The organism is Paenibacillus oleatilyticus, from assembly GCF_018998565.1.
Lineage (GTDB): Bacteria > Bacillota > Bacilli > Paenibacillales > NBRC-103111 > Paenibacillus_G > Paenibacillus_G oleatilyticus.
The window spans coordinates 173,015-228,425 of record NZ_JAHNZO010000010.1; the positions used below are offsets into that span (position 1 = coordinate 173,015).

63 protein-coding genes (1 of these 63 only partly in view) are annotated in these 55,411 nt (G+C 49.4%); 49 read left to right on the top strand and 14 right to left on the bottom strand.

The features are described from left to right. Both KQX66_RS15195 and KQX66_RS15200 read left to right on the top strand, forming a co-directional pair. Positions 1–1,521, top strand: the 3' portion of a protein-coding gene (locus KQX66_RS15195) for a glycosyl hydrolase family 95 catalytic domain-containing protein (RefSeq protein ID WP_216793685.1). The gene continues 717 nt to the left of window position 1, outside the view; 1,521 of the gene's 2,238 nt are visible here — the last part of the coding sequence; its start codon lies beyond the left edge, outside the window; the stop codon is at positions 1,519–1,521. A 124-nt stretch (positions 1,522–1,645) separates the two neighbouring features. Continuing rightward, the gene (locus KQX66_RS15200) at positions 1,646–3,526 is read left to right on the top strand and encodes a chondroitinase-B domain-containing protein (RefSeq protein WP_216793686.1); all 1,881 of its coding nucleotides are present in this window, start codon (positions 1,646–1,648) and stop codon (positions 3,524–3,526) included. Between the two features lie 92 nt (positions 3,527–3,618). Here KQX66_RS15200 and KQX66_RS15205 read toward each other — a convergent pair whose 3' ends face one another. Further along, entirely contained in the window at positions 3,619–4,308 is a 690-nt protein-coding gene (locus KQX66_RS15205) for a YHYH domain-containing protein (RefSeq protein WP_216793687.1), read from the bottom strand. A 221-nt stretch (positions 4,309–4,529) separates the two neighbouring features. Here KQX66_RS15205 and KQX66_RS15210 point away from each other — a divergent pair, with 221 nt between their 5' ends. The 4 genes from KQX66_RS15210 to KQX66_RS15225 all read left to right on the top strand — a co-directional run bounded on the left by KQX66_RS15210 (position 4,530) and on the right by KQX66_RS15225 (position 8,994). Beyond that, on the top strand, positions 4,530–4,880 hold the full coding sequence (locus tag KQX66_RS15210) for a VOC family protein (RefSeq protein ID WP_216793688.1): 351 nt from the start codon (positions 4,530–4,532) through the stop codon (positions 4,878–4,880). Between the two features lie 289 nt (positions 4,881–5,169). Then, on the top strand, positions 5,170–6,138 hold the full coding sequence (locus KQX66_RS15215) for a DUF4261 domain-containing protein (RefSeq protein ID WP_216793689.1): 969 nt from the start codon (positions 5,170–5,172) through the stop codon (positions 6,136–6,138). Positions 6,139–6,159: 21 nt separating this feature from the next. Further along, on the top strand, positions 6,160–7,845 hold the full coding sequence (locus KQX66_RS15220; protein ID WP_216793690.1) for a DUF6138 family protein: 1,686 nt from the start codon (positions 6,160–6,162) through the stop codon (positions 7,843–7,845). Positions 7,846–7,893: 48 nt separating this feature from the next. Further along, positions 7,894–8,994 (top strand): WD40 repeat domain-containing protein, encoded by a 1,101-nt coding sequence (locus tag KQX66_RS15225; protein ID WP_216793691.1) that lies wholly within the window; start codon positions 7,894–7,896, stop codon positions 8,992–8,994. Between the two features lie 59 nt (positions 8,995–9,053). Here the strand turns inward: KQX66_RS15225 and KQX66_RS15230 are convergent, their stop codons facing one another. The 3 genes from KQX66_RS15230 to KQX66_RS15240 form a co-directional block, all read right to left on the bottom strand. Beyond that, entirely contained in the window at positions 9,054–9,215 is a 162-nt protein-coding gene (locus tag KQX66_RS15230; RefSeq protein ID WP_216793692.1) for a hypothetical protein, read from the bottom strand. Positions 9,216–9,230: 15 nt separating this feature from the next. Beyond that, the gene (locus KQX66_RS15235) at positions 9,231–9,380 is read right to left on the bottom strand and encodes a hypothetical protein (protein ID WP_216793693.1); all 150 of its coding nucleotides are present in this window, start codon (positions 9,378–9,380) and stop codon (positions 9,231–9,233) included. 601 nt (positions 9,381–9,981) lie between these two features. After that, on the bottom strand, positions 9,982–10,173 hold the full coding sequence (locus KQX66_RS15240) for a sporulation protein Cse60 (protein ID WP_036694019.1): 192 nt from the start codon (positions 10,171–10,173) through the stop codon (positions 9,982–9,984). Between the two features lie 261 nt (positions 10,174–10,434). Between KQX66_RS15240 and KQX66_RS15245 the strand changes: the two genes are divergently transcribed. The 7 genes from KQX66_RS15245 (at position 10,435) to KQX66_RS15275 (ending at position 13,865) form a co-directional block, all read left to right on the top strand. Beyond that, on the top strand, positions 10,435–10,854 hold the full coding sequence (locus KQX66_RS15245; protein WP_216793694.1) for an SMI1/KNR4 family protein: 420 nt from the start codon (positions 10,435–10,437) through the stop codon (positions 10,852–10,854). Further along, positions 10,854–11,204, top strand: coding sequence for a hypothetical protein (locus KQX66_RS15250; RefSeq protein ID WP_216793695.1), 351 nt, complete (start codon positions 10,854–10,856; stop codon positions 11,202–11,204). Before KQX66_RS15245 ends, KQX66_RS15250 begins: the two co-directional genes overlap by 1 nt. Positions 11,205–11,297: 93 nt before the next feature. Further along, the gene (locus tag KQX66_RS15255) at positions 11,298–11,933 is read left to right on the top strand and encodes a DUF2185 domain-containing protein (protein WP_216793696.1); all 636 of its coding nucleotides are present in this window, start codon (positions 11,298–11,300) and stop codon (positions 11,931–11,933) included. Between the two features lie 49 nt (positions 11,934–11,982). Next, positions 11,983–12,219, top strand: coding sequence for a zinc ribbon domain-containing protein (locus tag KQX66_RS15260; protein WP_216793697.1), 237 nt, complete (start codon positions 11,983–11,985; stop codon positions 12,217–12,219). Between the two features lie 21 nt (positions 12,220–12,240). Then, positions 12,241–12,978, top strand: coding sequence for a tRNA(His) guanylyltransferase Thg1 family protein (locus tag KQX66_RS15265; protein WP_216793698.1), 738 nt, complete (start codon positions 12,241–12,243; stop codon positions 12,976–12,978). A gap of 2 nt (positions 12,979–12,980) precedes the next feature. Further along, the gene (locus KQX66_RS15270; protein ID WP_216793699.1) at positions 12,981–13,415 is read left to right on the top strand and encodes an AAA family ATPase; all 435 of its coding nucleotides are present in this window, start codon (positions 12,981–12,983) and stop codon (positions 13,413–13,415) included. Between the two features lie 21 nt (positions 13,416–13,436). Continuing rightward, a complete protein-coding gene (locus tag KQX66_RS15275; RefSeq protein ID WP_216793700.1) occupies positions 13,437–13,865 on the top strand; it encodes a GTP pyrophosphokinase in 429 nt (142 codons plus the stop codon). A gap of 4 nt (positions 13,866–13,869) precedes the next feature. Here KQX66_RS15275 and KQX66_RS15280 read toward each other — a convergent pair whose 3' ends face one another. Next, the gene (locus KQX66_RS15280) at positions 13,870–14,250 is read right to left on the bottom strand and encodes a PilZ domain-containing protein (RefSeq protein ID WP_216793701.1); all 381 of its coding nucleotides are present in this window, start codon (positions 14,248–14,250) and stop codon (positions 13,870–13,872) included. 188 nt (positions 14,251–14,438) lie between these two features. On the opposite strand from KQX66_RS15280, the gene KQX66_RS15285 reads away from it, so the two are divergent. From KQX66_RS15285 to KQX66_RS15315, 7 genes are all read left to right on the top strand, one after another. Beyond that, positions 14,439–14,750: an ArsR/SmtB family transcription factor gene (locus KQX66_RS15285; RefSeq protein WP_216793702.1), complete on the top strand. Its 312-nt coding sequence runs from the start codon at positions 14,439–14,441 to the stop codon at positions 14,748–14,750. Positions 14,751–14,846: 96 nt separating this feature from the next. Further along, positions 14,847–15,995, top strand: coding sequence for an MFS transporter (locus KQX66_RS15290; RefSeq protein WP_216793703.1), 1,149 nt, complete (start codon positions 14,847–14,849; stop codon positions 15,993–15,995). Positions 15,996–16,084: 89 nt separating this feature from the next. After that, the gene (locus tag KQX66_RS15295; protein ID WP_216793704.1) at positions 16,085–16,489 is read left to right on the top strand and encodes a CBS domain-containing protein; all 405 of its coding nucleotides are present in this window, start codon (positions 16,085–16,087) and stop codon (positions 16,487–16,489) included. A 65-nt stretch (positions 16,490–16,554) separates the two neighbouring features. Next, on the top strand, positions 16,555–16,887 hold the full coding sequence (locus tag KQX66_RS15300; protein WP_216793705.1) for a hypothetical protein: 333 nt from the start codon (positions 16,555–16,557) through the stop codon (positions 16,885–16,887). Positions 16,888–17,179: 292 nt separating this feature from the next. Continuing rightward, positions 17,180–17,851, top strand: a complete 672-nt coding sequence (locus KQX66_RS15305) for a hypothetical protein (RefSeq protein ID WP_216793706.1) — start codon at positions 17,180–17,182, stop codon at positions 17,849–17,851. Between the two features lie 85 nt (positions 17,852–17,936). Then, positions 17,937–18,239, top strand: a complete 303-nt coding sequence (locus KQX66_RS15310; RefSeq protein WP_216793707.1) for an ArsR/SmtB family transcription factor — start codon at positions 17,937–17,939, stop codon at positions 18,237–18,239. Positions 18,240–18,381: 142 nt separating this feature from the next. Further along, positions 18,382–19,587, top strand: a complete 1,206-nt coding sequence (locus KQX66_RS15315; protein ID WP_216793708.1) for an MFS transporter — start codon at positions 18,382–18,384, stop codon at positions 19,585–19,587. A gap of 569 nt (positions 19,588–20,156) precedes the next feature. On the opposite strand, the gene KQX66_RS15320 is transcribed toward KQX66_RS15315, so the two are convergent. After that, on the bottom strand, positions 20,157–20,945 hold the full coding sequence (locus tag KQX66_RS15320; RefSeq protein WP_216793709.1) for a class I SAM-dependent methyltransferase: 789 nt from the start codon (positions 20,943–20,945) through the stop codon (positions 20,157–20,159). 631 nt (positions 20,946–21,576) lie between these two features. On the opposite strand from KQX66_RS15320, the gene KQX66_RS15325 reads away from it, so the two are divergent. Both KQX66_RS15325 and KQX66_RS15330 read left to right on the top strand, forming a co-directional pair. Then, entirely contained in the window at positions 21,577–22,077 is a 501-nt protein-coding gene (locus KQX66_RS15325) for a hypothetical protein (protein WP_216793710.1), read from the top strand. Positions 22,078–22,172: 95 nt separating this feature from the next. Further along, the gene (locus KQX66_RS15330; RefSeq protein ID WP_216793711.1) at positions 22,173–22,610 is read left to right on the top strand and encodes a NucA/NucB deoxyribonuclease domain-containing protein; all 438 of its coding nucleotides are present in this window, start codon (positions 22,173–22,175) and stop codon (positions 22,608–22,610) included. A 72-nt stretch (positions 22,611–22,682) separates the two neighbouring features. Here KQX66_RS15330 and KQX66_RS15335 read toward each other — a convergent pair whose 3' ends face one another. Then, positions 22,683–22,943, bottom strand: a complete 261-nt coding sequence (locus KQX66_RS15335) for a hypothetical protein (protein WP_054975508.1) — start codon at positions 22,941–22,943, stop codon at positions 22,683–22,685. A gap of 324 nt (positions 22,944–23,267) precedes the next feature. Here KQX66_RS15335 and KQX66_RS15340 point away from each other — a divergent pair, with 324 nt between their 5' ends. From KQX66_RS15340 to KQX66_RS15360, 5 genes are all read left to right on the top strand, one after another. Then, positions 23,268–23,954: an MIP/aquaporin family protein gene (locus tag KQX66_RS15340; protein WP_216793712.1), complete on the top strand. Its 687-nt coding sequence runs from the start codon at positions 23,268–23,270 to the stop codon at positions 23,952–23,954. A gap of 170 nt (positions 23,955–24,124) precedes the next feature. Continuing rightward, positions 24,125–24,505, top strand: coding sequence for a GntR family transcriptional regulator (locus KQX66_RS15345; protein WP_216793713.1), 381 nt, complete (start codon positions 24,125–24,127; stop codon positions 24,503–24,505). Further along, a complete protein-coding gene (locus tag KQX66_RS15350) occupies positions 24,502–25,350 on the top strand; it encodes an ABC transporter ATP-binding protein (RefSeq protein ID WP_216793714.1) in 849 nt (282 codons plus the stop codon). The genes KQX66_RS15345 and KQX66_RS15350 overlap by 4 nt, the downstream gene beginning before the upstream one ends. A gap of 5 nt (positions 25,351–25,355) precedes the next feature. Next, positions 25,356–26,003: an ABC-2 transporter permease gene (locus tag KQX66_RS15355; protein WP_216793715.1), complete on the top strand. Its 648-nt coding sequence runs from the start codon at positions 25,356–25,358 to the stop codon at positions 26,001–26,003. Between the two features lie 226 nt (positions 26,004–26,229). Beyond that, on the top strand, positions 26,230–26,580 hold the full coding sequence (locus KQX66_RS15360) for a winged helix-turn-helix transcriptional regulator (protein ID WP_216793716.1): 351 nt from the start codon (positions 26,230–26,232) through the stop codon (positions 26,578–26,580). 63 nt (positions 26,581–26,643) lie between these two features. On the opposite strand, the gene KQX66_RS15365 is transcribed toward KQX66_RS15360, so the two are convergent. After that, positions 26,644–27,204, bottom strand: coding sequence for an NAD(P)H-dependent oxidoreductase (locus KQX66_RS15365; protein WP_216793717.1), 561 nt, complete (start codon positions 27,202–27,204; stop codon positions 26,644–26,646). Positions 27,205–27,351: 147 nt separating this feature from the next. On the opposite strand from KQX66_RS15365, the gene KQX66_RS15370 reads away from it, so the two are divergent. The 5 genes from KQX66_RS15370 (at position 27,352) to KQX66_RS15390 (ending at position 31,202) form a co-directional block, all read left to right on the top strand. Beyond that, positions 27,352–27,885 carry a 3'-5' exonuclease gene (locus KQX66_RS15370; RefSeq protein ID WP_216793718.1) on the top strand — a complete coding sequence of 178 codons (534 nt, stop codon included), beginning with the start codon at positions 27,352–27,354 and terminating at the stop codon, positions 27,883–27,885. A gap of 28 nt (positions 27,886–27,913) precedes the next feature. After that, complete coding sequence (locus KQX66_RS15375) at positions 27,914–28,543, top strand: immunity protein Imm33 domain-containing protein (RefSeq protein ID WP_216793764.1); 630 nt, start codon at positions 27,914–27,916, stop codon at positions 28,541–28,543. 89 nt (positions 28,544–28,632) lie between these two features. Then, positions 28,633–28,827: a hypothetical protein gene (locus KQX66_RS15380; protein WP_216793719.1), complete on the top strand. Its 195-nt coding sequence runs from the start codon at positions 28,633–28,635 to the stop codon at positions 28,825–28,827. A 190-nt stretch (positions 28,828–29,017) separates the two neighbouring features. After that, a complete protein-coding gene (locus KQX66_RS15385) occupies positions 29,018–29,317 on the top strand; it encodes a hypothetical protein (protein ID WP_216793720.1) in 300 nt (99 codons plus the stop codon). 544 nt (positions 29,318–29,861) lie between these two features. Further along, positions 29,862–31,202, top strand: coding sequence for a hypothetical protein (locus KQX66_RS15390; protein WP_216793721.1), 1,341 nt, complete (start codon positions 29,862–29,864; stop codon positions 31,200–31,202). 351 nt (positions 31,203–31,553) lie between these two features. On the opposite strand, the gene KQX66_RS15395 is transcribed toward KQX66_RS15390, so the two are convergent. Further along, positions 31,554–31,763, bottom strand: a complete 210-nt coding sequence (locus KQX66_RS15395; RefSeq protein ID WP_216793766.1) for a hypothetical protein — start codon at positions 31,761–31,763, stop codon at positions 31,554–31,556. Positions 31,764–32,304: 541 nt separating this feature from the next. Between KQX66_RS15395 and KQX66_RS15400 the strand changes: the two genes are divergently transcribed. From KQX66_RS15400 to KQX66_RS15410, 3 genes are all read left to right on the top strand, one after another. After that, complete coding sequence (locus KQX66_RS15400) at positions 32,305–32,589, top strand: CD3324 family protein (protein ID WP_216793722.1); 285 nt, start codon at positions 32,305–32,307, stop codon at positions 32,587–32,589. Between the two features lie 133 nt (positions 32,590–32,722). Beyond that, on the top strand, positions 32,723–33,694 hold the full coding sequence (locus tag KQX66_RS15405; RefSeq protein WP_216793723.1) for an alpha/beta hydrolase fold domain-containing protein: 972 nt from the start codon (positions 32,723–32,725) through the stop codon (positions 33,692–33,694). A 257-nt stretch (positions 33,695–33,951) separates the two neighbouring features. Further along, positions 33,952–35,175 carry a phosphoenolpyruvate hydrolase family protein gene (locus KQX66_RS15410; protein WP_216793724.1) on the top strand — a complete coding sequence of 408 codons (1,224 nt, stop codon included), beginning with the start codon at positions 33,952–33,954 and terminating at the stop codon, positions 35,173–35,175. Between the two features lie 267 nt (positions 35,176–35,442). On the opposite strand, the gene KQX66_RS15415 is transcribed toward KQX66_RS15410, so the two are convergent. Next, on the bottom strand, positions 35,443–36,273 hold the full coding sequence (locus tag KQX66_RS15415; RefSeq protein WP_216793725.1) for a phosphoenolpyruvate hydrolase family protein: 831 nt from the start codon (positions 36,271–36,273) through the stop codon (positions 35,443–35,445). A 245-nt stretch (positions 36,274–36,518) separates the two neighbouring features. On the opposite strand from KQX66_RS15415, the gene KQX66_RS15420 reads away from it, so the two are divergent. From KQX66_RS15420 to KQX66_RS15435, 4 genes are all read left to right on the top strand, one after another. After that, a complete protein-coding gene (locus KQX66_RS15420; RefSeq protein ID WP_216793726.1) occupies positions 36,519–37,730 on the top strand; it encodes a Tm-1-like ATP-binding domain-containing protein in 1,212 nt (403 codons plus the stop codon). Between the two features lie 268 nt (positions 37,731–37,998). Continuing rightward, a complete protein-coding gene (locus KQX66_RS15425; RefSeq protein WP_216793727.1) occupies positions 37,999–39,042 on the top strand; it encodes a FecCD family ABC transporter permease in 1,044 nt (347 codons plus the stop codon). Further along, positions 39,043–40,074, top strand: coding sequence for a FecCD family ABC transporter permease (locus KQX66_RS15430; protein ID WP_216793728.1), 1,032 nt, complete (start codon positions 39,043–39,045; stop codon positions 40,072–40,074). It abuts the gene before it with no gap. Positions 40,075–40,117: 43 nt separating this feature from the next. Continuing rightward, complete coding sequence (locus KQX66_RS15435; protein ID WP_216793729.1) at positions 40,118–41,077, top strand: ABC transporter substrate-binding protein; 960 nt, start codon at positions 40,118–40,120, stop codon at positions 41,075–41,077. 59 nt (positions 41,078–41,136) lie between these two features. Here KQX66_RS15435 and KQX66_RS15440 read toward each other — a convergent pair whose 3' ends face one another. The 3 genes from KQX66_RS15440 to KQX66_RS15450 all read right to left on the bottom strand — a co-directional run bounded on the left by KQX66_RS15440 (position 41,137) and on the right by KQX66_RS15450 (position 43,957). After that, positions 41,137–43,071 (bottom strand): glycosyl hydrolase family 18 protein, encoded by a 1,935-nt coding sequence (locus KQX66_RS15440; protein ID WP_216793730.1) that lies wholly within the window; start codon positions 43,069–43,071, stop codon positions 41,137–41,139. 148 nt (positions 43,072–43,219) lie between these two features. Then, entirely contained in the window at positions 43,220–43,495 is a 276-nt protein-coding gene (locus tag KQX66_RS15445) for a YxcD family protein (protein ID WP_036685355.1), read from the bottom strand. 27 nt (positions 43,496–43,522) lie between these two features. Then, a complete protein-coding gene (locus tag KQX66_RS15450; RefSeq protein ID WP_216793731.1) occupies positions 43,523–43,957 on the bottom strand; it encodes a hypothetical protein in 435 nt (144 codons plus the stop codon). Positions 43,958–44,098: 141 nt separating this feature from the next. Between KQX66_RS15450 and KQX66_RS15455 the strand changes: the two genes are divergently transcribed. The 4 genes from KQX66_RS15455 to KQX66_RS15470 all read left to right on the top strand — a co-directional run bounded on the left by KQX66_RS15455 (position 44,099) and on the right by KQX66_RS15470 (position 47,489). Beyond that, positions 44,099–44,641: a DUF309 domain-containing protein gene (locus KQX66_RS15455; RefSeq protein WP_216793732.1), complete on the top strand. Its 543-nt coding sequence runs from the start codon at positions 44,099–44,101 to the stop codon at positions 44,639–44,641. After that, positions 44,638–45,381: a response regulator transcription factor gene (locus KQX66_RS15460; RefSeq protein WP_216793733.1), complete on the top strand. Its 744-nt coding sequence runs from the start codon at positions 44,638–44,640 to the stop codon at positions 45,379–45,381. The genes KQX66_RS15455 and KQX66_RS15460 overlap by 4 nt, the downstream gene beginning before the upstream one ends. Further along, positions 45,378–46,829, top strand: coding sequence for a sensor histidine kinase (locus KQX66_RS15465; protein ID WP_216793734.1), 1,452 nt, complete (start codon positions 45,378–45,380; stop codon positions 46,827–46,829). Before KQX66_RS15460 ends, KQX66_RS15465 begins: the two co-directional genes overlap by 4 nt. A 102-nt stretch (positions 46,830–46,931) precedes the next feature. Next, positions 46,932–47,489 (top strand): beta-class carbonic anhydrase, encoded by a 558-nt coding sequence (locus KQX66_RS15470; protein WP_063180382.1) that lies wholly within the window; start codon positions 46,932–46,934, stop codon positions 47,487–47,489. Between the two features lie 43 nt (positions 47,490–47,532). Here KQX66_RS15470 and KQX66_RS15475 read toward each other — a convergent pair whose 3' ends face one another. Further along, entirely contained in the window at positions 47,533–47,877 is a 345-nt protein-coding gene (locus KQX66_RS15475) for an iron-sulfur cluster biosynthesis family protein (RefSeq protein WP_216793735.1), read from the bottom strand. A 108-nt stretch (positions 47,878–47,985) separates the two neighbouring features. Between KQX66_RS15475 and KQX66_RS15480 the strand changes: the two genes are divergently transcribed. From KQX66_RS15480 to KQX66_RS15505, 6 genes are all read left to right on the top strand, one after another. Beyond that, positions 47,986–49,506 carry a carboxypeptidase M32 gene (locus KQX66_RS15480; RefSeq protein WP_216793736.1) on the top strand — a complete coding sequence of 507 codons (1,521 nt, stop codon included), beginning with the start codon at positions 47,986–47,988 and terminating at the stop codon, positions 49,504–49,506. Between the two features lie 135 nt (positions 49,507–49,641). After that, entirely contained in the window at positions 49,642–51,213 is a 1,572-nt protein-coding gene (locus KQX66_RS15485) for an FAD-dependent oxidoreductase (RefSeq protein ID WP_216793737.1), read from the top strand. A gap of 173 nt (positions 51,214–51,386) precedes the next feature. Next, on the top strand, positions 51,387–52,412 hold the full coding sequence (locus KQX66_RS15490) for an ABC transporter substrate-binding protein (RefSeq protein WP_216793738.1): 1,026 nt from the start codon (positions 51,387–51,389) through the stop codon (positions 52,410–52,412). A 79-nt stretch (positions 52,413–52,491) separates the two neighbouring features. After that, on the top strand, positions 52,492–53,292 hold the full coding sequence (locus tag KQX66_RS15495; RefSeq protein ID WP_216793739.1) for an ABC transporter ATP-binding protein: 801 nt from the start codon (positions 52,492–52,494) through the stop codon (positions 53,290–53,292). After that, entirely contained in the window at positions 53,273–54,229 is a 957-nt protein-coding gene (locus KQX66_RS15500; RefSeq protein WP_253957172.1) for an ABC transporter permease, read from the top strand. The genes KQX66_RS15495 and KQX66_RS15500 overlap by 20 nt, the downstream gene beginning before the upstream one ends. A 198-nt stretch (positions 54,230–54,427) precedes the next feature. Then, positions 54,428–55,393, top strand: a complete 966-nt coding sequence (locus KQX66_RS15505; RefSeq protein WP_216793740.1) for an aromatic acid exporter family protein — start codon at positions 54,428–54,430, stop codon at positions 55,391–55,393. Positions 55,394–55,411 lie beyond the last annotated feature (18 nt).

Consider the following 55,411-nt stretch of genomic DNA (forward strand, 5'->3'; position numbering starts at 1 on the left):
AACGCTTCGGCGCGCGATTTCGACTCGTGGGTCGACGCGCATCGCGGATGGTGGCACCGGTATTACCGGCAAAGCTTTGTTTCGATCCCGGACGGGCGGCTGGAAAGCTTTTACTGGATTCAGATGTATAAGCTGGCCTCGGCCACACGGGCCGACCGGCCGCTGATCGACAATCAGGGACCGTGGCTTGCCCCGACGCCTTGGCCGGGGATCTGGTTCAACATGAACGTGCAAATGAGCTATTCGCCGGTCTATGCGGCGAACCGGCTGGAGATCGGGGAATCGCTCGTGCGGGCGCTCGACGAGAACAGGGAGCATTTGATCGGAAACGTGCCCGAGCCGTTCCGGCACGATTCGGCGGGATTGGGCCGAAGCTGCAGCTATGATCTGAAAAGCGAAGTGGGCGACGAAGTCGGCAACCTCGCCTGGATCTGCCACAACGTTTGGCGGCATTATCGGTACTCTATGGATGACGAGATGCTGAGGAACGTGCTGTATCCGATCTTGCGGAGAAGCATGAATTATTATTTCCACATTCTGGAGGAAGGTGAAGACGGCAGACTGCATCTGCCGCCGACCATTTCCCCCGAATACGGATCGTTTATGGGGACGAGGGTGCGCGATTGCCATTACGATCTGGCGCTCATCCGCTGGGGCTGCAAAACGTTGCTGGCCATAAGCGAGCGGCTGGGGGAAGCGGACCCGACGTGCTGGAAATGGCTGCACGTTCTTGACCGGCTGACGCCGCTGCCTGTGGACGAGACCGGCTTCATGATCGGCCGCGATACGCCGCTTGCGTACGGCCACCGGCATTTCAGCCACCTGCTCGCCGTCTTTCCACTGCATCTGCTCGGCTGCGACAGGGAGGAGGACCGAGAGTTGATTGCTACCTCGCTTCGCCATTGGATCGGCAAGGAGGGCGATTTGCGCGGCTTCAGTCTGACCGGCGCAGCATCCATCGCCGCCAAGCTTGGCTGGGGGAATGAAGCGTTTCGCTTGCTGCAAGCGCTGCTGCTGATCATCAAGCCGAATACGATGTACAAAGAAGCGGGGCCGGTCATCGAGACGCCGCTCGCGGGAGCGGAGGCGATTCATGACATGCTGCTGCAAAGCTGGGGCGGCACGATCCGCATCTTCCCGGCCGTCCCTGACGAATGGCGGGACGCGGCGTTTCACGATCTGCGGGCCGAGGGGGCTTTTCTCGTCAGCGCCGTGCGCAGGGACGGCATTACCCGGTTTATCCGCGTGAGAAGCTTGGCCGGGGAGCCGTGTATTGTCCTGACCGGGTGGACCGGCGTCGTCCGGTGGCGGAAAGCCGGAACTGACGCTGCTGAAGCGACGGTCGACTTGGGAACGAAGGAAGCAGACATCGCATTGGATTTGCAAAAGGGAGAGGAGGCGATTCTGTATCCGGACGGCGAGCTCCCGGATCTGCGCATACGGCCGGTATCCCCGTCCGGAAGACCCGTCCGTTATTTTGGCGGGCATAAGCCTTGGCGGCTTTACGGCTTTCCGTTCTGAAAGGCCGGAAATTGAAGGTTTTAATGATCTTTTCGGCATTTTGAAGATTCCTTTTGCACGCTATTCTTTGTAAAATGAAACCGGAGTGCACTCTGCAATTTAAAAAAAACGAAGGAGCGATGAAATGATAAGACGAAAAAAGCTATTTACGGTTTTGGCATGCGCTTGCTTGCTTCCTGCGCTTGTTCCTGCCGCACCCGGTTACGCAGCGGATGTGAAGCTGCCGGTTCCGGCATCTGCCGTAACGGCGAGTAAGGATGACGGCAACCTTCCTGCCAATACGGTAGACGGCAATCTGTCCACACGCTGGTCCGCCAGCGGCGACGGGGAATGGATCAAATTCGATCTAGGCGCCAACAAGAAGGTCAGCTATATGAAAATGGCATTTCTCAACGGGGATTCCAGAACCTCCAAGTTCGATATTCAAACCTCGACCGACAATGTGAGCTTTAAGACGGTGAAGGCGAATGCGGTCAGCAGCTTGAACGCAGGCCTGCAAACCTTTGATTTTCCCGATGTCAACGCGGCCCGATACGTAAAAGTTATTGGGCACGGCAACTCGGCTAATGCCTGGAACAGCTACTCCGAAGTGGAGATTTATGGGGAGGGCGCCGAAAGTGGCGAAGGTGTGCTGGTTTCCACCTCTGCCGAGCTGACTGCGGCCATTGGCAAAGCGGTTCCCGGCACGACGATTGTGCTCGCCGACGGTACCTACACGCAGGATGCTCCCTTCGTCGTAAGCGGCAAGAACGGCACGGCGAACAACAAGATTACGATCAAAGCGGCGAATCCGGGCAAGGCTATCATTTCCGGCGGGGCATCGCTCAAAATTCAAAAATCGTCCTACGTTACGATTGAGGGCTTGAAGTTTACGAACACCGGCAACACGGCGCTCCTCTTGGACGGCTCCAACAATATCCAGGTGACCCGGAATCGATTCGCTTTGCCGGCAACCGGAAAAGAGTTGTTCTGGCTGCAGGTGAGCGGAGCGAACAGCCATCACAATCAGATTGACCATAATGATTTTGGTCCCAAGAGCGACACTGGTCCGCTCATTGCCTACGAAGGCGACGGCGATGGGAACATCTCGCAGCACGACAAGATCGAATACAACTACTTCCATGATGTCGGCCCGTGGGTAGACAACGGCAAGGAAACGATACGTCTGGGGCTATCCAAAGTCTCGTTGTCCAACGGGTACAACACCATTCAATACAATCTGTTCGAGAACTGCGACGGCGAGCCCGAAATCGTCTCCGTCAAAAGCAGCGGCAACACGGTCCGCTACAATACCTTCAAAACCTCGAAAGGGGGACTAACTTCACGGCACGGCCATAACAACGAGTTTTACGGGAACTTCTTCCTTGGCGACGGCGTAGAAACGAAGCAATCGGGAATTCGGGTGTATGGCAACGACCATAAAATTTACAACAACTACTTCGAGAAGCTTACCGAGACGGCCATCCATCTCGATAGCGGCAGCTTTGACGGCGGCACCGGCGGGTATCCGCCCAATCCGACGCGCGACCAATTGAAAGCGCATTGGAAAATTTACCGCGCCCAAGTCGTCAACAATACGATCGTAGACAGCAAGGCGGGTATTGTTATCGGGTCAGGGAAGGCATACGCTCCTCAAGACAGCGTCGTGGCGAACAACATCGTGAAAAATTCCACGGGGACGCTTTATAACGAAGCGGCCACCAGCAACACCGTATTCGAAGGCAACCTCGGGTATGGCAGCACGCTGAGCAATAAATCGAGAACGGCTTCGGAGATTCGCAACGCCGACCCGATATTTCAAACCGTGAACGGATTGCAAAAATTATCCTCCGCCAGTAAGGCGGCGATTGACACTGCAGTTGGAACGTACAGCTATATCAAGGAAGATATGGATGGCGAAGTTCGCTCCTCCGCCCATGATATCGGAGCGGACGAATTTTCCACGGCTTCGTCCTTCAAGAATCGCCCGCTGCAGAAGACCGACGTAGGGCCGGACGCGCCATAATTTCAATTTTACATTCGCAGCAGAAAAAAGAAAAAGTGCCATCCCCGCGGGGAGAGGCACTTTTTCTCGTCCAGAGCCGCCTGATGGCAGCCTTACTTCGAGATGTAAAAGGCGTTATTTTCAAACTTTGTCGTCAAGCCTAAGTCCTCGACAGCCAATTTCCAGGTCATCGGGAAATAGGTCACATCATTTAAAACAAGCAGCGGATACGATTCTGTCGAGTTGTCGAACCAGGCATCGTTTACAAATACGTTGAAATCGGGAAGCTTGGCGTACAGCTTTGCAGGCGGGGAACCAAGGTCGGAATTCAGTTTGGCTGCTTTGTTGGCCGTCTTCCGGATCACGAATCCCGTCTCTTTATCCCACTTGGTTTCGAGTCCCAGTGCCTGCGTGTAGCTCCAAGTCATCGGGAAATAGGTGATGTCTTTGTAGGTAATGACCGGATACTGCGCAGAAGCATTGGAAACTTCCTGATTATTTACATAGACCTTGAAAGCGGGCAGATTCACCTTGATCATGCCGTCCGGGACTTCTTCTTTTGCCGGGGAAGAGGGAGTCGCCTTCGGCGAGCTTGACGTGCTGCCGGAGTCACCGCTAGAGCTGTTTCCTCCATTATGATAATGATACTCGCCGTCTTCAAGCCCCCATTTTGCACAATTGGTTCTGCACGTGTGCCCTCCATCTTTATCCGTTCTGCCGGGATGAGCGCTTGCGATCGATGCGATCGACGAGAACGTAAGACTGAACAGAGCAATCCCTAAAACGGCTTGTTTTAGTCTCATAAAATGACCCCCTACGATGTAGTTCTATCTTCTTATAATTCTACCATCAATAGGAAAATAGGACAATGCATCAATCCAATTTGATCCATGATGAAATAGATTAAATCATGTGACGGGTTTTCACACATCATTCAACAACAAACCGCGAAAAAGTTATCATTTGCATGAATGTGATACGATTTAGGAGAAATCAACTTTTTAGCCAAAGGATGGTGGATGTGATGAAACTGAATCATATCAATTTGACGGTCACGGACGTGCCGGCCGCTCAACAGTTTTTGGAAACATACTTCGGACTCAAGCCGATGGACACGAGCGGAGATGCACGCGGCAGTTCCTTCGCGGTGCTGTTTGACGATAACGGAATGGTCATTACATTAATGAAAGGAGCCGAGGTTCAGTACCCTAAGACGTTTCATATCGGCTTCATCCAGGAGAGCGAAGAGAAGGTGAATGAGATCAATCGACGGATGAAGGACGACGGATTCGATGTTAAGCCGCCGCAAAGGTCCCATGGATGGACGTTCTATGTGAAAGCCCCGGGCGGTTTTACCGTGGAGGTCCTCGCTTAAGAGAAGCTGCGATAAGGGAAAAATACGAGCCGGCCAGAGGCACAGTCCTTCAGCCGGTTCATTTTTTTGTCGAATAATGAAATAAATATGTGTCTTTCGTTTCGATTTTCTCTTGCAGAAACAGGACAATAGGCGGATAGTTTATTGATTTATAAGTCTATTGGTTCAAAAATGATGGCATAACTTGTCATTTGAATCGTTTGAATGGAATAATGAAAGGGGCGTACTGGGGGCTTCGGACCCTATGGTAACAGAAACCGGAGAATCACGAACAAGAGGAGCGAACGAAATGACGGAGCTGGAAGACCGATTCGAAGAGGATGGAAACGAACAAGAGGAGCAGGACGATTCCGGCTTTGCCCGGGTTTATATGGTGGAGCTGCTGTACAAGACGAAGCCAGAGCTGTCCCGCGAGGCGCTGTACGCGAAGATGGAAGCTTACACGGGACAGGTTGACGTTCCGGATGATGAGGATGCCGAGGACGAAGAGGACAAGGCCGATGTTCCCGGTCTTGCCGTCTGGGAAGCGGAAGATCCGGACCCAAGCAACGATACGTTGATGTTTTTCCATCTTAACTATAAAGTCGCTTATGCGGAAGGCGAACTTCCGGCGCAAACGTGCGTATTCCGGACCAACGAGGAGACGAAGCCGGAAAAGTACGAAACGGCTCTGCAGCAAGCGTGGGATTGGCCCGAAGCCCGCGAGACGGTGGGAGCATGCCGGCATTCCGTGCTGCTTACCGATTTCTGCGCTGCAGGCCTTCCTTATAAAGAACGGCTGGAGTTGTTCCAGAATGCGCTGCGGGCTCTTCTGGAGGTTGCTCCGTGCGACGCCCTCTATTGGAGCGCAAGCGACAAAATCGTAGATCCAGGGCAGTACCAGAGCGCTCTGGCGGATGGGCAGACGCTGTATGGGGCGATGAACGTCAGATTTTATAACGTCCAGGGCAGGGGAACGGAGCGCCGGGAGTTTTTGATGGATACGACCGGTCTTGCCGCACTGGGTCTGCCGGACATGCAGTGTCATTTTTACGATATGGAGCCGGGGGAAGTCGCCTCCGTTCTAGGTGATCTCGGTTATTACGTGTATAACCGGGGAGACGTCATTCAGGACGGCGAGACGGTTGGCTGGACGGAGCAGCAGCGCTGGCGCTGCGAGCATCAATACGCCTTGGCGGCGCCGCGCCGTTACGTTCTGGACTTGGATCCGGGCGAGCCTTACTATGCCGGCAGACAACATCACGACGAAAACCGATAATGCGGGAGGCGGGACGATCATATGGATAGCATGCTGGAAGATCTCATCAACGAAATGAAGCAGGCCATTGTGCAATGGTTCGAATTCATTGGCGATAAGGATGCGGAACAAATTGTGAAGCGTACCCCGCTGCAGGTCGGGATTCATGACTACGGCTTGTTGGAGTACGCCAAGGGCAGAGTCAGCGTGACGGACACGGAGCTCGATTTCTTGTCGCCGAAAGTCAAGACCCGGATGGATGAGCCGGCCGAGCTATTGTCGGAGGAACAAGTCCGGGAGCAGATCGTCCCGCGCTTGGCTGCATTCATGCAGCAGCAATTGGACAGCCTTCCGTCCCCGGCTTTAATCGATTATAACTTTACGTTCTGGGGAAAGTTTCGCGTGCAGGAAGGCGAAGTGACGCTCCCCATACTCCAGCATATCAACGAGGCGAAGAAGGAGCGGCTGCTAAATGCCATTGCTTCTTATATTCAAACGAAGCTCGACGACGGGAAATACCCTACCAAGCCGCTGGAGACGTTCTTTCTCTCCAGACACCTGCTCGACGAGAGCTTGTTTCCCGAGCCGGATGCCGGGCGGATCATTTCCGTGTTCGAGCACATTTTGGAGCTGAATAAAGGGAAGAAAGAGCGGATTGCCGAGCATCGTTCGAATATCGTGAGAGCTCTGCGGAATTGGGTGGAGGAGACGTTTCTTCCCCGCTATTTCGAGACTCGCAAGGATGAATGGCGCCAAACCGAGTACACGAGAAAAACCGATATTCAGCTTGAAGATACCGAGCAAGGGCCGATTGAGCTGTTGTTATATACGGCGGTGTCCATCATCAAATATGAGCCTTCTTACAGCAAAAGCACGGGCCTTGCCTTCCTGGAACGGGCCGTCGAGCTGGGCAGCGCCCGGGCATCCCGCTTCATGAAGGAAGGCAGCGGAACGTTTGCCAAGGAAGATGTATATTTCCGCAACGAGTTTGTGGAATGCACAGCCAATGACGTCTTCTCTACCGTAACGATTACCATGAAGCAGGAAGCCGAGGAGAGCTACGCGCGTGCGCTGCGGTTTATTTGCCGCTTGCTGCAGCAAGGGTTCCCCAAAAACTATCAGATTAAGCTGAAATCCAGCGTCAAGCAGTTCTTGCCCATCAAAGGATTGGCGAAGTCGGGGACACATCGTTTGTTCGCAAACGCCATGGAATACCCGAAGCTGCACCCGCTGCTTGAGGAATATGCCCGCGCAGCGATGGAAGAGTTCGAATGGTATGCGGATACGGAAGACGAGAAGAGCTGCATGCCGGGCAGCTATGCCGTCTTCGGCCTCGGATTGGCGGATCGGAGCTATTTTGCGCTGGTAGAGGATTATATGAAGCTGGTGGATGACGAGCACCAATCCGTGCAAAATGGCTTTACGACCGCCTTCGTCGAACAGTATGGCGTGAATGCGGAGACCATTCCCACGTTAGTGACGTGCTTGCTGCATAGCACCGAAGCGATTAAGCTGAAGATCAAGCCGGCGATGGAAGAGGAAACCAATGCCCGACTGCTGCTCGACCAGGTTAGCGGCCTTCAGCCTTATGAAGCGGAGCATATCGTTTATGCGATTTGGGGCGGCGTGGAGAAGCTTAGAGCTGTCGCGGCCAAAGCCAAGGGGGAGAAGGCGGCTTTGCTTACGGAGCTTGTGCAGGCTGCATCCTCCAAGAAAAGCCGGCGCTAGGCTACGTTAGCAGAAGGCTAAGCGATATAGACAAGGCGAGGGTGCTATATGGAAAGAACGTTAACGGACAGAATCAGCAATAAAACATGGTCGATTCGTCAAACCGGGAATCAAGTTGTCACTTCAAGCAACGGAGGCAAAGCGAAAGAAAAAGCCTTTGATGAACCGGGGCAAGCGGCAAAGTATGTACAGAAGGAAACGTGGAGCAGGCTGAAAAAAGGGTTTGTCCTGTATAACCCGCAGGCGGGAGCCGGACAGCCGGTCCTGCACCGTTATATCGGAGGCGGCTACACCGGGTTTATGCCGCTGGCTGCGATGGAAGATACGAACACGTTCTTTTGCAGCTATGTAGTAGGCCAGTTTGAAAAAGTAGAGATTTATCTCATGGACGATCAAGGGGAGAAACAAACAACCTGCGAGCTTCCGGGACAGCAATTAATCTTTGATATGCGGCACTCTGCCGAACAGAACGTACTGCTGTTAAATATTGACCATCATATTGCCGGGCTTTCTCTGGGCAATGGCGAGATGGAGTGGTACACTTCCAAAATGCCGGCGAGCACGCTGTCGGTATCCGGCTCGACGGCGCTCTGGTACGATAAGTCCAGCCTTGTCGTCTATGATCTGGGAACGAATACCGTCCGCTATACGAGACAAGTGGAGTGCGAGAAGTATGGCGGACATAGTACGCAGCTTTGCGCCGCATTGTCGCACGACGGCCGCCTGATGGCGTATTGTACGCGGACCGACGAAATCGGAATCGTCGATATGACGACCATGCAGGAGCACACAATCGCAAAAGACAAAAATGCGATGACGTCGAGCATGGCTTTTTCGCCGGACGACCGGTTGCTGTTCACGCAGGAGCAGTACGGTTCATGGTCGCTCAAGTGCTATGACCTGAATACAATGACCGGATACAAGGATTGGATAACGGCGGATATAAAAAGCTTTGCGATCCATGAACGCAGAAGGCTGCTCGCGGTGTACAATTACGGCAAGATTCAGCTGTTCGATCTCCATACCATGAAACCGATGATGGCATTTGAGGTCGAGCATGTCGTGAAAACCTGCACTCTTGCCTTTACACAGGATTACCTCGCCGTTTATACGGATTATGGCTGTGTGAGCCTCTATGCTCTTGCATAACTAAAAAACAAGCCGGAGCGCAATTTCGGTTGCACTTAGGCTTGTTTTTTTCATTTGCTTTATAGCTGATCCGCATTGGAAGACGGCTTGCCGTAGGGATCGAGATTTTCGTCTCCAATGAGATCCACATAATCTTTGGCGCCTTCGGGGACCGTCAATAAATCAGCCGCTTCCGCCGTAGTCTCAAGATTTTCAATACCTGCTCGGGTTTCTTTATCCATTGTTACCTCCTGTATTTATTCGATCGAATATCCATCCAATTTCTCGCGATCCCCGATTTTCTGGGTATCGTCCGTTCGAAATCCGTCACGTTCATGTGAAGCAAGGTCTTCATAGACCGTTTCGGGATTTCCGTCCGTTTCCTTCTCCAGCTTGTCTTGCGGCATGGCTTCATCTCCTTTACAATGGATATCATTTACAGCTGGTAGCATTTTTATTCTAAATTAAATAGACCGCCAAGCTTGGCGGGCCAAGTGTTGAGAAAGCGGGCAAATGAGGCTATAGAGGTTACGATGGGGTGGGGTATCCACTTCCGACCGCTCTTGTCCTCGGGAAATTTGATTGGAAGCCGCTAAGTAGCGGACATTTCCCGAAGACAAAGGCGGCCGCTGTCGCTTCTCCAGTGGATACCCCACCTCCGTATGTTTCTCTATTTGTGTAAAAGCTCACTTTCTAGACACTCTGGCCGCCAAGTATGGTGGCCAGAGTGTCTAGAAACCCGAGAAGTAAAAAATTCTCAGCCAAATAGAGATGGGGTATATCCCGTAAGAGTTTACGACCGTCTTTGAAACCCGTGAAAATACCGCTAATTTCAATCAAGTTCACGGGTGGATAGGGGGTCCCCGGAAAGTAATCGGAATATGCTTCCAAGTGTTACTTCACTTTCTGGGGGAGGGCAGCGGGCTGGAGGGATATACCCCACCGGCGTATGCAGAGAGTTTTTCTACGCGAAGCGGGTTTCTTAACAAACCCGCCAAGCATGGCAGCTTACTTATCCTGTGTCCGATAGACAACCAGAATCGTGCTTCTTTGATATTCCCCTTTGTCGGGTTTACTTTTGATAATCGACCCGTAGCTTATACTTACAATTTGATCTTCCGCCAATGTGGCCAGAAATTCATTGCAGCTTTTTTCGGCAAGCCTGACGTCGGAATCAAGAAACTCTTTCACTTGAATCATGCTTTTCACCTTTCTTGGCTTATGATTTTGACCCGTCATACATTAAATGTAAAAAACCGCTTTCATGCAGTAAGGCATCCCGCCCGATAGAGTGGAATGCCTTACCAAATTGACCATAACATATAACAACTATGGAGTCAAACCTGCTAGATTCTAACGATGGAATCCTATCCTATTGTGGAAATGAAATTTTGAATTGGTTATGATAGGAGAGGAAGCCATACATGCAAGAACCGGACCGAGGAGAGGGCGTTCATCCAAATGAGATATAGCGGCATTCGTGAGATCATCGAAAGAGAGCCTTCGAGGCATCAGTTTGAAAAAATATCGGAAGCGGAACTGGAAAAAGAAATCATCGACGGGATTCCGCAAGATTTTGTTGATTTTTTGAAAGAAATCGGACAGGGGACTTTGGCTGATGAATTTTTCCAATTTTTCGGCTGTTTAGTGCAGGCTGATGAGTTTTACGATGAGTTAATTCGTGAAGAAGACCATGAAGAGCTCAAAGACGTTCTACTATTTGGACGTATATGTACCGGCGATGCGGTAGGTTTTTTAACAACGGATGAGTGGTCTATTGTCGAAATATGGCACGACGATGATCTAACCCTTCATCCCGTAGAGGAAGCGACTTTTGAGGAATATATCAATCATTTGTTTTCGCCCAAAGGAGAGCACTAATGGATGAGAAATTGCTTAAAAAAATTGTAATGAATGTCCCTTTTTCCTATCCGCTGGCGGAAGGAACCACGATTCAAAAAAATGCCAACGATCCGAAGCTGCAAGTGAAGTGCTGTTATCTTACCGTCGTGAATAAAAGCGATCATACGGGAATCGAGGTTTTTATTAAACCGGACATTTATTTCTTGATTACGAAGGCCACTTATAATTATGACACCTTTGAAATGACCGTGGTCAGGCAGCTGGAGAATATCTCCGTTCACTATAGTGGACTTCCGGATTACATCGGGCAAGAAAATATGAGTCTGATTGACGACCGGCTGACTTATTATTTATTTAAATCCCTGTAGCGGGTGAAAATACATTTTTCATGATGAGGATCATGTTGAATGTATTTTTCGTATTGGCAAAAAAGTTAATTTTAACGGGAGCGTGGGGACTTCATGGCCTGGATACTGGATAATGCCGTCGACCGTCATAAAGAAGCGCCGTATACGTTTTATATTCCGGGCGAGGAAGTCTTGTACCGGCTGCAGGCGGGCGACTTGGTCAAGCTCATCTTTATGGCGGAAGAAACGCTGGATAACGGCTGTGGAGCCGAAAGAATGTGGGTGAAAATTGTCGAGCGGAATGCGTCCGATTTCCGTGGGGAATTGGTCAATCATCCGGTATACTTGGAATCTCCGCAATATGGAAATATGATTTGCTTCAACTCGGTACATATTTGCAGCACGCAATTAGAGGACCCGCGCGCGAAGGAAATGGATTATTATTTTGACTACAAGGTCATTGTGAGTAATGACGTTCTGGAACGAGAACAATTTAATTTTATGATGAAAGATGACCCCAACAATGAACATGACACGGGATGGGTGTTTTTCAGCGGGTACGAGGATGACGACTATAACGCGGACAGCGCAAATTTTCAAGTCGTTTCCTTGGGGGTCGTATTAAATATGGACGATTCGATCATTCCTTATCTGGATGCCGCGCCTCCAAGCGCCTACGAAAGAGATTTGGAATCCGGCAAGTTTGTATTCGTCGAAGATTATGATTGGGACGCGTACTATGATGAATAGTTAAGCTTTGAAGTTGATGAATAAAGCTGGCCAAAGGGGGTCATAAAAAATGGTAGAATGTCCGCACTGCGCGAAGCCTACGGCATTTCAAAGGCACTGTTCCCATTGTGGAACAATTATACAGCATACGGTCGAAGAGAAGTTCGAGCTGCTTAGCGAAGCTGTCGAGAAGGCACTCAAGAAAGAACGCCAAAAGCGAAAAAAGAAGAGGCGGATCAAACTGCTTATTGCCGCGGTCGTCATTTTGCTGGCCGTTTATGTAGGGGTAAAAAGCGTCGGATCCTAAAACATGAGAAGGGGGCAAGCCATGAAAAAAGATGAGTTTGGAAACCGGATGAAGGAGTATGAGCATGCGTTCCGACACAGTCTACCGCGCCGTCTCCCGATTATTATCAGAATCGACGGGTGTCATTTTCATTCTTTCACCCGAGGCATGATGAAGCCCTTTGACGAGACATTGACCCACGCTTTGTGGGAAACGTGCAAATACCTTGCACAAAATATTATGGGATGTAAAATTATTTATCATCAAAGTGACGAAATTTCCTTATTGCTCACCAATTATGATAAGTTAACGACCCGGTCATGGTTTGAAAACAATATCCAAAAGATCGTTTCCGTATCCGCCTCCATGGCGACGGCCAAGTTTAACGAAGAGATGCGAAAGATCGATCCGGATAAGCCTCTGGCGACCTTCGACAGCAGGGCTTGGGTGCTTCCGCACGATGAAGTGACCAATTATTTTGTGTGGAGACAGCAGGACGCCACGAAAAACAGCATATCGATGGTCGCCCAGGCCAACTTTCCGCATAAGGAACTGCAAGGACTCGATGGAAAGCAGCTTCAAGACAAGCTTTTCCTGGAGAGAGGCATCAATTGGAACGATCTGCCCGTATGGCAGAAGCGCGGAGCATGTATCACCAAGCAGCAGTATTATAAAGGCGAAGCTTTAAGAAGCAAATGGGATGTGGACCACGAGACGCCGATCTTTTCGCAGCACAGGGAATACGTGAATCAGTATGTTTATTTGGATAAGGGGGAGTAGGCTTGGAGTGTGTCCTGTTCATTGGCATTCAGGCTTCCGGCAAATCGACCTTCTACAAAGAAAAGTTTTTTAATACGCACATCCGAATTAACTTGGATATGCTGAAAACCAGACACCGAGAAGACATCTACGTGGCCGCCTCCATCGAAGCGAAGCAGCCGTTCGTCGTCGATAATACGAATCCTACCGCCGAGGATCGAAAAAAATATATTGAGGCCGCGAAGCGGGGAAGGTTCAAGGTAACCGGCTATTATTTCGAGCCGGATTTTGCGGAATCCATGAAGCGCAATGAACTGAGGGCAGGGACCGAAAAGATTCCGGAAGTCGGCATAAAAAGCGTACTTAAGAAATTGACTCCGCCCGACGCCGATGAAGGATTCGACGAATTGTATAAAGTGATCTCGCAGAACGGCAAGTTTATCGTATCAGAGCTATAGCCCCGTAAAGGAGAATGCGACATGTCGGATTTAACCAAAGCGATCCTTATCGCTACAGCCGCTCATCAAGCTCAGTTGGATAAGGGCAACCAGCCTTACATTCTTCATCCGTTACGTTTGATGCTGCAAGCGCCGGATAACGACTCAAGAATCGTTGCCGTTCTGCACGACGTCATCGAGGATACGGACGTGACGATTGAAGCCCTCAGGCAAGAAGGCTTTGCGGAGCATCTTCTGGAGGCTCTCGATTGTCTCACACGCAAAGACAACGAGACCTATGAGGAATTCCTTCAGCGAATCAAGCCCAATGCTTTGGCTAGAGTTGTCAAACTCTTGGATCTGGAAGACAACCGGGATGTCCGAAGAATAAAAAGCCTTTCGGAAAAAGATTTCGAGCGCCTGCAAAGGTACGAGAAAGCCGTAAATTATCTGCTTGCCAAAAGCCCGTAACTCCTTAATTTACCGTAATTTTTCGTAACGCCGTTAACGTTCGCAGTCCCGCATGCAGATGTCTTTTTTCGGACTCGTTCATCATAAATTTCACGCCGTAATGATAGAGCGCGTTCGTAGATTGCAGCTGCCAGCGAAGCGAACCGTTGAGTTTCAAAAGCTCTTCTTGCAGCTGCACATGCAGAATGATCTGCAGCTTGTTGCTGGCCGCGTTCAAATTTAAAGGAGTCACGATTTTACACCCCGAGTTGCTGATATCCATCAAGGTTGCTTTGACTGGTGTGCTCGACGTTGAATTGCCGTTAATATTCGTAACTTCGAAATAGCAGACGATCGGAGAATTTAAACTATATCTAAAAGCATCGCTTCGCTTGTTGTGATACATGACGCACCGCCTTCAATAGTATTGGATTGCTGCCCCACCATTGGTATGGTTTATACATATATCGGTAATTATGATCAATTATTTAATCTTTTTATAATAACTACAAGAAAAGAATTGTTTAACGAAGGCAATCATGTTCCCTGATATGTCAACTTTACAAATCTACAAAAATAGATATAATGATGCGTATGGATCCTTTATTGATATATAAAGCGTTGTCTAACGAGACCCGTCGTCAAATTATGGTGTGGTTAAAAGACCCGGAGCAATATTTCGATAAAACTCCCTATATCGAGCACGGGATCGATTTCCGCATCGGCGTGTGTGTATCGGATATTCAAGCGAAAGCGGAGCTTGCCCAATCGGTCGTGTCCAACTATTTGTTAACGATGCAAAAAGCCGGCTTGTTGGAAGCGGAGCGGTATGGAAAGTGGACGTTTTATCGTCGGAACGAAAAGATCATTCAGCAATTTGCCGAGTATATTCGGACCGAACTTTAAAAAAGAAAGGAGGGGCGCTCTTTTTTTATTTTTTTGCATATTCATATCTATATATATGTATTTGAAGATTAAACGGGAAATGGAGATTTGTGAGAAATGAACAAGATCAATCCTTTGCTTATCCTAGTTCTTGCGTTAGGCGTATTCGGAATTATCACGACGGAAATGGGAATTGTCGGGGTGATGCCCCAGGTTACGCAGAAATTCAACATCTCTGCCTCGCAGGCCGGGTGGCTGGTCAGCATATTTGCTTTGGTCGTTGCAATCTCAGGCCCGTTCCTGACGCTGCTCGCCTCCGGTATGAACCGTAAATTCATTCTAATGACCGCAGTGCTTTTGTTTGCGATTTCCAATATCGTGTATGCTTTTACGACGAGATTTGACGTCATGCTCGCTTTCCGCATTATTCCGGCTATTGTTCATCCCGCTTTCTTTTCCGTTGCGCTTGTGACGGCAGCATCGCTCGTTTCTCCGGAGAAAAGCGCCCGGGCGGTCACCAAGGTTTTTGCCGGCATTACGGTCGGGTTTGCCTTCGGCGTGCCGTTGACTTCCTATCTGGCGGAGAAGGTCTCGCTGGAAGCCGCTTTCCTGTTCGGGGCTGTCGTCAGCCTCGTGGCCTTTATCGGGATTTGGGCCTGGCTTCCCTCGATGCCGGTTCAATCCAAGCTGTCCTATGGCGCTCAGCTCGGTATTTTGCGCAAGCCGGCATTGTGGCTAAATATCGCGGCAGTGACGAGTATATTCGCCGCGATGTTCTCGGTGTACAGCTACTTCGCCGAATATCTCGGGCAAGTCACCCATATGAACGGCTCCTGGATCAGCATGATGCTGATGGTCTTTGGAGTGATTATGATTCTGGGCAATTTCTTATTCGGGAACTTTTTGCAAAAGAGCGTTCTTCGAACGACCATTCTCTTTCCTGTAGTTTATATTGCCGCTTACCTGCTGATTTATTATGCAGGAGGGTATTTCATTCCCATGACCGTGATGATTCTGCTATGGGGGATCGTGCATTCCGGCGGGCTTATTGTCAGCCAAAGCTGGCTCATGACCGAGGCGCAGGCGGCTCCCGAGTTCGGCAACAGCTTGTTTGTTTCCTTCACGAATCTCGGCATAACGATCGGAGCGTCGGTCGGCGGCTGGTTTATCGGGCAGTTGGGAATCCATCAGTTGATGTGGAGCGGGATCGGGTTTGCCCTGCTGGCTTTCCTGCTCATCACCGTAAAAATAAAACGGTTTTCATAGCAAGTTTTTTCTTTCTTCCAGGTATGCTAAACTTAGTAACATAAGGAATGCGACCTCTAGGACCAAACTCGGAAGAAAGGAGCTCTACGATGCAAATTTCCGATTTTCTGTTCCCCAAGGACAAAGTGGCCTATATTATCTCGACCGCTACGATGCAAGAGGCTTTGAACAAGCTGGAGCAAAGCCAATACACGGCCATTCCCGTGATTGATGGGGAGGGGAAATACATTGGCACCCTCTCGGAAGGGGATCTATTCTGGAAAATGAAGAATACTCCCGGATTGAATTTTCAAAACCTGGATATAATTCAAGTTCATGAAATTAAGCGCCGTATTCATAATGAGAGCGTTTCGATCAATGCGCACCTGGACGATATGCTTCATCTGGCTGCCGATCAGAACTTCGTTCCCGTCGTAGACGACAACCGGATCTTTATCGGGATCATCCGGCGCAAAGATATCATCGAGTATTATACGAACAATATTACGGATTAACCGTTAGGGCAGGCCGGGTAGAGTTCGAAGAGAACACCGTCATTTTTTTCAAGGGAATACCCGGCTTGAGAACCTTATCGTCAAAGGCGATCTGCACGCGCAAAATATGGGAAACGAAGGAGGAGGAACGAAACGGAATCCCGAACGTGACGCTGCAGTACAGAGGGCGTTACATCGAAGGGAAAGATACGGAGAGGCATTCTCTCGACGATACTTCTCCCGAGCCGTTTCGTCTTTTGCTGCAGCGCGGCTGGCCTGCACTGCTGACTGCCGTATCCCGGTTCGAATATTACCGCAGCTATGTTAAGCCTGAGCAAATTAGCGAGATCCTCTCCCTGCCTCTGGTAGAACCGCTCCGAAATCGTCGAAATCCTTCATCAGGCCAGCAACGGGTATGAGCATAGGGCGATGCCGAACGATGATTGTCTAAGAACGCACTCATAAAGAGTATTACATATTGCAATTCCGGAAGAGTCCCCTCGAAGTCGACACTCTTGAAAGAGTGAGCTTGGAGGGGACTTTTCTATGGCGAAAAAGAGACATCTGAAAACGGGTACATTTAAATAGAGTAGATTAATAGTTAAAATATTGTAGATTAATTGAATAATATTGATATATTGGAAATATTATGATATTTTTGGTTTAGTATATTGTGCACATTATACTAAACTATCATTAAGGAGTGACTTTATGAAAAAGCTTTTGATTTCCGCTATGGTTACACTCACCTTGATGGCGCCTACAAACATTTTTGCAGCTTCGCCCGATTCTGTTGCTTCCATTGCAGCGGCTGAAAATAGCGGCTCTGCTTGGGTTGCGAGATTCCCCGGTTCCAAAAGTGTCGATGATCTGAACGACCCGTTTAAAAGCAATGTCAAAAGATTCATAGCCGCACTACAAGAGGCAGGCATTTCGACAAGCATCGAATCTACTTATCGACCGGAAGAGCGGGCTTATTTGATGCATTGGTCTTGGAAGATTGTGAATAAAAAGGTGAGCCCGAAGGATGTGCCTGCCAAGGCCGGCGTCAATATCAAATGGGTACACGATAATGATGATGCCAATTACAGCAAATCGATCGCCGGAGCAAGAGCAATGGTCAACGGCTACGGGATCTCGAACTTGAACGTCGCACCGGCGCTGAACTCCAACCATACCGCAAGAAACGCGATAGATCTTGGTACGTCTTGGTCGAAGTCCAGCGTTGTGATCAAGGATGCGAACGGCAAAAAAGTAACGATCGATTCCGGCGCCAAAAATAGTACAAACGCAACATTGATTTCCGTAGCCAAAACGTATGGCCTGGTCCATTACACGCCTGTAAATGACGATAAAAACCATTTTTCTCCTAATGGACGTTAGGTGCAGTCGAGAGTCGAATTTATTCGACTCTTTTTGTTGTATTAAAATACTTGACATATCTATAATTTGCGATATTATAATGTGTATGGAGCCGATTGAAATTTTCAAAGCACTGTCCAATGAGTCCAGGTTGCAAATTTTGCATTGGTTGAAGGATCCCGAAAAACATTTTACGCCCCATGAAGGGATTGATATGAGGAAGATCGGGGTATGTGTTAGTCAAGTCACGGAAAAGCTGAAGATGACACAGTCCACAGCTTCCCAATATTTGTCGATACTCCAGCGGGCAGGTCTGATCACGACGGAACGGATCGGCAAGTACACGTACTTCAAAAGAAACGAGGAGACGATTCGCGAAATCGGCGCATTTTTTAACAACGAAATCTAACGACAACAAAACTGAATGCTCTCCTGAGGATTCGGTTTGTTTCAAGTCTACATATCGACAAATTATAATATGTAGATTATTTATGTATAACAAATCGACAATTTATAATATATAGATGTGAATTAAATAAGGAGTGGTGAAATTGAAGGCAAGCACTTGGAAAGTTTATTTTTTGGCTATTGTCAGTTTTTTGGTAGGGACATCCGAGTATGTCATTTCAGGTATTCTGGATAAGATCTCGGATACGATGGGGATCTCGATCACTTCGGCTGGGCAGCTTGTTACTGTTTTTTCGTTTGTGTATGCGATTTGCACTCCCATCCTGATGGCCCTGACGGCAAAAATGGAGAGGCAAAAGCTGCTCGTTGCTGCGCTAGGAATCTTCGTATTCGCCAATATTTTGTCTTTTGTTCTGCCGGGATTCGGACTTTTTGTCCTTGCACGCGTGATCATGGCTTTAGGCGCAGGAATGGTTGTTGTCACCGCCCTGGATATAGCAGCGAAAATAGCACCCGAAGGTAAACAGGCCAGTTCCATTGCAACCGTGGTAATGGGGTTCACGACGTCATTAATTATCGGTGTTCCTCTCGGACGCATGATCGCTGCGGCATACGGCTGGAAATCGGTATTCGGTTTCATCGCCATAACGGGGCTTCTGGCCATCTTTGTTCTATACAAGACGATCCCGCAAGTGAAAGGGGATGCTCCCGTACCTTTATCCAAGCAGCTTGCTCTTCTAAAAAACAAAAAAGTGGCGCTTGGACTCTCGATCACTTTCTTCTGGCTTGGAGGTTACTCTATAGCGTATACCTACATTTCTCCTTATCTTCTCAAGGTTGCCGGCTTGAATGAAGAAGTGTTGAGCGGAGTTTTATTGGCGTTCGGTGTGGCCAGCTTAATCGGCTCCAAATTTGGCGGCTACAGTACAGATAAATGGGGAGTTTCTTCCACGTTAACCGGGGGCATGCTTCTGCACATCGCGGCTCTCATTTTACTATCTGTTACCATTGCTCTAACGGATTCTTGGTTGTTCGTTGTCGCCGTACTTGTATTATGGTCATTTGCAGCGTGGTCATCCGGCCCTACGCAGCAATATAATCTGATCCGAATCGAGCCGAATTATTCGGGAGTCATGCTCGGACTCAACCAATCCACGATGCAATTATCGATGGCAGCAGGAGCGGGAATTGGCGGTCTCGTCGTGGATCGGGTATCGTTATCATCCATTCCATGGTTCGGGACGATCGGTGTTGCGATTGCAGTTATGGCCTCGTTTTTATTATTTTCATGGATAAGAGGGGAGGCCGGAAAAGTAAGCAAGCCGCAGAAACATGCTCTGTCGGACTGATTCGGATGTACAGGTGCTCCCCCAATCGATCAATCGGCAAGCCAGCGGGATGTTTTCCATCTATGGTGGTGGCCGCGAGGCCATGTGGGATTAGACTGAGATAGCAAGTTATAGACTGGCGCGCCGGCAACGATGGCCGGGAAGAACGGCTGCAGTTGGCCCCTGGTTCTTCCGGCGAAGTCGGCTTTGCGGTCGGCCGAGTAGTCTAATGTAGTGTAGTGCTTAGGAAAAACAAATAAGCCCATAACCGTATTTTGGAAGCAAATTAATTTTCCAATTTATAAGGATATGGGCTCTCTTTGATTCTAAATAAGGCAGTGTAGGCTCCCGTTACTTATAAAACATCATCATCTGCTAATTCATCGGCCTGGAGTTCGAAAGCTTCTAAATTAGCCGGGATCTTTGATCTTACTTTATTGCAAGATACTTTTTGAATTCTAAGTATGTTGAGAAACGTTCTATGTCACCAATTGCCCGATAAATGTATTCGGTAACAACTCTGCTAAACCGTGATGCGTATAATATAAAGATTGCGGCTTATATAACCGCAAATTATGCTTAATTACCGATTAAAGTTTTCTTGCTTTAAAAACGAAGGACAAGGGAAACATTTTTGCATTGAAAGCAGAATGATATTTCTTTTCAACTTTACTCTCACTTTCAAGGGTTTGTTTATCAGTTTCTTCTATCATTTCCTCAATAAAAAATCCTGCTTTAGATAAAGCGTTAATATACGTTGAAATTTTCCTTTTACTGAGTGAAATATCAAAGCCGTATTTTTCAAACGTAAAAAGATTTTCATCGTAATAAGAGCTTTTAACTACAAGATTATCTTCTTCAATTTCCATACATCTCATAACAGGGTGATCCCAGCTAAATATAAAAGTACCACCTTTTTTTAAATAAGATGCGATTAAATTAAATGTTTTTTGTAAATCGGTAGTCCAGCCGATTGCATATATTGAATAAACAATATCAAAATAACCCATCGGTAAACCTGGATTCACTTCCATGGGACTATTGAATAAATGTGCTTCATACCCGCAATCTTTTAAATAACGGGTTGCATTTTCAATTTGCTGTGTTGACATATCAAGTCCCCAAAGTTCTGATGCATTATGGTCACCAAGATATTTAAGAGAGTGCCCACTTCCACAACCAATTTCAAGAACTTTTTTACCAGACACATCACCAAACAAATGTAAATCTTCTTCGGATGGTATCAAGCATCCGAGTTCCGGGAGTGCAGTTACACCGAACCATTTGTCAGCAGTATTATCCCAAAACTTTTTATTTTGTTCTAAAACCCCATTATTATCAAGAGTGTTTTTTCTTGAACTTAGTAATATATTGCTCATTTAAACATCCCCTTAATTCTTGGTTTTGAATGTTACCTATCGTAAAATATAATATCTTTTTTTACAAACCTCAAAAACGCATGTTCGCTATTTTGCATAGATTTACACATTCGCATTACAATGCCTGAATTTAGGATTTTCAGAAAATAATAACTCTGTTTATCTCTAAAAACCTTAGATTTCCCCATCTTTCCTCTGTTGGCACATTGAGTTGAACTGCCCGTCCCTCGGTTCAATAGAAAGGACGTTCCCGCGTCTTCAATTGGGCCACGTCCTCCTCATTGCATTTCCAATTATTAAATAAAGAACATACGCGGGTGACCTGTTGCAGATAGAGGATACTCGCAAAAGCAAAGCGAATATTAAAGAGATGTAGAGGCAATTCGGATTGGATAAAAAATGATTTTTGAAGCACGTTCCGAAAATATTAAACGGGGCTTAGGGTTTAACCCAATCGTACTGTTTGGGAAGGAGCACATGAAATCCGGCATAGTTGGCAGTATCAAAACAAAGATATGAAAGGATTTACCAAAACTAATTTAGAAGCAGAGGCGGCGAGAATAAAGCGTCAACTAGTTCAGAACAAGTTTTCATGCGTACTTATGATTGCTGGAGTAAAGGAGGTTTCTTTTTGAAAGTTGAGCCAAATTTTCCGGATACGGTCGTCGTGTTAGTGAAACATGAAGGAAAATATACGTGGTATGTGAGTGAAAAAGAATTATGGATTATGGATTTATTAGAATTAGATAATGCCTTCCGCAGAAAGTTCAATCAACCTGAAGTAACTGAAACAAAGGCTGATTATGAAGAGCGGGAAGGATGCGAAATACTATCCGAAAAAAATATAGCACAATTTCAGGATGCTATGAAAGAGTATAAAGTAAGCTATACAGAATTGATTGACTATTTTAATCTATATTCCGAGGTTTACTTGGATGGAGTGAGTTTAACTGTTGAAACTTCTTTTTATTTGGATTTTGATAATAAAATTTTCTACTCCTTTTTTAAAGAACCTGGATCTTATGAACAGTTTGTTCCAACTGGCTGGAGGGGGATTTTTGAAGAGGACGTCCGAAAAGTAATTCCGGAAAATGCCAAACGGAACATCCGAAAAATTGCTTTAGACTTCTAATGTACTTTTGTTAAAATATGGAATTTAAATTTTATTAAATCCGCAGAAGATAGTGACAAATCGAACAATAAATCTACTTCGAGGACGTATACAAAATGAAAAATAAAACAATTTCTATTGCTACTATTCTATTCGTACTATTCATTTTATATTTTAACAAGGGTTGGATTGTAACGAATCTCTCATCGCCAGCAAGCAATGAAGCTGAAAGCGCAGTTGTACTGAATTTTCCATCGGACCGTTATCCGGAGACTGCCGCCCACATAAAAGCGGCGATTGAGCATGGGAAATCCTCCATTTGTACAATCGATAGAAAAGGCGCTGAAGCCAATCGAAAAGAATCTCTAAAAGGCGTGCCTGTAAAGCCTAATTTGGATCGAGACGAGTTCCCTATGGCCATGTGCGCAGAAGGCGGAAAAGGAGCCGATATCATGTATATAAGCCCTTCCGACAATCGAGGAGCCGGATCTTGGGTAAGCAATCAATTGGAAAAATACCCCGATGGAACGCGAGTGAGGATTGTTGTGAAATGAAGTATGGCGAAAGGGCCAATGGCTCTAGTCCATTGGCGCCGCATAAAAGTAACAAATGAATAGCAGCTCTTGCTATTCATTTATTTTGCTAATCGCTATGGTGTTTGTTAACTTATGAATAGAATAACCATTCAACATAAATTGAACAATGCTGTCGTTAAATTTTACTTCGGAGCCTTCTTCAAATGTAAACTTATAGGCTTCCAAAGGATTATCGGTATGTTTAAGATTGCGCATTAGCTCGAATATGGCATGAACCGGGTCAACAAATAAGTAGCCGCGATCAGGATGATGCAGTAAATAATTCACGCTTTGCTCAATAATCTTATGCATTTTTACTCACTCGCTCCAATCAATAAGCAATTTATTTTTTGCGGTAAGAATGAAAGCACAAAGAGTATATCACAATTTTTGGAATTGGTCATTAGACATTTTGATGATTATTACAATAGTGCGCAATAAATTCATCTTTTCACGAAAAAAATATGAGTTTTTCTTGGCATCTGTAACAAACAAGCCGCAGTATTTTAATCAATTCATATTTTATTCGGTCATATATTCAACCAGACAATTTAAAACAAAAAATGTTCATTTTTTGTTTAGTTTCCCCTTGTATATTAACTTAGGTCTTAAATATACAGGAGAGGATGACAAAAGATGTATCCATCGTGGAAGAAATATGCGGCCGAATTCATCGGGACTTTGGTACTCGTGCTGATCGGCTGCGGAAGTGCAGCTACGGCGGGGGGCGAGTTGGGGTATCTCGGAATCGCCTTCGCGTTCGGTCTGTCCATCGTTGCAATGGCCTACGTGATCGGTCCGATCTCAGGATGCCATATTAATCCTGCCGTTTCGCTGGCAATGCTCATACGCGGGAGGATGCCTCGAAAGGAATTTTTAGGTTACGTGATTGCTCAAACTGCCGGAGCCGTTATGGGGTCAGCGCTGCTATCCGCGATTATCCAATCAACAGGCAAGCCCGTAGCCAGTTTGGGACAGAACGGATTCGGCGAAGGGTACGGGATCGGGATAACCGGTACGATGGCATTTATCGTGGAAATTGTTTTGACGTTCATCTTCATTTACACCATTCTGGGAGTCACGTCCGATGAGGCTAACAGTCGTGTTGCAGGTCTTGTTATCGGCCTGTCGCTAGTGCTGGTTCACATTCTGGGCATCGGCCTTACCGGTACTTCCGTTAACCCGGCGAGAAGCTTCGGACCGGCAGTCCTATTGGGCGGGGAAGCCTTAGCGGAACTATGGGTATTTATTGTGGCTCCTCTGATCGGAGCGGTACTGGCTGCTATTGCCTACAGGCGGTTGAATGTCAAACTAGAATCGTGATTCGAGAGGCGCTGAGCAAATCGGCGCCTTGGTTTATTTTATTGATTTTCTAAATGCCCCCTCCGATACAAGGCGGGGGTTTGTGGCGTTTCCTTCGCCATTGACATTATTGTGCATATTGTATATTCTGTGTATGTAAGAGATACACAGTTGAGGTTTATGGAGGCCCCATGAAAATTATTATTTCCAATACGTCCGACCCGCCGATCTATCAGCAAATCAAAGATCAAATCAAGGACGCCATTATTCGCGGTGAATTAAAAGAAGGGGAAATGCTGCCTTCCATACGTGCCTTGGCCAACGATCTGCGCGTAAGCGTCCTTACGACCCGAAGGGTATATGACGAGCTTGAATCGGAAGGATTTATTACGACTAAAGCAGGCAAAGGGTCATTTGTCGCCAAGGAAAACTTTGAGCTGCTATTGGAATCGAAGCGGCATATGGTTGAAGTCAAGCTCACGGAAGCGTGGAAAACTGCCCGTTCGTTAGGCATTAGCAAAAGTGAGTTATATGCCATGATGGATTTGCTGTTTGAGGAGGGGGAAGAATGAAGCCCATTTTAGAGGTAGCAGGCCTGAAAAAAGACTTGGGGAATTTCAGGCTGGACGATGTCGGTTTTTCTTTGATCGAGGGCTGTATTACAGGATTCATCGGGGTGAACGGCGCCGGAAAAACGACGACCATTAAACTGATCCTCGGATTAATGCTGAAGGATGCGGGAGAGATACAATTTTTCGGAAAAGATGTTCAAAAAAACGAACGGGAATTCAAAAACCGTATTGGGATTGTCCTGGACGAAGGATATTTCTATGACGAGTTAACTTTGCTGGAGATGAAAAACATTGTCGCCCCGGCCTATTCCAACTGGGATAACGCTTTGTTTAACCGGCACCTGGAACGATTTGGGCTGCAGTTGAATCAAAAAATAGGGACGCTTTCCAAAGGGATGCGCATGAAATATGCCATCGCATTAGCGATTTCCCATCAGGCGGACTTATTAATTATGGATGAGCCGACGAGCGGTCTCGATCCGCAGGTGAGATTGGAATTGATGGACATCCTGCTTGATTATGTCAAGGACGGAAAAAGCGTCTTTTTATCTTCGCACATCACTTCGGATTTGGATAAAGTTGCGGACGCGCTAATTTTAATTGATAACGGTCGAATCGTTTTCAGTGAAGAGAAAGACATCTTGCTAGACAGACATGGATTCGTGAAAGGAGATCCCAGCGAGCTGAATGAGGTTACAAGGAAAATGTTTTTAACCTTGCACGAAACGGAGTATGGATTTTCCGGCGTGACGAACGATAAAGCGGCCGTGCGTCAGCACATGAAACATGCGCTCATCGAAAGGCCGACTATTGAAGATATTATGATAGGCTACATTAGGAGGTGACCCCGATGCTGTTTCATCTTGTGAAGAAGGATTTCCTGCTCGCGAAAAAATATTGGATCATTATGCTGCTTGCGGCAATGGTGCTCCCGGTCTTCATGCATACGAAGCTCAATTTTATTGCAGGGGATTTTCTGCCTTTTTTTCTGAGCACGCTGTACATTATTTTTTTGCTGTACAGTACGGTTTCCATGATGGAGTATAAATACAAAGGCTCGTCGCTTCTATGTGCGACCCCGTATACAAGAAAGACGATCGTGATGTCAAAGTATTTTTTTGTCATTTCCATTTTTATCGGTTGCTGCGGTTTGTACACCGTTGCGGCTCTGATCAGTCCGGTGAAAGTCGGGTTGCTTGCTCTGTCTGAGGTAGGCCGAACGTTCTTCTTGCTAAGCATCATTTTCGGAGTCATGATCCCGGTACAATATCGTTTCGGTTACGAAAAATCGAGATATATATTCTTTTTTCTGATCTTCCTGACGCCTTTCGTATTACCGAACATCATGAAAATATTACAACATAACGGAGCCGTGGTTCCGGTCTCGCTGCCTTTTTCACCATTTGTGCTGGACTTGCTCCTTGTTTTACTGGCGTTCGTTATCGGGGGAATCTCGATGGTTCTATCGATCCGGATTTTTTCTAAGAAAAATCTGTGATACTCTAGGGGGAGCATACCGATGAATTTCAACCGGAAAACAATCTTTTACTATTTAATAGGGCTCATTCTTGCTGTAAGTGCTGTGAGCCAGGCTATGAATAAAAGTTACCTTGCTCTATTTCCGCTCTTCGGTTCCGTTGCTTTTTTTGTGAATGCTTGGCGAGCGAATAATAAGTAATTTATACTAATCATATATATGCTTGCCTGAAGGGAGAGTGTAGCTAGTGCGCGATACCTGTGTTCCGTCTGGCGTAAAATTGAAAGACACCGGCTTCGGATATACGTTGTCCTTAATCGACGGTAAATATAAAATGATTATTATTTATTGGCTGGCTGAAAATAAAGTGATGCGGCATAATGAGCTGAAGCGAAGCATCGGCACTATTTCCTTTAAAACGTTAAGCATCATGTTAAAAGAGCTGGAGACCGATGGCCTGATCATCCGTAAGGAATTTCCCCAAGTACCTCCAAAAGTTGAATATTCATTATCTGAACGCGGTCTTTCTCTCCTTCCCTTGTTAAATATGATGTGCGAGTGGGGAGAGAAAAACATTTTGTCGGCTCAGGAGGCTTAAAATCGAAAGAAGTATCTCCCTAACAAGGAAATACTTCTTCTTTTAGCTTAATGCAGCTGATGCTTACAGGTTGTCGATAAAATTCACATAATCTTGTGCGCTCTTTTCCAATTCGCTGGCAGGGGACTCGATTTCTTCGCCTGGTACATTTTCGCCAGGTGCACTTTCCTTACCGTAAAATGCAAAGAACGAACGATAATCCGCATTGCAGTACCGGAAAGTCGTTTCAAAAGGAGACAATAAATGGTCAAGCGTATAGCGATATCTACCGGCTTCACTGTAGTCTTCTTTTTTAATTCCGGCCGATACGGCTAAAGCAGCTTTGCGATTTTTTAATTTATCGCCTTTTGAACCATAAGCCCAGCCATAAGCTAACACATCGTCAAGCCATTTCTTCAAGAGAGGCGGGCAATTGAACCAATAAATAGGGAACTGTAAAACAAGATTGCCATGCGATTCGATGAGTTCCTGTTCTTTATTCGCGTCGATGTTTCCGTCAGGGTACACCTTATGCAATTCGTGGACCGTATACTTTTCAGGGTACTTTCTGAGTTCTTCGACCCATCGCTTATTGATGACGGATGTTTCTATGCTTGGGTGGGTTACGATAACAAGAGTTTTCACAGCTTTGTCCTCCTTGAGTATGATTTACTTTTTGAGTATAAAGTGCACGCTGCAAATTTGTAAGTATGCACTTTTAGTACAGGTACTTACAAAAAGGTGAGTGTCAGTTATGGAATTTACCAGCTTAAATGAATGGACTGATACAAAGTGAATTACATCGTGTTTGATTTAGAGGCTACTTGTTGGGAAAATGACCGAACGAAACAAAACGAAATTATTGAAATCGGTGCTGTTAAAATTAATGACAAACTTGAATTTGTCGATGAATTTCAAATGTTTATTAAGCCGATATTAAATCCTTGGTTATCTGATTTCTGCAAAAAACTAACTTCCATTACACAAGAGGATGTTAATCAAGCAGAATACTTTCCGCAAGCCATTCAGCAATTTCAAGAGTGGATTGGCAAGGAAGATTATATCTTATGTTCTTGGGGCTTTTATGATAAAAGTCAACTAACGAAGGATTGTGAACTAAATAGATTAGATACGGATTGGCTTGCCAATCATATCAGCATTAAACATCAACATGGCAAGATGATTGGCAAAGAGCGGGGAGTAGGTATGGCAAGGGCGCTCGAGATGCTTAAGCTGCCGCTGGAAGGTACTCACCATCGGGGAATTGACGATGCCTGGAATATTGCAAAGATATTTGTAAGGATTTTTGACAAGCTGGAATTCTGACTTGTGCTTATAGGAGCGTGGGGACTTGATGAAATGGAAACTAGATCGTGCAGTTGATCTTCATAAAGAAGCGCCATATACATTTTATCTTCCGAGTGACTATGTTTTGAACCAACTAAAGGCAGGCGATCTCGTTAAGTTAATTTTTATGGCTGAAGAACCGTTGGATAACGGGTATGAAGGAGAAAGAATGTGGGTTGAAATCCTCGAAAGAAAAGATTCCGATTTCTGTGGCAAGTTGATGAACAAACCACACTATCTTGAATCCCTTCATTATGGAGATTTGATTCATTTCAATCTGGTACATATATGCGATACTCAGCTGGATGACCCGTATGCCATGGATATGGATTACTATTTGGAACAAAGAGTTACGGTAAGTAATGACGTGCTGTCAAGAAACGAATTTAACTTGATGCTGAGATTTGAACCCTACGACGATAGTGATTTAGGCTGGGTCTTCTTCAGTGGTCACGAAGAAGACGGGTTCAATGCAGATGCGAATAATTTTCAATTTATTTCTGTAGGGAAGATGCTGAACATGGATGATTCGATCTTAGCGTTTATAAATGACACTGTGCCTTGTGCATATGAGAGAGATCGTGAAACTGCAAAATTTGCTAGAATCGAGAATTATGATTGGAGTATTCATGAGTAAGGAAAACGATGATATGACGTTTAGATGTTCCAGATCGCAGTCTCAAGCTCTTAAAGCTAGCGTCCCATAGGGAGTATGTAACATTAAGTGTGAGCGGAGATCATGGTGATCGTAGTTATAAAATCTATAATGGATTTGTATCTGTAGAAGATGGTAGCAGATATATCGATGTAACATCTAATCGCAAAAGTGGTTATACTAAAGTCGCAGCAGTAAAAAAGGGGAAGGCATTAATTCGTGATACCGACAATAATGTAATTTATGAATTTAAGATTGTTGAGTAAGCATTTGGGGCAGACAAAATCTGTCCCTTCTTATGTACATTTTAAGCGAGTTATTCCGACAAGCCGCTATAAAATAGTGGCTTTTTTTATTTTGTTTCATAAATATGAATCTTTTATCGGTAAAAGGAGTATGTAATATTGTAAATGCCTTTACTATGCAAAGGACGACAAACATCGTGGAGGAAACAAAATGGAAAACGTGTTGATTTTATATGGTTTCAAGAAAAATGCATATTCTCGTACTTTTGTGCCTGTACCAGAAATTATGAATGCGGAATTTAAGGATGCGACAGTGATTAACGAGCACAATAGTAAAGAAAAAGTGATTTACCAGATTTATTACTTGGACGAAAATGATTTTGAATTTATTATCAGAATTATCGTTTCGTATCCCGATGATTCCATTACCATTATGGCTGACGAAGCAAATATTGCAGTCAGAGCTTACCAAGTCTTGTATAAGTGGAATGAGATATCGAAGGAAAGTTAAGGAGGACTGTAAATGAGAAACCTGCTCAACCTACTTGTTACACTTCTTGTTTTCTGGTTTGGGAATCATTACTTTAATCAGTATATATTGTGTTAACACCGATTAAGTTATGATTACTTGACAGGTATCTCACCGGATTTGAAATTCATGGTTTTTGGACATATGTGATTCTAACCATTGTGTTAAGCCTTTTTACTGTGAAAGTAAATGACAAAAAAAGGGATTGAAAGAGTGCACTTTGGATTAAATATAGGTCGATTAAATACCGCGTAAATCGCGGATTTTTTATTTTACCGGAACAAATTTTTGTCAAAGACTTGTGTCAAGACCCTATTTATTGGTTCTGTTTTTTTATAGTTTGGGGAGGGCAGGGGGCGTTTACGTATGTCCTTATACTGTTTGGTATCATCATGGCCAACCATTTTGCAAAAAAAGAAAAAAATGTTAACGAATTTGGAATATATTTGCCGATTTTGTATCAAAAAATATGATAATATGTTAAGTATATCCAAATATAATATTTACATGAAAAAAGGAGGCAATTATGAAAAAATCGATTCCTGTACTTTCTTCTTTGGCTGCTGCGCTGCTGCTTTTCTCCCAAGTTGCTTTTGCCCATGAATCCAGCCTTCCGACAACGGATAGTTTTCCTGAAGCCTCAAATCAGGTACCCGTCAAAAATGCAGAAGTCAAGGTCACCAATCTACTCAGCCAAAACAAAAACGCAGATGAGAAAAATTCAATTTCTACACTTCAGCCATTAGCAAGCCTTGCTCCTCCAGCGCTCCAGAAGGGCACTACATTCAACTTCTCGCAGCGCGATTTCGGCGAATCCGTCGTGCAGACAAGCGACGGCGGCTATGTATTCGTAGGCTCTACCACGGTTAATGGAAACGAGGATATCCTGTTTGCCAAGACGGACGCATCCCTGGCGCTTCAATGGGCATATGCGCTTGGCGGGGCCGCGGAAGAAACCGGTGCCGAGGTTCGGCAAACGAGCGACGGCGGGTATATCATCGCCGGGACAAGCAATGCGAGTGGTTCTAAAGATATCTACTTGGCGAAGACAGATGCCAATGGAGCGATACAATGGGCAAAAACATACGGCGGGCCAGGCCAAGAAGAGGCTGCAGCGATGGAAATCGGGCATGACGGCGGCTACGTCATTGTCGGCGCCAAGGGAGACAGCCAGTATACGACTGATGCTTTCATGCTTAAAGTGGATGCCAGCGGTAATGTTCAATGGAGCCGGACATACGGTCAGGTGAATCTGGAAGACCGCTTTTATGGCGTAAGCGTAACACCGGACGGCGGCTATGTGGGCGCCGGATATAAAACCATCAAACAAACCATTCCAGGAGGGACGGAACAAGCGATGTACGGGCTGATGGTAAAAGTATCCGGCTCCGGAGCGACGGAATTCGAATCTACTCTGGACAAATATTCCATGCTACATGGTGTTGCCGCAACGAGCAGTGGCTATGTGGCTGCAGGGTCCATCAACAACTTTGGTCAGCCGAACAGTTCCCAGGGGTATAACATCTTTGTAACCAAGGTCAGCACTTCAGGAGGCAAGTTGTGGGCGAACCAGTTTCATTCCACGAATGGCGATTTTGCCAATGATGTCAAAGCGGCCAAGGACGGTAATTATATCGTGACCGGGCTGACGAGTCCGCAAGTTGGTAAAGAAGATTTGGTGCTGATGAAAGTCAACAACGCAGGAAATGCATTATGGTCGAATATGTATGATTTTGGGAACACTGGTGAAATAGGCAAGCGTGTGGCAACGACCAATGACGGCGGTTATGTGGTTACGGGTTCGTTCCAAAAGGACAGCTCCAACGGCAATTATGACGTCCTTTTGGCGAAATTTACAAGCGATTAAGCATCCGCGAGAAAGTTTTGGAGTAAAGGGGCTGCCCCAAAACTAACATGGCCTGACGGCCACCATGAATGAAAATGTACTAGGCCTGTGAATCTGTATGTTCCATACTGGAACTGCAGGTCGCAGGCTGATGTTTTTTTGGTAGGATAATTACTCTGAGTCCCAATCCTGAAGAAGGTTGCCGTAACTGGAAAAGTGGAATTTACCATGAGATAGGTAGTTAACTACTAAAGGAATAGAGTGTGATTTCAATGAAGTACATCGTCATCTTCGAAATCAATCTTATGGAGCGGCTGACCATAGGTCAAACTGCTCCGTTTGCTAAATGGAAATCCGACAAGAAACATGGCTTTATTGCTGTTCTTTGTGAATGAGTTCAGAATAACTGCATGTTTCCTCAAGAGACTGGATGAGAAATTTATGATCAATTGGCGCTGACATGACAATCAATATGGTATAGATGCCGTATTTGTCACATTGATTGCCAAATTCCTCAAGTGAACGTGTTGAATCGGGCTGGCTTTGAAGATGAAAAAGGATTTGTTTATCCACTTGATCCATGTTAAGGGCCACTCCTTTAAAGTAAAGGTAAAATGATTAAAATAACTAGTTTTCATTTGAAATAACTTCAAACAACCTATACATATCCATGTAAATACTGTGTATTAATCCTTACAATAAACATGAAACAAGCAAGTATCAATGTTGATTTTTCCCAGAAAGAGATGAGAAGGCCTAGGAAGCAGTTCTGAGAGAGATCAAAGAGGAAACGGAAATCACAAAGATTTCGATATACATTATATGTTGCATCTGTCTTTGTGGCTTATGTTGATGAAGCTCAATCAACATAATTGTCCTTTGCTTTTTCACCACGCTCATGGTGTTGACATGGTTCATTTGAAATATGGTATACTCACAAAGTAAAGGGGGTGCTTTACTGATGGAGAATCTCTTGAGATTGTCTGTGACTTCTTTCACTCATGCAAAGCCAATATTGGAGAAGCGTTACTTTGCATGGGGCGAAATGATTTCTAAACGCTGAATAATTTTTCTTCAATAGTTGGCTTTGCACCTTATTTCTAATAATAAGGAGTGAAGCGAATTGAAATATACGAATGCAAAAAAAATATTACCCGAAATGCTAATTATAGAGATTCAACAATATGTCCAAGGTGAGAGCATTTACATTCCTAAGCAGGAGAAGGAACATAAACATTGGGGAAGCTTGAGTGGCGGAAGGCAGTGGTTAGATCACCGAAATGCGGCTATTAGACACGCTTTTAAGAATAATAGCAGTATTGAACAGCTTGCTAAGGACTATTTTCTCTCCATTGAAACCATTAAGAAAATTGTTTATTCGGGAAATAGAAGTAGAGAACGGCACTGATGAAGGTTTCTTCGTCAGTGTTTTTTTATGCCGAAAACAGCTCTAAGTTATGGTTTACATTTTAATTGATTATTGCGCTCTTTAGAATAGGAGTAGTGAATGAAATGATCAAGAAAGCGAGGAAACGGTAGCTATGAAAGAACAAAAAGGCAGAAGCAGACATCTGATCGACCAGGAGATTATTAGTGCAATTGATTTAATACCGACAAGCGATCTTTCCGAGAATACGCTCATGGAATCACGGGAAAATCAAGCAAAAATGTTGCCGCAAACCGATGTAACGCAGCTGTTTCCTGTTATATTCGAAGAAAGGGCGGTGCCAAGTTATTTTGGCGGTCCTGACATTCGCATAGAAATGATTAAACCCCGCCAACCAAAGTACAATAAGATGCCCTTATATTATTCGATTCACGGTGGGGGAATGGTTTTGGGCAGTCCGGTTGTTGATCGCCAAGGGAATGCGGCACTGGCTGCGCAACATGGTTTTTGCTGCGTATCTGTGTCCTACCGCCTGGCGCCGGAACATATTCAGCCAAGTCAGTTGCAGGATTGTTATTCGGGCTTGAAATGGTGCATTGTACATGCCGATGAATTAGCGATAGATACTCAGAAAGTCGCTGTCGCGGGCAGCAGCGCCGGCGCCGGATTAGCGGCGGGTCTAGCCATGTACGTTCGCGATCAGAAGGAATTCGACATCCAGCATCTAAGACTGCGCAGCCCAATGCTTGATGACCGCACGAGTATTTCACCGGAGCATCCATATGCTGGCGAGTATGTTTGGACAAAAAGAAGCAATTATTTCGGTTGGAAATCGGTATTAGGGCATGAACCCGGTCAAGAAGGGACAAGCGAGTATTACGTGCCAGCGCGTGCAAAATCACTGGCCGGTTTACCACCCACTTATATAAGCATTGGCAGCATTGATTTGTTCATAGATGAAGCCTTATTGTTTGCAAAACAACTAGCCTTTGACGGTGTTTTAGTTGAATTACATGTATACCCTGGTTACCACCATTTGGCTCCAATGTTTCCGAATGCGCATTTTTCTCAAGAAGGCGCCAAATCAAGTGAATACGCCTTGCTGAAAGCCTTGGAGTTACTTTGATTTTAAGACTGATTTAAAAGTGGCGTGGAAGCCAAGACATTAGTGCTGTGGAAGAGATAGGGCGGTTGATCCCGCTCGTACAGGACAAGCGGCCGCTCGGCGGACGGGCGACAGCCTACGTCTGCGAGAACTATGCCTGCCAGCCACCCGTGAGCGACTTGGAGGAGTTGCTGTAGAGCGGCAGCGATGAGAGTGGTTTTTAATAAATCAGAGAGAGGTGGTAAAATAGGGGTAACTGACAAAAAGGACTGACTTTCATGCAAGAGCTGAAAAGGATCGTACACAAGCTCAACCAAGCGGTAGAACAAAACAAACATATTATAGGCGCAGCCGTCGGTTGCGGCCTTTTTGCCAAATATGCCGAAATCGGCGGCGCAGACCTTATTCTGGTCCTGAATGCGGGGCGGTTTCGCTTAATGGGGTACAGCTCGACGGCCAGCCTGCTTCCTTTCGGCAACAGCAACGAGATGGTTATGGAGACAGGCATCCAAGAGGTGCTTCGCAATGTAAGCTCCATTCCGTGTATTTTTGGTTTATGCGCCACCGATCCGGGGATTGTGCTGGACGATTACTTGGACGAGATCCGCGATGCCGGATTCGCGGGAATTACCAATTATCCGACGGTCGGATTGATCGACGGTGTGTTTGGCGAAGCGCTCCAGGAAGCGGGAATATCTTTCGATAGGGAAGTCGCCGCCATACGTAAAGCCAGTGAGAAGGGCCTGTTTACCATTGCGTTTGTCTTTAATGAAGAACAGGCTGCTCAGATGGCTGCTGCCGGGGCACATATCATTTGCGCACACCTTGGATTTACCAAAGGCGGAAGCTCGGGGGTTAAGCTCGCCATAAGCTTGGAAGAGAGCGCAGCTCTATCCGACAAAATCTTTAAAGCCGCCGAAACGGTCAATCCGGACATTTTCAAGCTTGTCTACGGAGGGCCTGTCAATTCCCCGGAAAATGCCGAGTACATCTACAGCCATACGAAAGCGATGGGCTACATCGGCGGCTCCAGCTTCGAAAGAATTCCGACAGAGGCAAGCATCATCCGGGTGACGGAGCTGTTCAAAAAATACCAGGAAGTCAAGTCGGAAAACAAACAGCTCAGACAGCAGCTGGATCTGCACACGGCGATCAAGCAGGCTGACTATGTCCGCTATATCACCTCGTATGTGACCATGCATCTTCATGAGCCGATCACGTTTGATCATTTGTCCAAAGAGCTTCATCTGAACCGCAACTATTTGAGCCAGCTTTTCAGAAAGAAAATGGGGATCAGCTTCTCCGAATGGCTGATTCAGACGCGAGTCGGTACCGCCAAAGATTTGCTGCAAAATGAACACAGCAGCATTCAAGACATCGCCCGGCAGGTCGGCTATGAGGACGCGTCTTATTTTAGCAGACTGTTCAAAAAGGAAACCGGCATGACGCCAAGCGAGTGGAAAGAAATTTCCAATAATAATAACAATATCCCAAGGAATTAATCCTTGGGATATGTAGGCTGTTGAGAGAGTGGTCTTCACTAATACAGAGGAACATACGGAGGTGGGGTATGCACTGGAGGAGCGATAGCGTTCGCCTTTGTCCGCGGGAAATATCAGCTGCGAAGCGGCTTCAAATCAAAATTTCCTGCGGACAAGAGCGACCGGAAGTGTATACCCCACCCCCTCGTATTACCTGTACTGATCTCTGACCACTTTCTCAACAAGTTCAATATCCCAAGGAATTGATCCTTGGGATATGGCCGTTCCTTAATTTCTGCGTAAGCTGACAAAACGCTGCGTTTGCTCGCGGATCGCACGCTCGGTGGGCAAACGTTCCATGGAGCTTGCCCCGTAAAACCCGTGAATTTCCGGGCATCTTTCCAGCACATAGGCGGCATCGTCCGGTTCGGCAATCGGACCGCCATGACACAGAATAAGAATGTCCGGTCTGACTTGGATCGCCGCAGCCGCAATGGAGCGAATCTCTTCGACACACTGGTCCAACGTCTTCGCGGTCTGGGCCCCGATCGTTCCCGAGGTCGTCAAGCCTAAATGAATGACAAGAATATCTGCGCCGGCATTCGTCATTTTTACCGCATCCTGCTCGGAGAACACATAAGGTGTCGTGAGCAAATCCTCTTCATGCGCCAGCCGGATCATTTCGACTTCTTTATCGTAGCCCATATTCGTTTCTTCCAGATTCATGCGGAAGTTGCCGTCGATCAGTCCGACCGTAGGGAAGTTTTGGACGCCGACAAAGCCTTCGTCTTTGATCTGTTTCAAGAAACGGCTCATGACCCGCATCGGGTCCGTACCGCATACCCCCGCAATAACCGGCGTTTTCTTCACAACCGGCAGCACTTCGCTTGCCATTTCCATTACGATCGAGTTGGCATCCCCATACGGCATAAGACCGGCTAAAGAACCATGTCCGGCCATCCGGAACCTTCCCGAGTTATAAATGACGATCAGATCGATCCCGCCGTCTTCTTCGAACTTGGCGCTAATTCCGGTACCTGCGCCGCCACCGATAATGTAGCCGCCTTGCTTGACCTTCTCCTGCAGGGCTGCCAGTATACGTTGTCTTGTCGAATGCATGATATCGTCTCCATTTCTCAAGATAAGTATGAGTCCGTACTGACAGTATGGCCGAAAGCGCAGCACGAAACCATAGATTATTGTAATTTCAATTAGTATTATGGTAGGGTCTAACCGAAAAGCTTATCATAATCCTACTTGATATTACCTAAATCTATTCTTTTGTCCGTCCGATTCTGCGATAGTAGAGTAGAGATATGTAAGCGCCGCCAATCACACAAAAAATATATAGAGGAGGCACATCAATGACTGGGAAAATTGTCATTATCGGTACCCTCGATACGAAGGGGAAGGAAATTTTATTTATTAAAAATATCATCGAAGGCTCGGGTATATCCACGATTGTGATGAATACGGGAGTCATCGGCGGCACAAGCTGGGATGCCGACATTTCGAACGAAACGGTCGCTCGTGCAGGAGGAGCGTCGCTTCAGGAGCTGGTTGCGAAGGATGACCGGGGCTATGCGATGGATGTGATGATGAAAGGTGCTGCGGCTCTCGTGGCAGAGCTGTACCGGAACAAGGAAGTTGCCGGTGTGATCAGTTTGGGAGGATCGGCGGGAACGACGATCGGCACGTATGCGATGCAAGCGCTCCCGGTCGGCGTTCCGAAGCTCATGGTATCCACGGTTGCGTCCGGAAATACGAGACCCTATGTCGGGGAAAAAGATATTACGATGATGTATTCGGTCGTCGATATTTCGGGCATCAACCGGTTGTCCGCCAACATTCTTGCCAACGCCGCTTATGCCATTGCCGGAATGGCGAAGGGCGTTCCGCCGCAATTGGAAAATAAACCATTGATCGCGGCAACCATGTTTGGGGTGACCACGCCTTGCGTAAATAAAGCAAGAGAATACCTGGAGCAGCAGGGATATGAAGTGCTGGTTTTCCATGCAACGGGCAGCGGCGGCATGGCAATGGAGACGTTGATTGAAAGCGGCTTTATCGAAGGCGTATTGGATGTCACCACAACGGAGTGGTGCGACGAGCTGGCGGGCGGCGTGCTTTCGGCCGGACCGGGCCGTTTGGATGCCGCCGCCAAAGCAGGCATTCCGCAGGTCGTATCGACCGGAGCTTTGGACATGGTGAATTTCGGAGCGATGGATACGGTTCCCGAGAAGTACGCAGGCCGAAATCTATATAAGCATAATGCGACCATTACGCTCATGAGAACAAATGTAGAAGAAAACCGGCAATTGGGTCAAATCATCGCCTCCAAACTGAACCGCTCGACCGGCCCTTGCGCGTTATTCCTGCCTCTAAAAGGAGTCTCGCTGATCGATAGCGAGGGTCAGCCCTTTTATGGACCGGAAGAGGACGCCGCGTTGTTTGATGCCCTAAGAACGAATCTTGACCGGGAACGTGTCGAATTGGTTGAACTGGAGCATAACGTCAATGACGAAGCCTTTGCTCTGGCTATGGCGAAGAAACTAATCGAATTGATGAAAAAATAAATCGGATAAGCGAAAATGATCAGAAGCGGCGTTTCCAGAGGCTCTCGGCCCGGGAAAGGCCGCTTTTTATATTGCAGTCAACCCGATATGGTTGCTCGGATTGTATCTCATAGTTCTCTTACTTCGCTGGCATCGTTATCCAAAACTTCCTTGAAAGTATGGACGGAAATGGATATTGCATGTATAATCATTTACTGATAATGATTATCAGTATCATGGTGCACGAGGCAAAAACCTCTTCATTCCAGCAAAGATAAGGATGGTTCTCATGAGCGTACATACGGAGGCTGCGCCCCAATCCACGCCGAAGCTGCGGTCCCGGCCGGTAACGGCAACGATTGTTTTGTTTGCGGGACTTGCTGTTTTGTTAATGGGGCTGGCCTTGTCGATTTCCGTCGGTGCGGCGGATATCCAGCTTTCCACCGTATGGGAAGCCGTGTTTCAGTTTAATCCGGACATTACCCAGCATCAGATCATTCAGGAGCTGCGTCTTCCGCGGGCGCTTGCCGGAGCGCTGGTCGGCGCCTGCTTCGCCGTGGCCGGAGCGATTATGCAGGGGATGACCCGCAATCCGCTTGCCGATTCGGGGCTGCTCGGCCTGAATGCGGGGGCAGGGTTCGTGCTTGCTCTCTGCTTCGCCTTTTTTCCGGGGATGCCGTTCATGCAGTTAATTCTGTATTCGTTCCTCGGCGCTGCGGTCGGAGCGTTTATGGTGTACGGGGTCGGTTCCATGTCCAAAAACGGCCTGACACCGGTCCGGCTTGCTCTCGCTGGTGCTGCTGTCACTGCCCTTCTTGTCGCGGTCAGCGAGGGGATCGCGATTTATTTCAACATCGGACAAGATCTCGCTTTCTGGTATGCCGGCGGGGTAGCCGGGACGAAGTGGGTACAGCTCAAAATCATGACTCCATGGGTTATTGCCGCCCTAATCGCGGCATTGCTGCTTTCCCGGTCCATTACGCTGCTGAGCCTTGGCGACGAAGTGGCGACGGGGCTGGGCCAGCGCACGGGCTGGGTGAAATTGGCTTGCGCCATTGTCGTGCTGGTGCTTGCGGGCACGGCCGTTTCCGCGGTTGGCGCGATCGGCTTCGTCGGGCTTATCATTCCGCATATTGCCCGGTCGCTGGTCGGCGTCGATTACCGCTGGATTATTCCTTGCTCCGCGGTGCTCGGCAGCTTGCTCATGGTCGTTGCCGACATCGGGGCGAGAATGATCAATCCGCCGTATGAGACGCCGATCGGTACTTTGATCGCCTTGATCGGGGTTCCGTTCTTCCTTTACTTGGCGCGCAAGCAGAGGAGGGAGCTGTAGATGGAAGCAGTGAAAATGGGAGCGACGGAACGCCGCAAAAAAATTCAGGCCGTCACGGTTTTATCCATTCTGGGCGTGTTGATTGTGCTTGCTTTTCTCATCAGTATGAACACCGGATATACCAGGCTGTCACCGCTCGATGTCATTCGAACGCTATTCGGTGCGGGTACGGCGAAGCAGGAGCTTATTTTGTTCGATTTCCGGCTGCCCCGCATCGTTATCTCGGTGCTGATCGGAGCGGGCTTGGCCGTTTCGGGGTGCATTTTGCAAGGGCTGTCCCGCAATCCGCTGGCCGATCCGGGCATTCTGGGGATCAATGCGGGTGCTGGCTTGATGGTCGTGCTCTTTATCTCGTTTTTCCCGTCGAAGACGGCGGCACCGGTTTTATTATTGCCGATTCTCGCTTTCGTCGGGGCAGGGGTCACTGCAGCCATCATCTACGGACTGGCTTATAAGAAGCACGAAGGCTTGTCGCCAACAAGTATGGTTCTTACCGGGATTGCCGTCGCAGCTGGCATCAGCGCTTTAATGGTGGTGCTGACGCTGCGGTTGAACCCGCAAAATTACCAGTTCGTCGCCGTCTGGCTGGCGGGCAGCATCTGGGGTTCGAACTGGAAGTTTGCCGTCTCCCTTCTGCCGTGGTTGATCGTGCTGCTGCCTTATGTGTTTTACAAAGCCAGAGTGCTTAATGTGATCAATCTCGGGGAACAGATGGCGACCGGCTTGGGCGCGCCCGTTGAGAAGGAACGGCTCGGTCTGCTTGCCGCTGCCGTCGGGATTGCTGGCGCTTGCGTCGCGGTAGGGGGAGGCATCGGTTTTGTCGGCTTGATCGGTCCGCATCTGGCCCGGCGCTTGATCGGTCCGAAACACGAAATGCTGCTTCCGGCCTCGGCCTTGGTCGGCGGCCTGCTGATGATCGTCGCCGATACAATTGCGCGAGTCGTTATCCAGCCCGCAGAGATTCCTACCGGAATTGTTGTTGCGATCATCGGTGCGCCGTATTTTCTTTACTTGCTTGCCAGAGCGAGATAAATCAAGAGTACTCGAGAGCAGTGGATCAAGAGGGGGCACTAAAATGAGAAAATCAAAGTTTTCCTTCATTTCCGTATTTTTACTTATCCTGGTGATCACAGGCTGCGGGGCCAATTCATCCGATTCCAAGCAGGCCGCTTCTGCCGACAGCTCCGGCACGAAGACGGCGTCAGAGCGCGTCTACAAGCACGCGATGGGCGAGGCGAAAATTCCCGTCAAGCCGGAAAAGGTCGTCACGCTCCAATATGTGAGCCATCTCCTGTCCATTGGCGTCAAACCTCTCGGCGGCCCGTCCTATCTCCTTAAGGATCTTGGAGAGAAAGCGGCTGGGATTGAAAATGTCGGCGATGTCGGAAAATACAATTTCGAAAAATTATTGGAGCTCCAACCGGAGCTGATCATCGCTGATGACGTTGACCAGGAAACGTACGATAAATTATCCAAAATCGCTCCGACAGTCGTCATTCCGTGGATGGATTACGACGTGTTCGGTCATGTTAAGGTCATGGGCGATATCATGAACCGCCAGAGCGAAGCGGAAGCTTGGAGCACGGCGTTCCGGGCCAAATTCCAAGCGGTGCGGGAGCAGATTCAGAGCGTCATCGAACCGGGAAAAACAGCGGCGATCTATAACATTCGCCCGAAAGAAATTTACGTGTACGGCGTACGGAATTTCGGTTTTACCATCTACAAAGCGCTGGAGCTGACGCCTCCGCCACTGGTGAAGAAAGAAATCGAGAAGGACCCGAATTTCTGGGCAGTTCCGGTGTCCCTGGAGCTGCTTCCGGAGTACGCCTCTGATTATTTGTTCGTGTCGGTATTCGGTGATGACGATTCTATGAAGCGGCTGGACGAAATTTCAAAAACTGCGCTATGGGCGAACCTGCCTGCCGTCAAAAACAATCGGGTATATATGCTGAATCTCGATACATGGTTCGGCTACACGCCGCATGATATCGAGAAGCAGCTGCAGGAGATTGTGACGATGCTCAAAAAGTCTTAAGTCTTACTCTCATAGGAAAGACCGCCGAACAAGCCCGGCGGTCTTTTGCGTATTACCAATTATTTCTGCTGGATCATCGTATTCCATAATTCCTTCGTATCGTAGCCGAGACGCCATGCGGCCACACCGGCCAATTCGTACTTTTTGGCGATATCGATCCGCGCTTTGACGGTTTCTTCGTTTTCCAGCCAGAAGACGTTCTTGAAGCCGTCCTGCTCGTACTCGACCTTGTACTGATTGAAGCGGCTGTCCCAGCTTAGATTTGCTTGCTTGGAGGAGATGAGGCCGGTCAAGTCCTTCATCAGCAGCGCGCGGTTGCTGTCCAGCTTGCCGGATTTGTCAACCTTCCACTCCCGCACATAGAACGGAATTCCCATGATCAGCTTGTCGCGCGGAATGCCGTAGGACAGAAATTCCTGCACGCCCTGTTCAACCCAAGGCAGACCGGCTACGGAACCCGGTTCGGTACTGCCCTTCCAATATTGGTCGTAAGTCATCGTGATGACGTAGTCGACGATCTGGCCGAGCTTTTCGTGCTCGAACGCGGTTTTGGCATTCCATGCGGCGCTGCCTCTTGGCAGGTCGACCGAGATGACAAGTCCTTTTTGATGGGCCGCATCCGTGATTTCCTTCATAAACGTCGTGAAGGCGGAGCGGTCCGTGCCTGCGACGCTCTCGAAGTCGATGTTCAGCCCGTCCGCCCCGATGGCGACGGCTTTATCGACCAGCGCGGAAATGAACTTGCTGCGGGCCTGCGTCGAGGCGAGAAATTGCGTCGTCATCGCCGTGTCGAACTGGTTGTTGACAAGCGGATGGACGGAATACCCCTGCTTTTTCAGCCAAGCGACGGTTTCTTTGTTCGAGCTGTCGGTCACATTGCCCGAGCCGTCGGCAAGTTGAAAGTAGGTGGGGGAGACGACATCTAGCCCCGAGGTGTTGTTTACTTGACTGCGGATCGTGGTGTCGCTGGAGCTTCCGTTCCAGCCCCAGAACTGCAGATCGCGAAGGTTGTTCCAGATGCTGGACCCGTCGTCGTACAGTCGAATGGAGGCGTTGGAATAACCCATGGCGTAGGATAGCGCGCCGCCGATCGTAGAGAAGTCCGCAATCCATTTGTCTTTTTGAAACACTTGATAATAAGGATAATTATTCCATATGACGCGCGCGGTGCCGTCAAGTCCCGCCGCTTCGTCATCGGTGATCCGGGTATGATCGAACTGCTTGGCGTACGCTATCGCCTCGTCAATGCTAAGGAACGAATTCAGCACCGTGTCGAACTGGTACACTTTATACGGTTTGACGTTGGAGTAGACGACCTTGCCCGTTTCGGTGTTCACAATCTTCGAATTGCCCCAATTGAGCGATTCGTTCACGGCATCCTCTAAGTATGCAAACTTCCAATTCTCAGCGGAATATGTACCTTGATAGATTTGATAAATTTTGCTGCCGCTGCGCAGCTCCGCCTTGCGGCTGGCCGGAATGTTGTCCCATACCCAGCGGTGCGTGCCGAGCTCGACGATATGGGCGTTGCCCCATTTTTTTGCTTCGGCGATCGCTTGGTTCAACGTTTCGAAGTTCCAGGAGTCCATCGTAATATCGTCACCTTGGTAGACGCGGTATTTCGGGTAATTGCTCCATACCCAGCCGCCGGATTGCAGGTCGCGTACGCTGGCATGTCCCCAATTGGACGCTTCGCGTATCGCCTGATCCAAGCTGGCATACTCCCATTTGGTCGAGCTGTAGCCGTTCTGGTATACCTTGTAGCGGGGGTAGTTATGCCATACCCATTTACGGGTGCCGATTTCTTCGACGTGGCTGTCCGCGAACTGTCTGGCATAATTTTCGGCGGACTTGTAATCGGACGTCTCCAGCAGCATGGTGGTATCCTGATAGACGCGGAACTTGGATGTCTTGTCGGCTGCCATAACGGAGCCCGCGGAAGAGAGGAAGAGCGTCATTACGGACAACGTCAGCAGGGTGTTGCGCTTCAACATGCATCAGCCTCTTTCTGGTCAGTCTACTCTATTAAACGTTAAAAGAGGCCTCGAAGTTGCGAGGAAAATAATAGAATCCCGAATGAGGCGGCCATTGGATGCAAAAAAATAACCCTCCAAGCCATCGCTTGAAGGGTCGTTCGGAAGGTCAGCCGATATCGGCGACGATTTCGTCTTCCAGCACGAGCTGGATTTGATCGCGGAAGACGCGGATATTTTGCTCCTTGAGCAGGTAGCGCTCGATCGCTTCCAGCATGTTGGCGGCGATCAGGATCTGGCTGCGGCCTTCGGCGTGCACTTCGGCGGAGAAGCCATGGTCCTCGTCCCACATGAGCTCCACTTCAACCTGCGTCGGATGAATTTGCTTTCGTTCGGCGATATTCAGGCATATCGCATTGATAATATCTTGCTCCGATAGTCGCATATCCCGGTAACCTCTTTATCCTCAAATTTAGAAACGCTTCGGTTCTTCCTTGAATTTCTTGCGGTCGCGGAAGTAGACGAAAATTTTGCGGATGACGACGAACAGTACGACAAGCGCAAGCACGTTCACCATCAAGCCCAACAAGTCGCCGAGGAAGCCCATGCCGCCGAACAGGCTTCCGAAGAGAAGGCCCGCCAGACCGCCGATCATCAGGCCTTTCATCAGACCGCCGCTGAAAAATCCCGGTTTCTTTGCCGGTGTTGCCGCCGTGCCGGCCGGCGATTTGGAAGCAGCCGGTTCGGTTTTATTGATGCCGTTGTTCGGCGTTTGCGTGGTGTTGGAACTGCTGGGCGTGTAGCTTTTTTTCGAGGACTTGTAGCCTTTGGCGTCGACCATACCGGGTGCGGTGAATGAAAACACCAGCATACAAGCCATCAAAATGAGAGATAACTTTTTCAACATCTTTTTGCATCCTCCATTGATATAGAATAAACTTCCTGTCATAGCTTACTACGTATAATGTGGGCGATGGTTTCAGAATTTAAACGAACTTGCTACAATAGAAGATGAAAAGATCATTTTTATGAACAGAGGGACATTGCGATGCCTAACTATACCAAAGCGTATATTCAATATTTGGTGCACTTCCATGCGGAGCGCGATTATTTCGAATGCCACGAAGTGATGGAAGAATATTGGAAGGAGCATCCGGAAGATCCTTGCAGCGAGGCTTGCGTCGGGCTGATTCAAGTGGCCGTATCGCTCTACCACCAGCGGCGGGGCAATCGGGCCGGGGCGGTCAAAATGCTTGCTAGCTCGCTCCAACGGTTTAAGGACGAGCAGCTGGAGCAGCTCGGCATCGACGCGGCCGAATTCCGGCTGCGTCTGCAGGCGCGTCTGCGAGAACTGGATAAGGCCGATTTTGTCTATACCGATTTGGATATTCCGCTGCAGGACGAGGTGCTGACCGCTTTATGCCGGGATGCCGCCGCTCAAGCGCAAGCCGAGTGGGGACAGCCGAGCAACTTGAACGATACGTATCTCGTTCATAAGCATACGCTACGCGACCGCAGCGGCGTCGTAGCGGAGCGTGAGCTGCAAAAGCAGCGCAGGATGGAGCGCAGATCGACGGGGGACGGCATATGAGCCGGATGCACATAAGCGGCGAACCGCAGAAAATTATGGTTGTGGACGACGAGCCGCATATCGTCGAAGTCATTCGGCTTTATCTGGAGCATGCGGGCTATATCCCCATTCTGCACTTCCGGGGCGGAGAGGTGCTGGAGCGGGTGAAGGCCGAAGCGCCCGACCTTGTGCTCTTGGACGTCATGCTGCCCGACGTATCGGGCTTCGAGTTGTGCAGCCAGATTCGCAAGCTGCCAGGATCGGAGGGCGGGACGCCGATTATTTTCCTGACCGCTAAGGGCGAATCGATCGATAAGCTGCGCGGCTTTAACCTCGGGGTGGACGATTATATCGTCAAGCCGTTCGACCCGAACGAGATGGTGGCGCGGATCAAGGCCGTCCTGCGACGCGCCGGGCAGCAGGGAACCGCTGCGCCCGTACCTGCCGAGCATGCCTCGAAGCCGCTTGAGGTCGGCAATTTGAACATCGACCTGGATCAGTACAAGGTAAGTTTAGACGGGAGCAGAGTCGACCTGACGCCCAAGGAGATCGAGCTGCTGCATTTTTTGGCCGCCAGCCCAGGCAGGGTATACACCCGCGAGGATCTGCTCGGATACGTATGGAACTTCGATTTCAGCGGCGGTACCCGGACCGTGGACGCCCACGTGAAAAATTTGCGCAAGAAGCTCGGCTCCCATGAGGCCTGGACGATTCAGACGCTGTGGGGCATCGGATACTCGTTCGAGGTACGCGGCACATGATCAAGCGGTGGCTGCGCAGCCTGTATATTCAAATCTTTCTTTCCTTTCTCGCCACCTGCGTGCTCGTGTTCGTAGGTTTGGCCGTATTTTGGAATTCTTACTTTACGGATTTCTTCTATAAGGACAAAAAAGAGCTGCTGCGCTCGCGTTCCGCCGAAGTCGTCAAGCTGCTGCCTACGTATCAGGAAGGGGCGCTTTCCACAAGAGAACTGCGGCTCGGCAGCCGGATTATCGGCCGCAGCATCAACGGCTCCGTATGGCTGGTCGACGCGAAAGGCACGGTATTGAACGGCTCGTCGGACCGGGAAGGGACGACAATTCCGAAGCCGCTGGACCCGCTGCTGGCCGAAGGGCTTAAAGGCGGGAGCGGGTATTCGGCGGGGCAGTACAAGGTCGATCCGTACGGCGGGGAAGGGCTGCTGGCCTATTACACGCCCGCGGAGCTGAACGGCCAGCCGATCGTCATCATGATGCTCGTCCCTGCGCTAGAAAGCAGCGAAGCACTAAAGGCCATTCGCTGGAATATTTTCGTTCCGCTGCTGTTCTCTTTGGTCGCCGTTGGGGTCATTCTTTTCATCCTGTCGCGCAAGCTGGCCGGTCCTCTTCAGCAGATGAACCACGCGGCACTTGAAGTGGCGAACGGGGACTTTTCAACGCGGGTACCGGTCTCGTCCGACGACGAGATCGGCGAGCTGGCGCGCAGCTTTAACTTCATGGTCGGTCAGCTGGAGCAATGGGACGATAACCGCCAGGAGTTCCTGGCCAACGTTTCGCATGAGCTGCGGTCGCCGTTGACATCGCTGCGCGGGCTGATCGTCGCGATGAACGACCGGGTCATTCCGCCCGAGAAATTTTCGCATTATTTGAAAATATGCGATCATGAGGTGCAGCGGCTGCAGCGGCTCGTAGACGACTTGCTCGACCTCGCCCGCATTCAGAACGGAACGGACGTCTTCCGGACGCGCCCCGTTGCGCTGCCGGCCAAGGTGAGCGAGGTGCTGGAGCTGGTGCAGAGTGCCGCTTCCGACAAAGGGCTGCATGTGCGCTTGACCGGTCCTATACCGGGAACGCCGACGATGCGGTGCGAGCTTGATCCGGACCGTTTTGCGCAAATTTTGCTCAACCTGCTGTATAACGCGATCCGGTTCACACCGTCCGGGGGAACGATTACCGTCGAGCTTGCGGCCGAGGGAGAGGAGGCCGTTATCCTCGTGCGCGATACGGGGATCGGCATGAGCGAAAGCGAGCTGCTCCGGATCTGGGACCGATTCTACAAGGCGGAGCCGTCGCGCTCCGGCGATTCGGACGGCACCGGGCTCGGTCTGACCATTGTCAAGCATCTCGTAACAGGGATGAAAGGGTCGATTGCGGCAGCAAGCGAGCTCGGGAAGGGCACGGAATTCCGAATCACCTTCCCGCTCCTCGCTCCGGAGCGATATGGCAGTTGATGGGACCGCTGGAAACCAGTCTCTTGTGAAATAGCGAAAAAAAAGATAAGATTTTAAAAAAAACATCAGTCTATTTTTTAGAACAGGAAGGATGAAGTGCGAATGCCGAATTTACTATCCCAGATCATGGAGTACAACCGCTCGTTTGTCGAGGAGCAAAAGTACGAGCCTTATTTAACGTCAAAATTTCCGGATCGGAAATTCGTCATTCTTACTTGCATGGATACGCGTCTTATTGAGCTGCTTCCGGCCAGCATGAATATCAAAAACGGCGACGTGAAGATGATCAAAGCGGCCGGAGGCGTCGTCTCGACTCCGTTCGGCGGCATCATGCGCAGTATTATCGTGGCGATTTACGAGCTGGGTGCGGATGAAGTGCTGGTCGTCGGCCATCACGATTGCGGGATGAGCCACTTGAACCCGGAGCGCGTGAAGGAGAAATTCGTGGCGCGGGGGATTAAAGAGGAGACGCTCAAGACGCTGGAATATTCGGGCCTGAACCTCGAACGGTGGCTGCGGGGCTTCGAAGATGTCAAGGAAAGCGTCAAAAGCAGCGTGAATATTATCAAGAACCATCCGCTCGTACCGGACATCCCGGTTCACGGGCTGGTCATCGACCCTTCGACCGGCAAGCTGGATGTTATTGTCAACGGCTACTAAGCCGTTCCCGGAACGAAAAAGGTGAGAAGGCCATTATGCCTTCTCACCGGTTCGCGACGGCGTTCCGCTTGTCGATCAGCCGCATGTTCGCATTGTAGATTTGTCCGCTGCTTTTCAAGACAAAGCAGTATCCGCTCGCTTGATAGTCGATCGTCATATTTTCCTCGAAAAAGACCTCATGCTTCCGGTCCATCAGCACTTCGAACGGGTCCCCCGCCATGATAAAATCGTTCCGGTCCGGCTCGTCCGTAATCCACAGCGTCGGCACGCCGCTGACCGCACACCCGCAGCCCTCCGCATCGTAGACAAGCTTCAGCCGACCGCCCGCTTGCCGGTCCAGGATGCGCCGGATTTCCGTTACCGCACTTTCCGTAAAGATGATTCGCATCTCACGTCACACTCCTTTCCTTTTTATCATACCTCATTCTGGCGATATTTGCTTCTGCTTCGCGAACGAAGTATGATCAATGTATATCTTTGGAAAGGGGAATGCCCGTTGTCGACAGGAAATCTGGAAGCCAAATTGACGGAATTCAAGCAATATCTGAAAAAGATGAAAAGCTATGAGGAAGCCGTCGGACTCATTTATTGGGACATGCGTACAGGCGCGCCGAAGAAAGGCATTGCGGCAAGGTCCGAAGTCGTCGGCGAGCTGTCCGGCGAGCTGTTCAAAATGTCGGTGTCGGACGAGATGGGCGCGTTTTTGGACCACTTCACTTCATCCGGAGTACAGTCGGAGCTGTCGGATATCGACCGCCGAATTGTAAGCGAATGCAAGAAGGAATACGACCGCAGCAAAAAAATTCCGCCGAAGCTGTATCAGGAATATGTGGTGCTTACCTCACAGGCGGAATCGGCTTGGGAAGATGCGAAGCATCAGGCCGATTTTCCGGGCTTCCAGCCGTACTTGGAGAAAATCGTCGATATGAATCTGCAGTTCATCGACCTGTGGGGCTACGAAGGACACAAGTACAACACGCTGCTTGATGCTTACGAGCCGGGCATGACCGTAGAGAAGCTGGATCAAGTGTTCGGCGCGCTGCGCGAGCAGGTCGTTCCGTTGCTGTCGGCGATTCAGGAGTCGGCTCATAAGCCGGAAACCGGCTTTTTGAAGCAGACGTTCGACAAGGACAAGCAAAAGAAGTTCAGCTTATACATATTGGAACAGATGGGCTACGATTTCGAAGCAGGACGCTTGGACGAAACCGTCCATCCGTTTGCGACCGGTCTGAACCCGGGCGACGTGCGGATTACGACGCGCTACCTGCTGAACGACGTGAACAGCGCGTTGTTCGGTACGATCCACGAGGGAGGGCACGCGCTCTATGAGCAGAACATTTCGATGGACTTGCTCGGCACGCCGCTGTGCACGGGTACGTCGATGGGCATCCACGAATCGCAGTCGCGCTTCTGGGAAAATATGATCGGACGCAGCCGCCCGTTCTGGAACCGTTACTTCCCTGAACTGCAAAAAAATTACGCCGGCCAGTTCGACAAGGTGAGCGTTGAAGATTTTTACCGCGCCACGAACGAGGTGAAGCCGTCTCTCATCCGTATCGAAGCCGACGAGCTGACGTACAACCTGCACATTATGGTGCGTTATGAAATCGAGAAGGCGCTCTTCAGCGGAGCTGTGAAAGTCGCCGACCTGCCTGAGGTGTGGAACGAGAAATACCGGGAGTACCTCGGCATCGTGCCTTCCGATAACGGCGAAGGTGTGCTACAGGACGTGCACTGGTCGGGCGGCCTGTTCGGCTACTTCCCGTCGTACGCGCTCGGCAACATGTACGCCGCGCAAATCAAACGCACGCTGGAGCAGGAGCTCGGCAACGTGGACGAGCTGGTTCGCGAGGGCAACCTGATTCCGATCAAGGCTTGGCTGGCGGATAAAATTTATCAATACGGCAAAAGCCAGACGCCGACGGAAATCATTACCCGGGTGACGGGTGAGGAGCTGAATCCGTCCTACTTGGTCGATTATTTGCGCTTGAAATATTCCGACATTTATAAGCTTTAATCCGGCTGCGGGGACACGGTCCCCGTTTTTTTTATGGCCTCGTATGTAACCTTTTGGGTGTTTTTCCAGTCTATTCTTATGTAAGACGATTTTTGGTTCATCCGAAGGGAACAGACGACAAGGAGGCGACAGTGTATGCACAAGGAACTTCAAGCGGACATTGCCATTATCGGCGGAGGTGTCGGAGGCTGCGCGGCCGCATTGGCGGCAGCCCGAATGGGCAGACAGGTCATTCTTACCGAGGAGACGGATTGGATCGGCGGACAGCTGACCAGTCAGGCCGTCCCTCCCGACGAGCACCGCTGGATCGAACAATTCGGCTGCACCCGCAACTATCGCGAATTTCGCGACGGGGTGCGGGCCTATTATAAGACAAGATTTCCGCTGACGGCAGAGGCGCGTGCGGTCTATTACTTGAATCCCGGTAACGGCGGCGTGAGCCGGCTTGGTGCGGAGCCGAGAGCCTATTTGGCCGTTCTGCAAGACATGCTGGCCCCCTACGTGCACAGCGGCAAGCTCGTCATCATGACCCGGCACCGGCCCGTTGCGGCCGAGATGGACGGCGATCGCGTCCGGTCGGTTACCGTGATCGGGGAGACGGGCCACCGGCATACAATTCGTGCCGCGTATATTTTGGATGCGACCGAGACGGGCGAACTGCTTCCTCTGACCTGCGCGGAATATGTAACGGGTGCCGAATCCAAGCGGCAGACGGAAGAGCCCCATGCGCTGGACGGCGCTCCCGATCCGCGGGACATTCAGGCGTTTACCCATTGTTTCGCCATGGATTACAAGGAAGGCGAGAACCATGTCATCGATAAACCGAAGGATTACAGCTTCTGGCGAAACTACAAGGCCGATTTTTGGCCGGACAAGCAGTTGAGCTGGGTATCGCCTGATCCGGTCACCTTGAAGCCTGTGGAGGACACGTTGTTTTGGGGTACGAATAAATATTCGCTGTTTTACTACCGGCGAATCGTCGACAAAGCAAATTTCGCGCCCGGTACGTTTCCGAGCGACATCACGGTAGTGAATTGGTCGCAGAACGATTATTGGCTCGGCAACGTGTACGACGTGAGACCGGATGAAGCGCAGAAGCATGCGCGGCAGGCGAAGCAGCTCAGCTTGTCGCTCCTGTACTGGCTGCAGACGGAAGCTCCCCGTCCGGACGGAGGGGCTGGTTATCCCGGTCTGCGGCTGCGGCCGGATGTAGTCGGTACGGAGGACGGATTGGCAAAATATCCGTACATCCGGGAATCCAGACGCATTCGCGCGGAGTTCACCGTGCTGGAGCAGCATGTAAGCGCAGCGGTGCGCGGCGAGCAGGGGGCGACGCCGTTCCCGGATTCCGTCGGAGTCGGCTGCTACCGGATCGACCTGCATCCCAGCATGACGGGCCGCAATTATCTCGACATCTCGTCGCTGCCGTTCCAGATCCCGCTTGGCAGTCTGATCCCGGTCCGGCTCGAAAACCTGCTTCCGGCCTGCAAAAATCTCGGCACGACGCATATTACGAACGGCTGCTTCCGTTTGCATCCCGTGGAGTGGAACATTGGGGAAGCCGCAGGGGCGCTGGCCGCCTTCTGCCTGCAAAACGGCTACCAGCCCCGCGAAGTGCGAAATACGCCGGCCAAGCTCGAAGCGTTCCAGAACGCGCTTGTCAATCAAGGCTTTGAATTGGCGTGGCCGAAAATAACCGCCGTTTAACGAACTTTATACAATCGAATGCTGTATCGAGGCTGTTTCCGCGGATCTTCCGTGGAAGCGGCCTTTTTTCGGCTTCTGCAGACATCCGCTCTCACCATTTTCTAGGCGCGTTCATATGCTGTCGTATCTAAAGATCGTCATGCGTTAAGACGCTGACAGGGAGGGACTGGCCTATGAATAGAAGGCGTCTGGGGAGAGCGGCGGCGCTTATGCTTGTGCTGGTGCTTGCGATGTGCGCGACGCTCGCAGGCTGCGGTCTGAAGAATAGCGGGGAGCGGATAAAGGTCCGGATCGGCGAGGTGACCCGGTCGATTTTCTATGCACCGGAATATGTGGCGGTGGAGAAAGGATTTTTCTCAGAGCAGGGGCTCGATATCGAGCTGACGACGACCTTCGGCGGGGATAAAACGATGACGACACTTCTGTCGGGCGGGATCGATGTCGCGCTGGTCGGCTCCGAGACGTCGATATACGTGTATCAGCAAGGTACGGGCGACCCGGTCGTCAACTTCTCGCAATTGACGCAAACCGACGGAACGTTTCTCGTGGCGCGCAAGCCGCCCGAAGGCTCGTTCGATTGGAACAAGCTGAAGGGCTCGATTTTCCTCGGTCAACGAAAAGGCGGGATGCCTCAGATGGCCGGCGAATTTACGCTGAAGAAGCACAGCATCCATCCGCAGAACGATTTGAACCTGCTCCAGAATGTGGAGTTCGCCAACATCCCGACCGCCTTCGCTTCAGGCACGGGGGACTACGTACAGCTGTTCGAGCCTCAGGCATCGATGTTCGAGAAGCAGGGCAAAGGCTACGTCGTCGCTTCCTTCGGGGTGGAGAGCGGCAAGCTGCCTTATACGGTATTTATGGCGAAAAAGAGCTACATTGACAAGAATGCGGATACGGTCCAGAAATTCGCCAATGCCGTGCAAAAAGCGCAAAACTGGGTGCAGCAAAGCAGTGTGGACGACATTGCGGCGGCCATCACCCCCTACTTTCAGGATACGGAAAAAGATATCGTCCGCAGCGTAATCAAGCGCTACAAGGACCAAGGCTCGTTTGCCGCCGACGGCATCGTCGACGAACAGGAGTGGAACAACCTGCAGGATGTGATGGAAGCGGCCGGGGAGCTCAAGAAGCGCACCGATTTCAACACGCTCGTCAACAATCAATTTGCCGAAAAAGCGAAGCAAAATGTCAAGTAGTGCCGGCAGCCGTTATGGTCAATGAGGGCGCTTCGGCGCTTCGGGGGTTTAGGCTAAGCGCACAAGGAGGGGTGGCCGTATGTATGCCGTGGAGCTGGACGGCGTTTCACAAGTATATGTTAACCGCAAAGGCGCGTACGTTGCGCTGCAGGGTGTGCAGCTCGCGATCGCGCCGGGCGAATTCGTCAGCCTCATCGGCCCGAGCGGCTGCGGGAAGACGACTGTGCTGTCGCTAATCAGCGGTTTGCTGACGCCGACTTCGGGAACGGTGCGGGTGCTGGGCGAACCGATTCAAAAACCGACTCCAAAAGTCGGATATATGCTCCAGCAGGATTATTTATTTCCTTGGCGGACGATCTTCGAGAACGCCTCGATCGGTCTCGAATTGCTTGGACGATTGAATGCCGCCTCCCGCCAATATGTGCTGGATTTGCTGGACGAAATGGGGCTTGGCGGATATGCCGACCGTTATCCGCACCAGTTGTCCGGCGGCATGCGCCAACGGGTCGCGCTAGTGCGGACGCTTGCGGCGGAACCGGACATCCTGCTGCTGGATGAACCGTTCTCGGCTCTGGATTACCAGACCAAGCTCCAACTGGAGGACTTGATCTCGGCGACCTTGAAGGCTCGCGGCAAGACCGCCGTACTTGTCACACACGACATCACCGAAGCGATTGCCATGAGCGACCGCATTGTGGTGCTCCAGCCGAATCCCGGACGCGTGCTGACCGAGGTCATAGTGCCGGAGGCGATTCGGGAAGCCCAGCCGCTGCATGCCCGCGAGGTTGGGGGCTTTCACGAGTTGTTCCGCGAGCTGTGGGGGAGGTTCGAGCAGATGGACGGGAAAGGAGGCGGGGGACATGGACCGGCGGAAACATGAGGAGGCGAAGGAAGACGGGGGGCTGGCGTATACGGCTGTTGAAGGAGCCGGCGTACCGTTCGAACGGACGCAGGAGAAAGCTGCTGCAACGGCCTATGGTTTAACGTCAGGATCAGCACGATCCGAAAGCTTGGCCCGGCAAGTGTACGCGGAGTTTCGCCGGAGCGAGCGCAAGCTGACGACATCCGTGCGCCTGACCCAACTGGCGCTGCTGATCTTGTTTTTCGCGGGCTGGGAAGCGGCGAGTCGTTTGCAGTGGATTGACGGGCTTCTCTTCAGCTCTCCGACGCGCGTGTGGGGACTGCTGGTTGAGAAAACGGCGGACGGTACGCTGCTTGTGCATACATGGACGACCGTGTGGGAGACGATCGTCGGCTTCGTGCTCGGCACGCTTCTTGGCACCTCAATCGCTGCGCTCATCTGGTATTCGCCGTTTCTCTCCCGCGTGCTCGATCCGTATATCGTCGTGCTGAACAGCCTGCCCAAGGTAGCGCTCGGACCTTTGTTTATCGTCGCGCTCGGCCCGGGCATGCTGTCGATCATCGCGACAACGCTCTCGATCACTGTAATCATTACGATTCTGGTCGTATATAACAGCTTCCGCGAGGTGGACCCGAATCTGCTCAAAGTGGTACGGATTTTCGGGGGGAACCGGAGCACGATTTTCCGTAAGGTGATTCTGCCCGCCTCGTATCCGACCATCGTTTCGACGCTTAAAGTGAACGTAGGGCTTTCCTGGGTCGGCGTCATCGTCGGCGAGTTTCTCGTTTCCAAGGAAGGGCTGGGCTATTTGATCATCTATGGCTTTCAGGTGTTCAACTTTACGCTTGTGATCGGCAGCGTACTTCTGATTGCCGTGGTTGCGACCTTCATGTATCAAGCCGTTGTCTATTTAGAAGGGAAACTGACGGGGAGAAATCGAGGCGGTCGGGAATAATGAACCCGAAGGTCAGATTCCTGTTTCGGAAAGCGGGGATCTGACTCCGGGTTCCATCTCTGTTGCAGCACAAAAAATAAAAGATTATCGACAAACGAGCTTTACTCGTTGAGGATTTTGTCGAAAAACGGTAAGATGTGGGTACATTAATGTATAGACGAATTCAACGACCAGTTGTCGAAGCGAGGAACGCAGCCTATGGGATTTCGAGTCATCAAAACCGCGCTGGCGGTTATTGTATCCATTTTCTTGGCGCAGACGCTCGGATTGCAGTCCCCCCTCTCGGCGGGGCTGCTCGCGGTGTTAGGCGTAGACGTAACGAAAAAGAGAGGACTTCAGACGTCGTTTCAGCGCATTGCAGCCTCGATTGTCGGTTTGTTTTTCGGCGCAGGGCTGTTTTGGGCACTGGGCTTTCATGTGTGGGTGATCGGCGTCTTTATTTTGGTGCTGTACCCGATCTTGAGCCGGTTAAAGCTGAAGGAAGGCATCGTTACCGGCTCGGTTGTCATGTTCCATGTCTTCGCCTCCGGCCAGGTCAGCGCGGAGCTGCTGCTGAACGAGATCGCCCTGCTCCTTGTCGGGCTCGGCACGGCGACGCTGATCAACATAGGCTATATGCCCAGAGAGGACAAGCTGTTGCAGGAATACAAGCAGCGGGTGGAGCAGCTTTTCTCGCAAATATTTTTGGAACTCTCGCACCATCTGCGAGATAACGAATACATATGGAGCGGCGCGGAGCTGCTGGAGGCGGACGATGCGATCCGCAAGGCGATTCAGGTCGCCCAGCGGGCGAATGAGAACAATTTGTTCGCCGGCGGACCCAATTGGTCGGTTTACTTTTACATGAGGGAAAGGCAGCTGGACGCGATCCAGCGAATGGTGCAGCTCGTCGCCCGTATCTACCAGACGCTGCCGCACGGCGAGCTGTTAGCTCTGGTGTTCGACGGGCTGACGGAGGATGTCAAGGTAGCCCATTATACGGGACGGAGCGAGAAAAAGCTGAACGAGCTGGAGCAGCAATTCCGGTACATGCCGCTGCCGGCTACGCGGGAAGAATTCGAGGTTCGCGCCGCGCTATTGCAGCTGGTAGAAGAGCTGAAAATGTACTTGTCCGTCGCCAAAAAAGAAAAGCGGCCTGTGGAGGAACCGCTGGGGAGGGCTTGATGCTCGACGGAGGCGATG

Excerpts from the sequence above, each read along its gene's own strand:
- KQX66_RS15200 (WP_216793686.1), top strand. The coding sequence starts at position 1,646 with ATGATAAGACGAAAAAAGCTATTTACGGTTTTGGCATGCGCTTGCTTG.
- KQX66_RS15205 (WP_216793687.1), bottom strand. The coding sequence starts at position 4,308 with ATGAGACTAAAACAAGCCGTTTTAGGGATTGCTCTGTTCAGTCTTACG.
- KQX66_RS15210 (WP_216793688.1), top strand. The coding sequence starts at position 4,530 with ATGAAACTGAATCATATCAATTTGACGGTCACGGACGTGCCGGCCGCT.
- KQX66_RS15215 (WP_216793689.1), top strand. The coding sequence starts at position 5,170 with ATGACGGAGCTGGAAGACCGATTCGAAGAGGATGGAAACGAACAAGAG.
- KQX66_RS15220 (WP_216793690.1), top strand. The coding sequence starts at position 6,160 with ATGGATAGCATGCTGGAAGATCTCATCAACGAAATGAAGCAGGCCATT.
- KQX66_RS15225 (WP_216793691.1), top strand. The coding sequence starts at position 7,894 with ATGGAAAGAACGTTAACGGACAGAATCAGCAATAAAACATGGTCGATT.
- KQX66_RS15230 (WP_216793692.1), bottom strand. The coding sequence starts at position 9,215 with ATGGATAAAGAAACCCGAGCAGGTATTGAAAATCTTGAGACTACGGCG.
- KQX66_RS15235 (WP_216793693.1), bottom strand. The coding sequence starts at position 9,380 with ATGCCGCAAGACAAGCTGGAGAAGGAAACGGACGGAAATCCCGAAACG.
- KQX66_RS15240 (WP_036694019.1), bottom strand. The coding sequence starts at position 10,173 with ATGATTCAAGTGAAAGAGTTTCTTGATTCCGACGTCAGGCTTGCCGAA.
- KQX66_RS15245 (WP_216793694.1), top strand. The coding sequence starts at position 10,435 with ATGAGATATAGCGGCATTCGTGAGATCATCGAAAGAGAGCCTTCGAGG.
- KQX66_RS15250 (WP_216793695.1), top strand. The coding sequence starts at position 10,854 with ATGGATGAGAAATTGCTTAAAAAAATTGTAATGAATGTCCCTTTTTCC.
- KQX66_RS15255 (WP_216793696.1), top strand. The coding sequence starts at position 11,298 with ATGGCCTGGATACTGGATAATGCCGTCGACCGTCATAAAGAAGCGCCG.
- KQX66_RS15260 (WP_216793697.1), top strand. The coding sequence starts at position 11,983 with ATGGTAGAATGTCCGCACTGCGCGAAGCCTACGGCATTTCAAAGGCAC.
- KQX66_RS15265 (WP_216793698.1), top strand. The coding sequence starts at position 12,241 with ATGAAAAAAGATGAGTTTGGAAACCGGATGAAGGAGTATGAGCATGCG.
- KQX66_RS15275 (WP_216793700.1), top strand. The coding sequence starts at position 13,437 with ATGTCGGATTTAACCAAAGCGATCCTTATCGCTACAGCCGCTCATCAA.
- KQX66_RS15280 (WP_216793701.1), bottom strand. The coding sequence starts at position 14,250 with ATGTATCACAACAAGCGAAGCGATGCTTTTAGATATAGTTTAAATTCT.
- KQX66_RS15285 (WP_216793702.1), top strand. The coding sequence starts at position 14,439 with ATGGATCCTTTATTGATATATAAAGCGTTGTCTAACGAGACCCGTCGT.
- KQX66_RS15290 (WP_216793703.1), top strand. The coding sequence starts at position 14,847 with ATGAACAAGATCAATCCTTTGCTTATCCTAGTTCTTGCGTTAGGCGTA.
- KQX66_RS15295 (WP_216793704.1), top strand. The coding sequence starts at position 16,085 with ATGCAAATTTCCGATTTTCTGTTCCCCAAGGACAAAGTGGCCTATATT.
- KQX66_RS15305 (WP_216793706.1), top strand. The coding sequence starts at position 17,180 with ATGAAAAAGCTTTTGATTTCCGCTATGGTTACACTCACCTTGATGGCG.
- KQX66_RS15310 (WP_216793707.1), top strand. The coding sequence starts at position 17,937 with ATGGAGCCGATTGAAATTTTCAAAGCACTGTCCAATGAGTCCAGGTTG.
- KQX66_RS15320 (WP_216793709.1), bottom strand. The coding sequence starts at position 20,945 with ATGAGCAATATATTACTAAGTTCAAGAAAAAACACTCTTGATAATAAT.
- KQX66_RS15330 (WP_216793711.1), top strand. The coding sequence starts at position 22,173 with ATGAAAAATAAAACAATTTCTATTGCTACTATTCTATTCGTACTATTC.
- KQX66_RS15335 (WP_054975508.1), bottom strand. The coding sequence starts at position 22,943 with ATGCATAAGATTATTGAGCAAAGCGTGAATTATTTACTGCATCATCCT.
- KQX66_RS15340 (WP_216793712.1), top strand. The coding sequence starts at position 23,268 with ATGTATCCATCGTGGAAGAAATATGCGGCCGAATTCATCGGGACTTTG.
- KQX66_RS15345 (WP_216793713.1), top strand. The coding sequence starts at position 24,125 with ATGAAAATTATTATTTCCAATACGTCCGACCCGCCGATCTATCAGCAA.
- KQX66_RS15350 (WP_216793714.1), top strand. The coding sequence starts at position 24,502 with ATGAAGCCCATTTTAGAGGTAGCAGGCCTGAAAAAAGACTTGGGGAAT.
- KQX66_RS15355 (WP_216793715.1), top strand. The coding sequence starts at position 25,356 with ATGCTGTTTCATCTTGTGAAGAAGGATTTCCTGCTCGCGAAAAAATAT.
- KQX66_RS15375 (WP_216793764.1), top strand. The coding sequence starts at position 27,914 with ATGAAATGGAAACTAGATCGTGCAGTTGATCTTCATAAAGAAGCGCCA.
- KQX66_RS15385 (WP_216793720.1), top strand. The coding sequence starts at position 29,018 with ATGGAAAACGTGTTGATTTTATATGGTTTCAAGAAAAATGCATATTCT.
- KQX66_RS15390 (WP_216793721.1), top strand. The coding sequence starts at position 29,862 with ATGAAAAAATCGATTCCTGTACTTTCTTCTTTGGCTGCTGCGCTGCTG.
- KQX66_RS15395 (WP_216793766.1), bottom strand. The coding sequence starts at position 31,763 with ATGGATCAAGTGGATAAACAAATCCTTTTTCATCTTCAAAGCCAGCCC.
- KQX66_RS15405 (WP_216793723.1), top strand. The coding sequence starts at position 32,723 with ATGAAAGAACAAAAAGGCAGAAGCAGACATCTGATCGACCAGGAGATT.
- KQX66_RS15410 (WP_216793724.1), top strand. The coding sequence starts at position 33,952 with ATGCAAGAGCTGAAAAGGATCGTACACAAGCTCAACCAAGCGGTAGAA.
- KQX66_RS15415 (WP_216793725.1), bottom strand. The coding sequence starts at position 36,273 with ATGCATTCGACAAGACAACGTATACTGGCAGCCCTGCAGGAGAAGGTC.
- KQX66_RS15420 (WP_216793726.1), top strand. The coding sequence starts at position 36,519 with ATGACTGGGAAAATTGTCATTATCGGTACCCTCGATACGAAGGGGAAG.
- KQX66_RS15425 (WP_216793727.1), top strand. The coding sequence starts at position 37,999 with ATGAGCGTACATACGGAGGCTGCGCCCCAATCCACGCCGAAGCTGCGG.
- KQX66_RS15430 (WP_216793728.1), top strand. The coding sequence starts at position 39,043 with ATGGAAGCAGTGAAAATGGGAGCGACGGAACGCCGCAAAAAAATTCAG.
- KQX66_RS15435 (WP_216793729.1), top strand. The coding sequence starts at position 40,118 with ATGAGAAAATCAAAGTTTTCCTTCATTTCCGTATTTTTACTTATCCTG.
- KQX66_RS15440 (WP_216793730.1), bottom strand. The coding sequence starts at position 43,071 with ATGTTGAAGCGCAACACCCTGCTGACGTTGTCCGTAATGACGCTCTTC.
- KQX66_RS15445 (WP_036685355.1), bottom strand. The coding sequence starts at position 43,495 with ATGCGACTATCGGAGCAAGATATTATCAATGCGATATGCCTGAATATC.
- KQX66_RS15450 (WP_216793731.1), bottom strand. The coding sequence starts at position 43,957 with ATGTTGAAAAAGTTATCTCTCATTTTGATGGCTTGTATGCTGGTGTTT.
- KQX66_RS15455 (WP_216793732.1), top strand. The coding sequence starts at position 44,099 with ATGCCTAACTATACCAAAGCGTATATTCAATATTTGGTGCACTTCCAT.
- KQX66_RS15460 (WP_216793733.1), top strand. The coding sequence starts at position 44,638 with ATGAGCCGGATGCACATAAGCGGCGAACCGCAGAAAATTATGGTTGTG.
- KQX66_RS15465 (WP_216793734.1), top strand. The coding sequence starts at position 45,378 with ATGATCAAGCGGTGGCTGCGCAGCCTGTATATTCAAATCTTTCTTTCC.
- KQX66_RS15470 (WP_063180382.1), top strand. The coding sequence starts at position 46,932 with ATGCCGAATTTACTATCCCAGATCATGGAGTACAACCGCTCGTTTGTC.
- KQX66_RS15475 (WP_216793735.1), bottom strand. The coding sequence starts at position 47,877 with ATGCGAATCATCTTTACGGAAAGTGCGGTAACGGAAATCCGGCGCATC.
- KQX66_RS15485 (WP_216793737.1), top strand. The coding sequence starts at position 49,642 with ATGCACAAGGAACTTCAAGCGGACATTGCCATTATCGGCGGAGGTGTC.
- KQX66_RS15490 (WP_216793738.1), top strand. The coding sequence starts at position 51,387 with ATGAATAGAAGGCGTCTGGGGAGAGCGGCGGCGCTTATGCTTGTGCTG.
- KQX66_RS15495 (WP_216793739.1), top strand. The coding sequence starts at position 52,492 with ATGTATGCCGTGGAGCTGGACGGCGTTTCACAAGTATATGTTAACCGC.
- KQX66_RS15500 (WP_253957172.1), top strand. The coding sequence starts at position 53,273 with ATGGACCGGCGGAAACATGAGGAGGCGAAGGAAGACGGGGGGCTGGCG.
- KQX66_RS15505 (WP_216793740.1), top strand. The coding sequence starts at position 54,428 with ATGGGATTTCGAGTCATCAAAACCGCGCTGGCGGTTATTGTATCCATT.